46 protein-coding genes (2 of these 46 running past the window's edge) are annotated in these 57,671 nt (G+C 65.6%); 26 read left to right on the forward strand and 20 right to left on the reverse strand.

Going from position 1 to position 57,671, the window contains the following annotated elements; genetic code table 11:
- The 7 genes from JQ507_25415 to JQ507_25445 form a co-directional block, all read left to right on the forward strand.
- Positions 1-75, forward strand: the 3' portion of a protein-coding gene (locus JQ507_25415) for a DsrE family protein (GenBank protein QRI68245.1). 372 nt of this gene lie to the left of the window's left edge; 75 of the gene's 447 nt are visible here — the last part of the coding sequence; its start codon lies beyond the left edge, outside the window; it ends in the stop codon at positions 73-75.
- 216 nt (positions 76-291) lie between these two features.
- Positions 292-3,138 carry a bifunctional transaldolase/phosoglucose isomerase gene (locus tag JQ507_25420; GenBank protein ID QRI68246.1) on the forward strand — a complete coding sequence of 949 codons (2,847 nt, stop codon included), beginning with the start codon at positions 292-294 and terminating at the stop codon, positions 3,136-3,138.
- 12 nt (positions 3,139-3,150) lie between these two features.
- Positions 3,151-4,134: a decarboxylating 6-phosphogluconate dehydrogenase gene (gnd, locus tag JQ507_25425; protein QRI68247.1), complete on the forward strand. Its 984-nt coding sequence runs from the start codon at positions 3,151-3,153 to the stop codon at positions 4,132-4,134.
- A gap of 99 nt (positions 4,135-4,233) precedes the next feature.
- The gene (locus JQ507_25430; GenBank protein QRI68248.1) at positions 4,234-5,772 is read left to right on the forward strand and encodes a glucose-6-phosphate dehydrogenase; all 1,539 of its coding nucleotides are present in this window, start codon (positions 4,234-4,236) and stop codon (positions 5,770-5,772) included.
- A gap of 2 nt (positions 5,773-5,774) precedes the next feature.
- Entirely contained in the window at positions 5,775-6,527 is a 753-nt protein-coding gene (gene pgl / locus JQ507_25435; GenBank protein QRI68249.1) for a 6-phosphogluconolactonase, read from the forward strand.
- A 54-nt stretch (positions 6,528-6,581) separates the two neighbouring features.
- Complete coding sequence (locus tag JQ507_25440) at positions 6,582-7,070, forward strand: gluconokinase (GenBank protein ID QRI73511.1); 489 nt, start codon at positions 6,582-6,584, stop codon at positions 7,068-7,070.
- Positions 7,067-7,873 carry a Cof-type HAD-IIB family hydrolase gene (locus JQ507_25445; protein QRI68250.1) on the forward strand — a complete coding sequence of 269 codons (807 nt, stop codon included), beginning with the start codon at positions 7,067-7,069 and terminating at the stop codon, positions 7,871-7,873. The genes JQ507_25440 and JQ507_25445 overlap by 4 nt, the downstream gene beginning before the upstream one ends.
- Positions 7,874-7,889: 16 nt before the next feature.
- Here the strand turns inward: JQ507_25445 and JQ507_25450 are convergent, their stop codons facing one another.
- Both JQ507_25450 and malQ read right to left on the reverse strand, forming a co-directional pair.
- Complete coding sequence (locus JQ507_25450; protein ID QRI68251.1) at positions 7,890-9,698, reverse strand: glycoside hydrolase family 15 protein; 1,809 nt, start codon at positions 9,696-9,698, stop codon at positions 7,890-7,892.
- Between the two features lie 18 nt (positions 9,699-9,716).
- Positions 9,717-11,663: a 4-alpha-glucanotransferase gene (gene malQ / locus JQ507_25455; GenBank protein ID QRI68252.1), complete on the reverse strand. Its 1,947-nt coding sequence runs from the start codon at positions 11,661-11,663 to the stop codon at positions 9,717-9,719.
- Positions 11,664-11,866: 203 nt separating this feature from the next.
- On the opposite strand from malQ, the gene JQ507_25460 reads away from it, so the two are divergent.
- Genes JQ507_25460 through treY form a run of 6 tightly spaced genes read left to right on the forward strand, consistent with a single transcriptional unit; the run spans position 11,867 to position 25,891 of the window.
- The gene (locus tag JQ507_25460; GenBank protein ID QRI68253.1) at positions 11,867-13,816 is read left to right on the forward strand and encodes an alpha-1,4-glucan--maltose-1-phosphate maltosyltransferase; all 1,950 of its coding nucleotides are present in this window, start codon (positions 11,867-11,869) and stop codon (positions 13,814-13,816) included.
- 10 nt (positions 13,817-13,826) lie between these two features.
- Positions 13,827-17,135: a maltose alpha-D-glucosyltransferase gene (gene treS, locus JQ507_25465; protein QRI68254.1), complete on the forward strand. Its 3,309-nt coding sequence runs from the start codon at positions 13,827-13,829 to the stop codon at positions 17,133-17,135.
- Complete coding sequence (glgB, locus tag JQ507_25470) at positions 17,132-19,279, forward strand: 1,4-alpha-glucan branching protein GlgB (protein QRI68255.1); 2,148 nt, start codon at positions 17,132-17,134, stop codon at positions 19,277-19,279. Before treS ends, glgB begins: the two co-directional genes overlap by 4 nt.
- Positions 19,280-19,282: 3 nt before the next feature.
- Positions 19,283-21,355: a glycogen debranching protein GlgX gene (glgX, locus tag JQ507_25475; protein QRI68256.1), complete on the forward strand. Its 2,073-nt coding sequence runs from the start codon at positions 19,283-19,285 to the stop codon at positions 21,353-21,355.
- Positions 21,352-23,103 carry a malto-oligosyltrehalose trehalohydrolase gene (gene treZ, locus JQ507_25480; protein QRI68257.1) on the forward strand — a complete coding sequence of 584 codons (1,752 nt, stop codon included), beginning with the start codon at positions 21,352-21,354 and terminating at the stop codon, positions 23,101-23,103. Before glgX ends, treZ begins: the two co-directional genes overlap by 4 nt.
- 4 nt (positions 23,104-23,107) lie before the next feature.
- A complete protein-coding gene (treY, locus tag JQ507_25485) occupies positions 23,108-25,891 on the forward strand; it encodes a malto-oligosyltrehalose synthase (protein ID QRI68258.1) in 2,784 nt (927 codons plus the stop codon).
- A gap of 9 nt (positions 25,892-25,900) precedes the next feature.
- Here treY and JQ507_25490 read toward each other — a convergent pair whose 3' ends face one another.
- On the reverse strand, positions 25,901-26,209 hold the full coding sequence (locus JQ507_25490) for a polyhydroxyalkanoic acid system family protein (protein QRI68259.1): 309 nt from the start codon (positions 26,207-26,209) through the stop codon (positions 25,901-25,903).
- A 166-nt stretch (positions 26,210-26,375) separates the two neighbouring features.
- On the opposite strand from JQ507_25490, the gene JQ507_25495 reads away from it, so the two are divergent.
- Entirely contained in the window at positions 26,376-26,540 is a 165-nt protein-coding gene (locus JQ507_25495; GenBank protein QRI68260.1) for a DUF3309 family protein, read from the forward strand.
- 243 nt (positions 26,541-26,783) lie between these two features.
- On the opposite strand, the gene ligD is transcribed toward JQ507_25495, so the two are convergent.
- Complete coding sequence (ligD, locus tag JQ507_25500; GenBank protein QRI68261.1) at positions 26,784-29,441, reverse strand: DNA ligase D; 2,658 nt, start codon at positions 29,439-29,441, stop codon at positions 26,784-26,786.
- Between the two features lie 106 nt (positions 29,442-29,547).
- Here ligD and JQ507_25505 point away from each other — a divergent pair, with 106 nt between their 5' ends.
- Positions 29,548-30,435: a Ku protein gene (locus JQ507_25505; protein QRI68262.1), complete on the forward strand. Its 888-nt coding sequence runs from the start codon at positions 29,548-29,550 to the stop codon at positions 30,433-30,435.
- Positions 30,436-30,551: 116 nt separating this feature from the next.
- On the opposite strand, the gene JQ507_25510 is transcribed toward JQ507_25505, so the two are convergent.
- The 7 genes from JQ507_25510 to JQ507_25540 all read right to left on the reverse strand — a co-directional run bounded on the left by JQ507_25510 (position 30,552) and on the right by JQ507_25540 (position 39,050).
- The gene (locus tag JQ507_25510; protein ID QRI68263.1) at positions 30,552-30,791 is read right to left on the reverse strand and encodes a hypothetical protein; all 240 of its coding nucleotides are present in this window, start codon (positions 30,789-30,791) and stop codon (positions 30,552-30,554) included.
- A gap of 54 nt (positions 30,792-30,845) precedes the next feature.
- Positions 30,846-31,535 carry a response regulator transcription factor gene (locus JQ507_25515; protein QRI68264.1) on the reverse strand — a complete coding sequence of 230 codons (690 nt, stop codon included), beginning with the start codon at positions 31,533-31,535 and terminating at the stop codon, positions 30,846-30,848.
- Positions 31,532-34,246 carry a sensor histidine kinase KdpD gene (locus JQ507_25520; protein ID QRI68265.1) on the reverse strand — a complete coding sequence of 905 codons (2,715 nt, stop codon included), beginning with the start codon at positions 34,244-34,246 and terminating at the stop codon, positions 31,532-31,534. The genes JQ507_25515 and JQ507_25520 overlap by 4 nt, the downstream gene beginning before the upstream one ends.
- Positions 34,247-34,285: 39 nt before the next feature.
- Entirely contained in the window at positions 34,286-34,891 is a 606-nt protein-coding gene (locus JQ507_25525) for a K(+)-transporting ATPase subunit C (protein QRI68266.1), read from the reverse strand.
- Between the two features lie 116 nt (positions 34,892-35,007).
- Entirely contained in the window at positions 35,008-37,113 is a 2,106-nt protein-coding gene (kdpB, locus tag JQ507_25530; protein QRI68267.1) for a potassium-transporting ATPase subunit KdpB, read from the reverse strand.
- Positions 37,114-37,137: 24 nt separating this feature from the next.
- The gene (gene kdpA, locus JQ507_25535; protein ID QRI68268.1) at positions 37,138-38,841 is read right to left on the reverse strand and encodes a potassium-transporting ATPase subunit KdpA; all 1,704 of its coding nucleotides are present in this window, start codon (positions 38,839-38,841) and stop codon (positions 37,138-37,140) included.
- 119 nt (positions 38,842-38,960) lie between these two features.
- Positions 38,961-39,050 carry a K(+)-transporting ATPase subunit F gene (locus JQ507_25540; GenBank protein QRI68269.1) on the reverse strand — a complete coding sequence of 30 codons (90 nt, stop codon included), beginning with the start codon at positions 39,048-39,050 and terminating at the stop codon, positions 38,961-38,963.
- 668 nt (positions 39,051-39,718) lie between these two features.
- Between JQ507_25540 and JQ507_25545 the strand changes: the two genes are divergently transcribed.
- The 7 genes from JQ507_25545 to JQ507_25575 all read left to right on the forward strand — a co-directional run bounded on the left by JQ507_25545 (position 39,719) and on the right by JQ507_25575 (position 44,661).
- Positions 39,719-40,168 carry a hypothetical protein gene (locus JQ507_25545; GenBank protein QRI68270.1) on the forward strand — a complete coding sequence of 150 codons (450 nt, stop codon included), beginning with the start codon at positions 39,719-39,721 and terminating at the stop codon, positions 40,166-40,168.
- A 161-nt stretch (positions 40,169-40,329) separates the two neighbouring features.
- Positions 40,330-40,794 (forward strand): hypothetical protein, encoded by a 465-nt coding sequence (locus JQ507_25550; protein ID QRI68271.1) that lies wholly within the window; start codon positions 40,330-40,332, stop codon positions 40,792-40,794.
- Positions 40,795-40,807: 13 nt separating this feature from the next.
- Entirely contained in the window at positions 40,808-41,083 is a 276-nt protein-coding gene (locus JQ507_25555) for a hypothetical protein (GenBank protein QRI68272.1), read from the forward strand.
- Positions 41,084-41,198: 115 nt separating this feature from the next.
- The gene (locus JQ507_25560) at positions 41,199-41,453 is read left to right on the forward strand and encodes a hypothetical protein (GenBank protein QRI68273.1); all 255 of its coding nucleotides are present in this window, start codon (positions 41,199-41,201) and stop codon (positions 41,451-41,453) included.
- Positions 41,454-41,461: 8 nt separating this feature from the next.
- Positions 41,462-42,403: a 4-hydroxy-tetrahydrodipicolinate synthase gene (dapA, locus tag JQ507_25565; GenBank protein QRI68274.1), complete on the forward strand. Its 942-nt coding sequence runs from the start codon at positions 41,462-41,464 to the stop codon at positions 42,401-42,403.
- A gap of 120 nt (positions 42,404-42,523) precedes the next feature.
- Entirely contained in the window at positions 42,524-43,903 is a 1,380-nt protein-coding gene (locus JQ507_25570; protein ID QRI68275.1) for a nodulation protein NfeD, read from the forward strand.
- Positions 43,900-44,661, forward strand: a complete 762-nt coding sequence (locus tag JQ507_25575; GenBank protein ID QRI68276.1) for a slipin family protein — start codon at positions 43,900-43,902, stop codon at positions 44,659-44,661. The genes JQ507_25570 and JQ507_25575 overlap by 4 nt, the downstream gene beginning before the upstream one ends.
- Here JQ507_25575 and JQ507_25580 read toward each other — a convergent pair.
- Complete coding sequence (locus JQ507_25580) at positions 44,631-44,822, reverse strand: hypothetical protein (GenBank protein ID QRI68277.1); 192 nt, start codon at positions 44,820-44,822, stop codon at positions 44,631-44,633. The two genes, JQ507_25575 and JQ507_25580, sit on opposite strands and share 31 nt — an antisense overlap.
- 1 nt (position 44,823) lies before the next feature.
- The gene (locus tag JQ507_25585; GenBank protein QRI68278.1) at positions 44,824-45,099 is read right to left on the reverse strand and encodes a hypothetical protein; all 276 of its coding nucleotides are present in this window, start codon (positions 45,097-45,099) and stop codon (positions 44,824-44,826) included.
- A gap of 262 nt (positions 45,100-45,361) precedes the next feature.
- Between JQ507_25585 and JQ507_25590 the strand changes: the two genes are divergently transcribed.
- Positions 45,362-45,769 (forward strand): Hsp20/alpha crystallin family protein, encoded by a 408-nt coding sequence (locus JQ507_25590; GenBank protein ID QRI68279.1) that lies wholly within the window; start codon positions 45,362-45,364, stop codon positions 45,767-45,769.
- Positions 45,770-45,780: 11 nt separating this feature from the next.
- The gene (gene lon / locus JQ507_25595; GenBank protein QRI68280.1) at positions 45,781-48,156 is read left to right on the forward strand and encodes an endopeptidase La; all 2,376 of its coding nucleotides are present in this window, start codon (positions 45,781-45,783) and stop codon (positions 48,154-48,156) included.
- Between the two features lie 258 nt (positions 48,157-48,414).
- Here lon and JQ507_25600 read toward each other — a convergent pair whose 3' ends face one another.
- The 5 genes from JQ507_25600 to mobB all read right to left on the reverse strand — a co-directional run bounded on the left by JQ507_25600 (position 48,415) and on the right by mobB (position 52,880).
- Positions 48,415-49,497, reverse strand: a complete 1,083-nt coding sequence (locus JQ507_25600) for an ISAs1 family transposase (protein ID QRI68281.1) — start codon at positions 49,495-49,497, stop codon at positions 48,415-48,417.
- 174 nt (positions 49,498-49,671) lie between these two features.
- Positions 49,672-49,947 (reverse strand): hypothetical protein, encoded by a 276-nt coding sequence (locus tag JQ507_25605; GenBank protein QRI68282.1) that lies wholly within the window; start codon positions 49,945-49,947, stop codon positions 49,672-49,674.
- A 104-nt stretch (positions 49,948-50,051) separates the two neighbouring features.
- Positions 50,052-51,704 carry an OFA family MFS transporter gene (locus JQ507_25610; protein ID QRI68283.1) on the reverse strand — a complete coding sequence of 551 codons (1,653 nt, stop codon included), beginning with the start codon at positions 51,702-51,704 and terminating at the stop codon, positions 50,052-50,054.
- Positions 51,705-52,024: 320 nt separating this feature from the next.
- Entirely contained in the window at positions 52,025-52,294 is a 270-nt protein-coding gene (locus tag JQ507_25615) for a sulfurtransferase TusA family protein (GenBank protein ID QRI68284.1), read from the reverse strand.
- Positions 52,295-52,352: 58 nt separating this feature from the next.
- A complete protein-coding gene (gene mobB, locus JQ507_25620) occupies positions 52,353-52,880 on the reverse strand; it encodes a molybdopterin-guanine dinucleotide biosynthesis protein B (GenBank protein ID QRI68285.1) in 528 nt (175 codons plus the stop codon).
- Between the two features lie 200 nt (positions 52,881-53,080).
- Here mobB and JQ507_25625 point away from each other — a divergent pair, with 200 nt between their 5' ends.
- Positions 53,081-53,392, forward strand: a complete 312-nt coding sequence (locus JQ507_25625) for a hypothetical protein (protein ID QRI68286.1) — start codon at positions 53,081-53,083, stop codon at positions 53,390-53,392.
- A 199-nt stretch (positions 53,393-53,591) separates the two neighbouring features.
- On the opposite strand, the gene JQ507_25630 is transcribed toward JQ507_25625, so the two are convergent.
- Together JQ507_25630 and JQ507_25635 are read right to left on the reverse strand one after the other, a co-directional pair.
- Complete coding sequence (locus JQ507_25630) at positions 53,592-55,553, reverse strand: molybdopterin biosynthesis protein (protein ID QRI68287.1); 1,962 nt, start codon at positions 55,551-55,553, stop codon at positions 53,592-53,594.
- Positions 55,554-55,562: 9 nt separating this feature from the next.
- The gene (locus tag JQ507_25635) at positions 55,563-56,672 is read right to left on the reverse strand and encodes a molybdopterin-binding protein (protein ID QRI68288.1); all 1,110 of its coding nucleotides are present in this window, start codon (positions 56,670-56,672) and stop codon (positions 55,563-55,565) included.
- Positions 56,673-56,855: 183 nt separating this feature from the next.
- Between JQ507_25635 and JQ507_25640 the strand changes: the two genes are divergently transcribed.
- Positions 56,856-57,671, forward strand: the 5' portion of a protein-coding gene (locus tag JQ507_25640) for an ABC transporter substrate-binding protein (protein ID QRI68289.1). 396 nt of this gene lie beyond the right edge of the window; only the first 816 of its 1,212 coding nucleotides appear in the window; its start codon is at positions 56,856-56,858; its stop codon lies beyond the right edge, outside the window.

The following is a 57,671-nucleotide window of genomic DNA, read 5'->3' on the forward strand; positions in this document are numbered from 1 at the left end:
GTCGCCGCCGAGCGCGGCGGCGTCGTTCGGCTCGCCGAGCTGCAATCCCAGGGTTACCTCTACCTGCGGCCCTGACCTGAGGCGTGCGCCGCAACGCGTCATAAAAATGTGCCGAGATCAGGGTCTGCTCGGGACCGCGTCCGAGGGGATCGAACTGTTGTGAATGGCGTTATCCCTTGGGAATGCTGATATTCCGCCCGGGCCCCACCTGATGTTGACAATCCTCCGCTGTCCCCGAAAGCTGCCCGGGAACCCAAAAACCGACCCTCGATCGAACGAGAACAGGCACCCATGAACCCCGTCAAAGAACTCGAAAATCACCGCCAGGCCGTCTGGCTGGACTTCCTCGCCCGCGGCTTCGTCGCCAAGGGGGATCTGAAGCGGCTGATCGAGACCGACGGCGTCAAGGGGGTGACCTCCAACCCCTCGATCTTCGAGAAGGCGATCGGCTCTTCGGACGAGTATGACGGGGCGATCGGCCAGGCGCTCAAGAAGGGCGACCGCTCGGTCGCCGACCTGTTCGAGCACCTTGCTGTCGTGGATATCCAGCATGCCGCCGATGTGCTGCGCCCGGTCTACGACCACAGCCACGGCGGCGACGGCTTCGTCAGCCTCGAAGTGTCGCCCTATCTGGCGATGGACACCAAGGGCACGATCGTGGAGGCCGAGCGGCTCTGGAAGGACGTCCATCGCAAGAACCTGATGGTCAAGGTGCCGGCGACGCCGGAAGGCCTGCCGGCGATCGAGTATCTGATCGGCGAAGGCATCAGCATCAACATCACGCTGCTGTTCTCCCAGGAGGTCTACCGCCAGGTTGCCGAGGCCTATCTCAAGGGCCTGGAGAAGTACGTCGCCAAGGGCGGCGACCCCTCCCATGTCGCGAGCGTCGCCAGCTTCTTCGTCAGCCGCATCGACTCTGCCGTCGACAAGCAGCTCGACGAGAAGATCGCGCGCGCCAACGATCCCTTAGAAAAGGAGCGGCTTGCCGCGCTGAAGGGCAAGGTCGCGATCGCGAACGCAAAGCTCGCCTACCAGGACTACAAGCGCCTGTTCTCGGGCGCGCGCTGGGATAAGCTCGCGAAGAAGGGCGCCAAGCCGCAGCGGCTGCTGTGGGCGTCCACCGGCACCAAGAACAAGGACTACAGCGACGTGCTCTATGTCGAGGAGCTGATCGGCCCCGACACCGTCAACACCGTGCCGCCGGCCACGCTCGACGCCTTCCGCGATCACGGCAAGGTCCGCGACAGCCTGGAGGAGAATGTCGAGGCGGCCCGCCGCGTGCTGGAGGAGCTGGAGCGGTCCGGCATCTCGCTCGATGCGATCACCGAGGAGCTGGTCAAGGACGGCGTCAAGCTGTTCGCCGACGCGGCTGACAAGCTGTACGGCGCGGTTGCCCACAAGCGCGCCACCTCGCTCGGCGGCGGCATCGACCACCAGAAGCTGGCGCTCGGCGCCGGCATCGCGAAGGCGGTCGAGAAGAGCGCCGAGGAATGGCGCGCCTCGGCCAAGATTCGCAGGCTCTGGCACAAGGACAAGTCGGTCTGGACCGGCGATGACGAGGACAAATGGCTGGGCTGGCTGACCAGCGCCGCAACCGCCGATGTCACCGACTACGAGGATTTCGCCAAGCGCGTGAAAGGCCAGAGCTTCACCGACGCCGTCGTGCTCGGCATGGGCGGATCGAGCCTCGGGCCGGAGGTGCTGGCGCAGACCTTCCCGCACAAATCCGGCTTCCCGCGGCTGCACGTGCTCGATTCGACTGATCCGGCGCAGGTGCGCGCGATGGAGGAGTATGTCGACATCGCCAAGACGCTGTTCATCGTGTCCTCCAAATCCGGCGGCACCACCGAGCCGAACGTGATGAAGGACTATTTCTTCGACCGGGTCGCCAAGGCGATCGGCAAGGACAAGGCCGGCCACCGCTTCATCGCGGTGACCGATCCGGGCTCCTCGCTGCAGAAGGTCGCGATCAAGCAGGGCTTTGCCCGGATCTTCTACGGGGACCCGGCGATCGGCGGCCGCTATTCCGTGCTGTCGCCGTTCGGCCTGGTGCCGGCGGCCGCAGCGGGCATCGACGTCCGCAGCCTGCTCGGCCACACCCTCGCCATGGTGCGCTCCTGCGGCGCCGACGTGCCGCCGCAGGAAAATCCGGGCGTCCAGCTTGGATTGGCGATGGGCATCGCCGGCCTCGAAGGCCGCGACAAGGTGACGCTGTTCGCCTCACCCGACGTCGCCGATTTCGGCGCCTGGGCCGAGCAGCTGATCGCGGAATCCACCGGCAAGGACGGCAAGGGCCTGGTCCCGATCGAGGGCGAAACCATCGGCGACGCCGCGGTCTACGGCAACGACCGCTTCTTCATCGACCTCCGCACCGAACGCGAGCACGATGCCGCGCATGAGGCAAAACTAGCGGCGCTCGAGGCCGCCGGCCATCCGGTGGTCCGGATCGTGATGAAATCGATCGACCATATCGGCCAGGAGTTCTTCCGCTTCGAGATCGCAACTGCGGTGGCCGGCTCGATCCTCGGCATCAACCCGTTCAACCAGCCCGACGTCGAGGCCGCCAAGATCAAGACGCGCGAGCTGACCGCGGCGTTCGAGAAGACCGGCGCGCTGCCGGCCGAGCAGCCGGTGGTGTCGGCCGATGGGGTCGAGCTCTACACCGACGCGCAGAACGCCGAGGAGCTGCGCAAGGCGGGCGCCAACGGCGATCTCAATTCGTGGATCAAGGCCCACCTGTCGCGCTCCGGCCGCGGCGACTATGTCGCCCTGCTCGCCTATATCGAGCGCGACGGCGACACCATCGACGCGATGCAGGCGATGCGGCTGAAGCTGCGTGATGCAAAGCACCTTGCGACCTGCGCCGAGTTCGGCCCGCGCTTCCTGCATTCGACCGGGCAGGCCTACAAGGGCGGCCCCGACAGCGGCGTGTTCCTGCAGGTCACGACCGACGATAGCCAGGACCTGGCGGTGCCCGGCCAGAAGGCGAGCTTCGGCGTCATCAAGGCGGCGCAGGCGCGCGGCGATTTCGACGTGCTCACCGAGCGCGGCCGGCGGGCGCTGCGCGTGCATCTCAAGGGCGACCTCAACTCCGGGCTTGCGGCACTCGACGCCGCGATCTCGGCCGCACTGAACTGACGGAGGCGCGCGATGCAACTCGGCATGATCGGCCTCGGGCGGATGGGCGGCAACATCGTCCGCCGCCTGATGAGCAACGGCCACACCACCGTGGTCTACGACAAGGACCCCAAGGCAGTCGCCGCGCTGGTCGCGGACAATGCCACCGGCGCCTCTTCGCTTGAGGATTTCGTCCTCAAGCTGGAAGCGCCGCGCACCGCCTGGGTGATGCTGCCGGCCGGCAAGATTACCGAAGCCACCATCGAGGCGCTGTCGAAGCTGATGCAGCCCGGCGACGTCATCATCGACGGCGGCAACACCTTCTGGCAGGACGACGTCCGCCGCGGCAAGGCGCTCAGGGAGCGCGGACTGCATTACGTCGATGTCGGCACCAGCGGCGGCATCTGGGGCATCGAGCGCGGCTACTGCATGATGATCGGCGGCGACAAGCCCGTGGTCGACCGGCTCGACCCGATCTTCAAGACGCTGGCGCCCGGCATCGGCGACATCCCGCGCACCCAGGGACGCGAGGGCCGCGACCCGCGCATCGAGCAGGGCTATATCCACGCCGGTCCCGTCGGCGCCGGGCATTTCGTCAAGATGATCCACAACGGCATCGAATACGGCCTGATGCAGGCCTATGCCGAAGGCTTCGACATCCTGAAGAACGCCAACATCGAGGCATTGCCGGCGGAGCATCGCTTCGATCTCGACATCGCCGACATCGCCGAAGTCTGGCGGCGCGGCAGCGTGATCCCGTCCTGGCTGCTCGACCTCACCGCCTCGGCGCTGGCGCAGAACCACACGCTCGACAACTACTCCGGCTTTGTCGAGGATTCCGGCGAAGGCCGCTGGACCGTCAATGCCGCGGTCGACGAGGCGGTGCCGGCCGAGGTGCTGACGGCCGCGCTCTACACCCGCTTCCGCTCGCGCAAGGATCATACCTTCGCGGAGAAGATCCTCTCGGCGATGCGCGCAGGTTTTGGCGGCCACAAGGAGCCGCCGAAGAAGGCTTAAAGGCGTTTTCGAGCGGGGCCTGTCCCGCACTTGATGCGGGATGGACACCGGTTCGCGTGAAGAAAGCGCGTCAAAACGAAATCTGGAGTCCACGTTTCGATGCAATCGGAACGGGGGCTCGAGACGATTACCACGGAAGGTCACGTGCAGAAGAAACCCGATCCTTGCTCCTTCATCATCTTCGGCGCCACCGGTGATCTGACCCATCGCCTGGTCGTCCCGGCGCTCTACAATCTCGCCGCCGGCAACCTGCTGCCGGACAAATTCTGCGTCGTCGGCATCGTCCGCAAGGGCATGTCGAGCGAGCAGCTCAGCGACAGCCTGATGCAGGGGCTGCGCAAGTTCGCCACCCGCCCGGTAGACGAGGCGATCGCGAAGCGGCTGTTTGAATGCGTCACCTCGGTCGAGGCCGATCCACGCGATCCCGCGTCGTTCGACGCGATGAACGAACGGCTCGACAAGCTGGAAAAGGCGCGCGGCACCGGCGGCAACCGGCTGTTCTATCTTGCGACCCCGCCGAGCGCCTTCCTGCCGATCAGCGAGCAACTCGGTCGCACCGGCATGCTGGAGGAAAACGGCGCCTGGCGGCGGTTGATCATCGAAAAGCCGTTCGGGACCGACCTGGCATCGGCCCGGGCGTTGAATGCCGCGCTGCTGAAGCTGATGGACGAGCACCAGATCTACCGGATCGACCATTACCTCGGCAAGGAAACCGTCCAGAACATCCTGGTGCTGCGTTTCGCCAACGGCATGTTCGAGCCGATCTGGAATCGCAACCACATCGACCACATCCAGATCACGGTGGACGAGAAGCTCGGCGTCGGCCATCGCGGCAGCTTCTATGACGCAACCGGCGCGTTGCGCGACATGGTGCCGAACCATCTGTTCCAGCTGCTGTCGCTGGTGGCGATGGAGCCGCCGGCGCGCTTCGACGCCCACGCGGTGCGCTCGGAAAAGGCTGAGGTGCTGAGCGCGATCCAGATCCAGAGCGAGCAGGAAGCGCTGTCCAACTCGGTGCGCGGCCAGTATCGCACCGGCCGGGTCGGCGACACCGAGATCGAGGACTATCTCAAGACACCGGATGTCAAGCCGAACAGCTCGACCGAAACCTATGCCGCGCTGAAGCTGACCATCGACAATTGGCGCTGGGCCGGCGTGCCGTTCTATCTGCGTACCGGCAAGGCGCTGACCGCCAAGCGCACCGAGATCGCGATCAAGTTCAAGCAGGCGCCGTTCGCGATGTTCCGCGACACCGCGGTCGACCGCCTGTCGCAGAATTACCTGGTCATCTCGACCGAGCCGACCGAAGGCATCGAGCTGCAGTTCAACACCAAGGTGCCTGGCCCGGCCATCAACATCGACGGCGTCGAGATGAAGTTCCGCTACAAGGACTACTTCAAGGCCGAGCCGTCGACCGGTTACGAGACGCTGATCTATGACTGCATGATCGGCGACAATTTGCTGTTCCAGCGCGCCGACAGTGTCGAGGCCGGATGGCAGGCGGTGCAGCCCTTCATCGACGCCTGGAGAACGGCCGGCGGGCGCGGCCTGCAACCCTACAAGGCCGGCAGCGAGGGCCCGGAGGCCGCCAACGCGCTGCTGACGCGCGACGGCCGCAGCTGGCGGAAGCTGGGCTGAGCATGACCACGAGCGGCGAGCGCAAGATCATCACGGTCGCCGATCCGGCGGCGCTGGCGAAGACGGCCGCCGAACGGGTGATCGCGCGGATCGCCGGGAATCCCGGCTGGATCGCGGTCTGCCTCACCGGCGGCTCCAGTCCGAAGGCGCTCTACCAGCTGCTGGCGACGCCGGACTATCGCGAGCTGATCCCGTGGGACCGTATCCACTGGTTCATCGGCGACGAGCGCCTGGTGCCGCGCAAGGACAAGCTGCACAACATGAGCATGGCGCGCCAGGCCTTCCTCGACCGCTGCGCCCCGGCTGCGAATGTCCACCCGATCGCAACCGACACCGCCGACCTCAGGGATCCCGACGTCAGCGCGGCGCTGTACGAGAACGAGCTGATGGCGTTCTACGGCGCCGAGCAGCTCGACCCGCAGCGGCCGCTGTTCGACCTGGTGCTGATGGGCATCGGGCCTGACGGTCACACCGCCTCGCTGTTTCCCGGCTATCCCGCGGTCGAAGAAACCCGACGCTGGGTGGTCGGAGTGCCCAAGGCCAATGTCGAGCCGTTCGTGCCGCGCGTCTCCTTGACGCTGCCTGCCCTCGCCTCCTGCCGCGAGATGCTGTTCGAGGTGGCCGGTGAAAACAAGCGTGCGATCTTGACGCGCCTGTTCGCAGGCGAGAACCTGCCGGCAAACCGCGCACGATCGCTGGGCGAAACCGTCTGGCTGATCGATCAGGCGGCGCTGCCGGAGAATTTTCCTGGATGACTTTGCTGGGTGACCACCTTGGGTGACAGGCAAAATCCCTGCGCGCTGGTCGTCATGGGTGTCTCCGGCTCAGGCAAGAGCACCATCGCCGACCGCCTCGCGATCCGGATCGGCTGGCGCTATGAGGACGGCGACGGCTTCCATCCGCCGAGCAATGTCGCAAAGATGCATTCCGGCCAGCCGCTCACCGACGAGGATCGCTGGCCCTGGCTGCGCGCGATCGCCGCCGAGATCGATCGCACCTGTAGCGTCCGCGAACGCGCCGTGATCGCCTGCTCGGCGCTGAAGCGCAGCTATCGCGACATCCTGGTGCATGGCCGCGACGACGTCCGCATCATCTTCCTCGACGGCACCCAGGAGCTGATCGCGACGCGGCTGGCCGCGCGCAAGGATCATTTCATGCCGCCCGGACTTCTTGCGAGCCAGTTCAAGACACTGGAGCCGCCGACGCCGGACGAACGCCCGATCATTGTTGCGATCGACCGTTCGGTCGACACCATCATCGAAGACATCGTCAATCAATTGAAGCTGGACCGCCCATGAATCGTATCGCCCTTGTCGTATCCGATGTCGACGGCACATTGCTCACCAAGGACAAGACCCTGACCGACGGCGCCCTGACGGCGGTGCGCAAGCTCCACGAGGCCGGCATCGGCTTCACCATCGTCTCCAGCCGGCCGACGATCGGGATGGGCTTCCTGGTCGCGCCGCTCGCGATCACGCTGCCGATCGGCGCCTTCAACGGTTCATCGATCGTCGATCCGCAATTGAAGCCACTCGAACAGCATCTGATCCCCGCCGCGACAGCCAAGCGCTGCATCGACCTGCTCCGCGAGCGTGGCATCGACATCTGGCTGTTCACCAACGACCGCTGGCTGACCCGCAATCCCAACGGCGAATACAACGCGCATGAAAAGCGCGCGATCAAGCACGATCCGACCATCGTCGATGACTTCGCGCCTTATCTCGACCAGGCCTGCAAGATCGTCGGTGCCAGCTCGGATGCGCCGCTGCTGCAACGCTGCGAAGCCGACATGCAGCAGATGGTCGGCCATGATGCGACCGCGGTGCGCTCGCAGACCTACTATCTCGACGTCACCCCGCCCGGCCATGACAAGGGCACCTTCGTCGAAGGCATCGCCAAGCGCCTCGGCGTGCCGCTGGAGAATGTCGCCACGATCGGCGACATGCAGAACGACCTGCCGATGTTCGCAAGAAGCGGCGTCTCCTTTGCGATGGGCAATGCCAGCGACGACGTCAAGGCACACGCCACGCATGTCACCGAGACCAACGAGCACGACGGCTTCGCGCGCGCGATGGATGTCGTGCTGACGACCGGCCGTTAAGGCGCGAGAGGGAGAATCAGGTCGACCGCTGCACCGCGGGCTTCCCGGCACCGGCGCTGGCGGCGCTGAGATTGTGCGCGGTGTTGATCAGCGCGATATGGGTCAGCGCCTGCGGGAAGTTGCCGGTCTGCCGGCCGGCTCGAGAGTCGAACTCCTCCGCCAGGAGGCCGAGATCGTTGGCAACCGCCACCACGCGATCGAACATGGCCTGCGCCTTGTCGACATCTCCGGCGAGCACATGGGAGTCGGCGAGCCACAGGCTGCAGGCCAGGAACGCACCCTCGATCGGCTGGATCTCATCGGACACCTCGCGCGGATCGTGCCGCAGCACAAAGCCGTCGCGCATCATGTGCCGCTCGACCGCCGCGATGGTGCCGCGGATGCGCGGATCGTCCGGCGGCAGGAAGCCGACCGACGGCAGCAGCAGCAGGCTGGCGTCGAGCAGCTTTGAGCCATAGCTTTCGACGAAGCTGTTGAGATCGGGATCGAAGCCGCGTCGGCAAACGTCGCGATGGATCGCCTCGCGCAGCACCCGCCATTTCACCAGCGGCGCCTTGAAGCCGAACCGCTCGGCACTCTTGATGGCGCGGTCGAAGGCAACCCAGCACATCACCTTGGAGAACACGTAGTGCCGGGGCGCGCCGCGACGCTCCCAGATGCCGTGGTCGGGCTGGTCCCAGACCTCGGCGAGGTGAGCGACGACGGTGCATTCCAGCGACCAGCTCTCCTCGTCGAGCTTGAGCTTGGCCATGCGGGATTGATGGAAGGCGTCGATCAGTTCGCCGTAGACGTCGAGCTGAAGCTGCGCATGCGCGGCGTTACCGACACGGACCGGCTGCGCCCCTTCATAGCCGGGCAGCCATCCGGCCTCCCATTCCAGCAGGCGGCGCTGACCGAGGATGCCGTACATGATCTGCATGTTGGCCGGCGCGCCGGCGGCGGCCCGCAGCAGCCAATTGTGCCAGGCCGCCGCTTCCTCGGTGTAGCCCGAATTCATCAGCGCCAGCAGCGTGAAGGTGGCGTCGCGCAGCCAGCAGAACCGGTAGTCCCAGTTGCGCGCGCCGCCGAGCTTCTCCGGTAATGACGTGGTCGGCGCGGCGACGATGCCGCCGGTCGGCCTGAAGGTCAGCGCCTTCAGCGTGATCAGCGAGCGCATCACGAGGCCGCGCAGATCTCCGCCGTCATAGGTCGAGCGGCTGCACCATTCTCGCCAATAGTCTTCGGTGTCCTTCAGCGCAGCCTCGGGATCGATCGGTTCCGGCACCGGCTGAAAGGACGCTCCGTAGGTCAGGACGAACGGCACGGTGTCGCCCTCGCCGACTTCGAAATCGGCGATCGTGGTCAGGTCCTTGCCGCGGGTCTCGACCGGCGTGCGCAGCACGGTCATGTCCTGCCCGCTGATCGCCAGCAGCCCGCCGCCGTCCGGGTTCTTCTTCACCCAGGGAACATCGACCCCGAAGCCGAAGCGGATCACGAGCTCCATGTGCATCTTGACGCGGCCGCTGATGCCGCGAACTAGGCGGACCACGTCGGAGGCATGGCCGCGCGGCGGCATGAAGTCGATCAGTTCAACCACGCCGCCGTTGGTCTCGAACCGCGTCTCCAGGATCAGCGTATCGTCTCGATAGCGGCGCGAGGTCCGCTTGATCGTCTCGGCTGGCGCCAGCAGCCAGCGGCCATTGCGCGAGGTGCCGAGCAGCGCCGCGAAGCAGGCATCGGAATCGAACGCCGGCCAGCACAGCCAGTCAATCGAGCCGTCGCGGCCGACCAGCGCCGCGGTCTCGCAATCACCGATCAGTCCGTAGTCTTCGATCCGGGAAGCCACGCGCCGTGCTCCGCGTTGTCAGGCATGCGACCGCTCGCGGGTTGCGCGCTTGAGCGCGTCGATATCGATCGCCGACGCGAGATGCTCGATCGAGACCGGCAGCCGCTGCTTCCAGTTCGGATGCTCGTAGACGGTGCCGGGGATGTTCGGTTGCTCGACGATGCCGAGCAGGTCCTCCATCGAGACCGCCAATATCCGCGATCGCGTCCGCGCCATGAAGCCCACCACCGAGTAGAAATCGTTGTGGTGGATGTCGAGCCGGCGCAGCACGTCGTCGAGACGGCCGAGCGCGTCCCAGCGCCCCTGGTCGGTCTCGCCGGGATCGATCCCGAGCGCGCGCTTGGTTTTGAGATCGCTGAACGAGCGCCAGCCGGCATAGGTCGAGAGGTCGTGGGTGTTGAAGGTGACCAGCGCGTCCGGCAGATAATAGTCGGCGTTGCGGAACACGCCCTGGTCGTCGGTCTCGAACATCATCACCAAATAGGACCAGATGCCCCAGCCGTTCATCTGTTCGCGGAATCCCGGCGGCACGGTGCCGAGATCCTCACCGATCACGACACAACGGCTGGCTGCGCTCTCCTGCGCGGTCGCCGCCAAGAGCGCCTCGAACGGCATCAGCACATAGGCGCCGTTGGCCGGGCCGAAGCCGCGCGGCACGAGATAAAGCCGCTTCAGCCCGAAGGCGTGGTCGAGCCGGATTGCGCCGGCGTGGTGCATGGAGGCGCGCAGCATCTGCCGGAACGGTTCGAACGACCGCTGTTCGAGACCCGCGGCATTGAAGCCGGCGAGTCCCCAGTCCTGGCCGGCGGTGTTGAGCGGGTCCGGCGGCGCGCCGACGCCAAGATGGCGCGAGATCGCGGTCTGCTCATTCCAGGCATCGAACCCATCCGACTGCACGCCGACCGCGACGTCGAGATAGAGCCCGACCCGCATCCCGAGCTTGTGCGCGAGTCCCTGGCAGGCGCCGAGCTGGCGGTCGGCGGTCCATTGCACGAATTCGACGAACTCGACCTCGGCGGCGGTGTCGCGCGCCCAGCGCAATTTCGTGCACGCCGCATCGTCGGGCTGCCGCCAGTCGTCCGGCCACTCCCACCACGGCGTGTTGAACTTGTGCCGCACCACCTCGAAACAAGCGAAGCGCGACAGCAGCGTGCCCTGCTCCTTGCGGTAGGCCTCGAAATCCTGCCAGCGCCCGAGGCCGGGATTGGCCTTGAAGGCCGCGAAGGCCGCGCGCAGCGCCGGCCATTTCAGCGCCGCGACGCCGACATAGTCGACCATGTCGCGGCTGCGCAGCTGCGCCAGCGCGGCCTGCGTCGCCGCATCGACGCGATATTCGGGAATCTTCTCGACGTCGATATAGAGCGCGTTGAGGAACAGCCGGCTGTTCGGCGAATACGGGCTGCAATCGCCCGGCCGGTCGTCGAACAACGCATGCAACGGATTGAGCCCGATGCCATCGGCACCGAGCCGATGCGCGAATGCGAGCAGGCCCTCCAGATCTGTGAAGTCGCCGATGCCCCAGTTGCGCGCGGACCGCACGCCGTAGAGCTGGACCGCGATCACCCAGCAGCGATCGAACGCGCCGCCGAACGCACGGTCCGGCGCCACCAGCAACGGCAGCTCCTCACTGCCGGATGCATCCTTGAGCTGCAAGCGATGCACGCCCTCGGGCAGGCCGGCCGGCCACGTCACGCTCCGCTCACGTGCCTCGCCTTGCGCGAGCACCGCGCTGCCGCTGGAGAGCTTCCATTGCACCGGCAGCCGGGCCGCCTCGGAGAGCTGCGTCTGACCGCCATGGCCGCCTCGGACGACCACGGGGTCGATGACGATCCGCCGCGGCGTGTGGGGCGGCAGCGCGGCAAGGATCGCTGTCAGCGCCTCCGGGGTTGTCACACGGCGGTGACCGCTCCCATCGATATACTCGGTCTGGATTCCCAGGCTCTGGGCTTTGGCGTAAAGGTCCATTCGGCACGCTGCTTGCTCGCAACGGTATCGGGATCGTTGCTAAATTGTACTGATACGGGAAAGGAATAGTTGATGTTCAACGCTCTACCCTATCAAGCGTTCCCGCCGGGAACCATTGTCCGGCGAGCGGCTTTCTATCTGGGTCTGGCGCGCCTCCTTCCCGGCGTCGAGACGTCATTTGCATTCTCAATGGCGGCATCACCGTGAACAAAACCCTCCGGCCTGTCGAGAGTGCCCATGGCACTTTTCATGTCACCGATGTCTATCCGTCGGTCGATGGCGGCCGCTTCCCGGTCAAGCGTATCGCCGGCGAGCCGGTCGAGGTGTGGGCCGACATCTACCGGGACGGACATGATGTAATATCGGCGGCATTGGTGTGGCGACGCGAAGGCGACGACGCATGGCAGTCCGCTCCGATGACGCCGCACAGCGACGACCGCTGGGGCGGCGCCTTCGTGCCCGAGCGGCCGGGACGCTACACATTCGCGATCGAGGCTTGGACCGACCAATTCGCCAGCTGGCGGCACCGCTTTGTGCAGAAGCAGCGCGACGGCAGCGACCACACGCTGGACGCGCTCGAGGGCGCCGGCATGCTGACCCAGGCGCAGGCAGGCGGACCTGCCGCGGCTGCCGTGATCATCAAACAATGTGAAATCTTTCTGCAGACCGGCGAGCCGGGCGCCCTGCTTGCGCCCGAATTGCAGGCGGCGATGGCCGGCAGCCAGTTTCGCCGCGACCTGATGCGATCGCAGCCCTATCCCCTCACCGCCGACCGTCCGCGGGCACGCAGCGGCGCGTGGTACCAGATGTTTCCGCGTAGCCAAGGCCGGACGTCAGGCGTGCACGCGACTTTCAACGATTGCATCGCGCGGCTGCCCGATATCGCCGCGATGGGCTTTGACGTCGTGCTGCTGGCACCGATCCACCCGATCGGACAGACGCATCGCAGGGGCCGCAACAACGCTGCAATCGCGCAGGCTGGCGATCCCGGCAGTCCTTATGCCATCGGTTCGACCGAAGGCGGCCACGACGCGGTGCACCCCGAGCTCGGCACGCTCGACGACTTCCGCGCGTTCGTTGTGGCATGCAAGGCGCACGGCCTCGAGGTCGCGCTCGATTTCGCCGTGCAATGCTCGCCCGATCATCCCTGGCTGACCGAGCATCCGGAATGGTTCAAGCGGCGTCCGGACGGATCGATGCGCGCGGCCGAACACCCCCCGCAGCGCTGGGACGACGTGGTCACTCCGGATTTCGGGTCCGAGGATGCCGGCGCGTTGTGGCATGCGCTGCGCGATGTCGTGCTGTTCTGGGTCGAGCAGGGCGTGAAAATCTTCCGGGTCGACAATCCGCACACCAAGCCGCTGGCATTCTGGGAATGGCTGATCCGCGAGGTGCAGGATCGCGATGCCGACGTGCTGTTCCTGTCGGAAGCCTTCGCACGGCCGAAACTGATGAAAGGCCTCGCCAAGCTCGGCTTCTCGCAGTCCTATACTTACTTCACCTGGCGCACGCAGCGCGCCGAGCTCGAGCAGTATCTCGGCGAGTTGACCTCGTATCCCGAGCGTGACTTCTTTCGGCCGAATTTCTTCGCCAACACACCGGACATCCTGCCCTTCCACCTGCAAAGCGGCGAATCCTGGATGTTCAAGTCGCGTCTCGCGCTGGCCGCGACGCTCTCAAGCAGCTACGGCATGTACAGCGGCTTCGAGTTGCTCGAGCACGCGCCGGTGCCCGGCCGCGAGGAGTATCTCAACTCCGAGAAGTACGAGATCAAGGTGCGCGACTGGGACAAGCCGGGGAACATCAAGCTCTACATTGCAACCCTCAACCAGATCAGGCGCAACAATCCGGCCCTGCAACAATTCGCCAATCTGCGCTTTATCAATGTCGGTGACGGCGGCGTGATCGGCTTCGTCAAGGAGGCGGCCGATCAGGGCAATGTGATCGCGGCCGCGATTGCACTGTCGTCAGAACCGCGCGAGGTCTGGCTTCCGCTCGGCGACGTCATGCTCGGCCGCGGCGATGACCGCCGCCCCGCCACGGACGTGGAAGACCTTGTCACCGGCGAGCGTCATGCGCTCGAATGGGGAGGCATCCGCCTGCGTCTCGATCCTGCGCGCGATCCCGCGTTGCTGTTGCGCTGTGTCGCCTGAAGGAGCCGTCATGAACGTATTCTCCTCCGTCAACGCCGAGGCGAAGGTCGCGACCGAGACCGCGGACCAGCTGTGGTACAAGGACGCGATCATCTACCAGCTGCACGTCAAGGCGTTCGCCGACAGCAACAATGACGGCATCGGCGACTTCACCGGGCTGACGGAGAAGCTCGGCTATTTGCAGGAGCTCGGTGTCACCGCGCTGTGGCTGCTGCCGTTCTATCCCTCGCCCGGCCGCGACGACGGCTACGACATCGGCGATTACGGCGACATCAATCCCGATTTCGGGACCATGAAGGACTTCAAGCGCTTCATCCAGGAAGCCAAGAAGCGCGGCCTGCGCGTCATCACCGAGCTCGTCATCAACCACACCTCGGACCAGCATGCCTGGTTCAAGCGCGCGCGCCGCAGCCCGCCGAATTCGAGCGCGCGCAGCTGGTACGTCTGGAGCGATACCGACCAGAAGTACCTCGATACACGTATCATCTTCACCGATACCGAGAAGTCGAATTGGACCTGGGATCCGGAGGCCGGCCAGTTCTACTGGCACCGCTTCTTCTCGCACCAGCCGGACCTCAATTTCGACAATCCGCGCGTGGTGCGGGCCATCGTGCAGGTGATGAAGCGCTGGCTCGACACCGGCGTCGACGGCTTCCGGCTCGACGCCATTCCCTATCTGTGCGAGCGCGACGGCACCAACAACGAGAACCTGCCGGAGACGCATGCCATCATCAAGCGGCTGCGCCAGGAACTCGATGCCTATGCCAAGGGCAAGATCCTGCTGGCCGAGGCCAATCAATGGCCGGAGGACGTGCAGGAATATTTCGGCCATGGCGACGAATGCCACATGGCCTATCACTTTCCGCTGATGCCGCGCATCTACATGGCGATCGCGCAGGAAGACCGCTTTCCGATCACCGACATCTTGAGGCAGACGCCCGACATCCCGGCGGCGTGCCAATGGGCGCTGTTCCTGCGCAATCACGACGAGCTGACCCTGGAAATGGTCACCGACGTCGAGCGCGACTATCTATGGTCGACCTACGCCAACGATCCACGCGCCCGCATCAATGTCGGCATCCGCCGCCGTCTTGCGCCGCTGATGGACAATGACCGGCGCAAGATCGAGCTGATGAATTCGCTCTTGCTGTCGTTCCCCGGCACGCCGATCATCTATTACGGCGACGAGATCGGCATGGGCGACAACATCTATCTCGGCGACCGCAACGGCGTGCGGACGCCGATGCAATGGTCGCCGGACCGCAATGGCGGCTTCTCGCGCGCCGATCCGGCGCGGCTCTACGCGCCGATGATCATGGACCCGGTCTACGGCTACGAATCCGTCAATGTCGAGGCGCAGTCGCGCAGCCTGTCGTCGCTGCTGTCGGCGACCAAGAGGCTGATCGCGGTGCGCAAGTCGACGCTGGCCTTCGGGCGCGGCACCATGACCTTCATCCGCCCGGAAAACCGCTCGGTGCTCGCCTATGTCAGGCAGTATCAGGGCGAGGTCATCCTCTGCGTCGCCAATTTGTCGCGCTCGGCGCAGGCGACCGAGCTCGACCTCTCCGCCTTCAAGGACCGCATCCCGCTCGAAATGCTCGGGCGCACGCGCTTCCCCGCGATCGGCGAGCTGCCCTATATGATCACGCTGGCGCCCTACGGCTTCTACTGGTTCCAGTTGCAGGAGCGCGACAAGTCCGAGCCGGTGACGCCGCGCGCGGTGCCGGAATTCGAGACCCTGGTGGTGCCGCTGAATTCGACCTGGACGTCGCTGGCGCGGGAGCGCGGCGTGTTCGAGCACGACGTGCTGCCCGGCCATCTGGCCCGGATGCGCTGGTACCCGGAGCATTCCGCCAAGGCGATCCAGCCGACGCTGGTGGCGGCGATCCCGTTCTGCGACGTCGGCGACAACCGGCCCTGGCTGATCTTCTTCGAAACCACCGAACGCGGCACCACCAGCCGCTACGTGCTGCCGATGCAGATTGAATGGGTGCGGTTCGACCGCGAACGCTACAACCCGCGCGCTTTCGCCGCCGTGCGCCAGGGCGCGCGCGAGGGCACGCTGCTCGACGTCGCCACCGACCAGATCTTCACCGGCCTGTTCCTGCGCAATTTGCGCGAAAACCTCACGGTCGATGAAGGCGAGCAGGGCCTGAAGCTCGAATTCCGGCCGACCAGCCGCTTCTCCGACCGGCCGGTACGGCAGCCCGAGCGCATCCGCGTGTTCGAGAACGATCAGCCGCATTCGACCGCGCTGGTCGACAATGAATATGTCACCAAGATCTACCGCAAGCTCGAAGTCGGCATCAATCCGGAGATCGAGATGGGCCGCTTCCTCACCGAAGTGGTCAACTTTCCGAACACCCCGGCCCTGCTCGGCACCTCTGAACTGGTCGAGGGCGACAAGCGCAGCGCGATCGCGGTGCTGCATGCGATGGTGGTCAACCAGGGCGACCTATGGACCGTGGCCGCCTCGCACCTCGACCGCCTCGTCGAACGGCAGCGCCTGCTCGCCGCGAGCGAAGGCCCCGCCGAGAACGGCGGCGATCAGGCAACCTATCTGCGCCACATGGCGCATGCCGGAAAGCGTCTCGCCGAGCTGCACATCGCGCTCGCCAGCAACCGGGATCTGCCCGAGTTCGCCCCCGAGCCGACCAGGTCCGAGGACCTGCAGCGCTGGATCGACGAGATCGTGGCGCGCGCCGAGCGCGTGTTCGACACGCTGAAGCAGCGCCGCAGTTCCCTGAAGGAGGCCGAGCGGCTGCTGGCCGATCAATTGCAGGCCCAGCACGATATGCTGCCGGAGCGGCTCAAGGCGCTGCTGCCGCGCGACACTGACGGGTTCAACATCCGCCACCATGGCGACCTGCATCTCGGCCAGCTGCTGGTGGTCAAGGACGACGTCTTCATCATCGATTTCGACGGCGGACCGGGCCGCACCATCGCCGAGCGGCGCCGCAAGGCCCCGCCTGCGCGAGACGTCGCCGGCCTGATCCGCTCGATCGACTATGCCGCGACCGCGGCGCTGGAACGGGCGCTCAAAGTTTTCCCCGACGAGAGCGGCAGGTTAAGCCTCGCTCTGGCCGAATGGCGCGACCAGGCAGCGGATACCCTGCTGGCGGCCTACCGCGTGACCATGGCCGGGCAGCGGCTTTGGCCCAATGAGGCCAAGGCGGCCGACCGCCTGCTCAACTTTTTCCTGCTTGAGAAAGCCTTCTACGAGATCGAGTATGAGTTGGCCAACCGCCCGGATTGGCTCCGCGTCCCGCTGACTGGCCTGTTGAGACTTCTGGCGCAACAGCCGCATGAGGTTGCATGAACAAACTGCCCGCCGAGGCCTATGCCATCATCGAGGGTCGCCACTCCGATCCGTTCCACTATCTCGGCCTGCACGCCGAGGGGGATCGCAACGTCGTGCGCGCCTTCCTGCCTGATGCCACCAATGTCGAGGCGATCGGCGAGCATGGCGAAACCGCACCGCTGGCGCGGATCCATGATGCCGGCCTGTTCGCGGGCCCCCTGCCGAACGGCTCGACGCGCTACCAGCTCCGCGCCCGATTCGGCGACAACGTCGTCGAGCTGGAGGACGCCTACCGCTTTCCGCCGATCCTGAGCGATTTCGATCTCTATCTGCTCGGCGAAGGCACGCATCAGCGGGTTTACGACACGCTCGGTGCGCATCCGATGACGCTCGACGGTGTCGACGGCATCGGCTTCGTGGTGCTAGCGCCGAATGCGCGGCGAGTCAGCGTGGTCGGCGACTTCAATTTCTGGGATGGACGGCGGCATCCGATGCGGGTGCGCGGCCCCGGCTATTGGGAGCTGTTCATCCCGCGGGCACGGGTCGGCGACCACTACAAGTTCGAGATCATCGGGCGCAACGGCCAGCATCTGCCGCTGAAGTCTGATCCGCTGGCGTTTGCCGCCGAGGTACGGCCGAAGACCGCCTCGATCGTGATCGACGAGCGCAAGATCCCGCATCCGCGTCCGGCGCCCGATCGCGTCAACGCACTGAGCTCGCCGATGTCGATCTACGAGGTGCATCTCGGCTCGTGGCGCCGCAAGGGCCGCAATGAGTGGCTGACCTATCGCGAGATGGCCGAGCAGTTGCCGGCCTATGCCAGCGACATGGGTTTCACCCATCTCGAGTTCCTGCCTATATCAGAGCATCCGTTCGACGGCTCCTGGGGCTACCAGCCGACCGGGATGTTCGCGCCGACCAGCCGCTTCGGCTCGCCGGACGATTTCGCCGCGCTGATCGACGCCTGTCACGGCGCCGGCCTCGCCGTGCTGCTCGATTGGGTCCCCGGGCATTTCCCCGACGATCCGCATGGCCTCGGCAATTTCGACGGCACCGCGCTCTACGAGCACGCCAATCCGCTGCAGGGCCGCCACCTCGACTGGGGCACCTTGATTTACAATTACGGGCGCACCGAGGTCACCAATTTCCTGGTGTCGAACGCGCTGTTCTGGCTCGACCGCTACGGCGTCGACGGGCTGCGGGTCGATGCCGTCGCTTCGATGCTCTACCTCGACTACAGCCGTCCGGCCGGCGGCTGGATCCCGAACAAATATGGCGGCCGCGAGAACATCGAGGCGATCGATTTCCTGCGCCGCTTCAACACCGAGCTGTTCGCACACTTCCCGCAGGCGACGACCGCGGCGGAGGAGTCCACTGCCTGGCCGCAGGTGTCGCGTCCGGTCGAATATGGCGGGCTCGGCTTCGGCTACAAGTGGAACATGGGCTGGATGCACGACACGCTGAAATACATCGGCAAGGACCCGATTCACCGCAAGCACCATCACGGCGACATCCTGTTCGGCCTGCACTACGCCTTTTCGGAGAACTTCATCCTGCCGCTGTCCCACGACGAGGTCGTGCACGGCAAGCGCTCGATCCTCGGCCGCATGCCCGGCGACGACTGGCAGCGCTTCGCCAATCTGCGCGCCTATTACAGCTTCATGTTCGGCCATCCCGGCAAGAAGCTGATGTTCATGGGCTGCGAGTTCGGCCAGGAGCGCGAGTGGAATCACGACTACTCGATCGATTGGCATCTGCTGCAACAGCCGAAGCACAGCGGCATCCAGAACCTGGTCCGCGACCTCAACCGGCTCTACCGCGCGCTGCCGGCGCTGCATGAGCTCGACTGCGACCAGGCCGGGTTCGAATGGGTCATAACCGACGATGCCAACAACAATGTGTTCGCCTGGATCCGCAAGGGCAATGATGCGCGCGCACGCTGCCTCGTGGTCGTGAATTTCTCGCCCAACGTCTATCGCAATTATCGCGTCCGCGTGCCGTTCGCCGGCAAATGGCACGAGGTGTTCAACTCGGATTCCTCGCATTACGGCGGCACCAATGTCGGCAATATCGGCGAGGTCCGTGCTTCCGAGGGCGCCACGCCCGAGCTGAGCCTGACCATCCCGCCGCTGGCAGCGATCTTCCTCGTACCGGAAAGCTAGCTCATGCGTCTGACCGGGGGAACGTCCGCACGGCTCGGTGCAAGCTGGGACGGCAGAGGCACCAATTTTGCGCTGTTCTCGGCGAATGCGGAGAAGGTCGAGCTGTGCCTGTTCGACGGCCAGGGACGCCGCGAGCTCGAGCGGATCGAGATGCCGGAGCGTACCGAGGACGTCTGGCACTGCTATCTCAATGACGTCTCGCCGGGCCAGCTCTACGGCTACCGCGTCTACGGGCCCTACGCGCCGGAACGGGGTCACCGCTTCAACGCCAACAAGCTGCTGCTCGATCCCTACGCCAAGCGGCTCGCCGGACGGCTGGTGTGGAGCGACGCGCATTTCGCCTATCGCACCGGCAGTGCGCGCGAGGATCTTTCCTTCGACCGGCGCGACAACGCCCGCGGCATGCCGAAGGCGGTCGTGGTCGACGAGAGCTTCAACTGGGGCCGCCGCGAGATCCGGCCGCACGTTCCCTGGCAAGACACCATCATTTACGAGGCCCACGTCAAGGGCCTGACCCAGAAGCGCGAGGACGTGCCGCCGAATTTGCGCGGCACTTATGGCGGCCTGTCCTCGCCTGCGATGATCGACCATCTCAAGCGGCTCGGCGTCACCACCATCGAGCTGTTGCCGATCCACGGCCTGATCGACGACCGCGTCCTGGTCGAGAAGAAGCTTTCGAATTACTGGGGCTACAACACCATCGCCTTCTTCGCGCCCGAGGCGCGTTACGCCCAGGAAAATGCGCTGGACTCGTTCCGTACGACAGTCGCACGACTGCACGATGCCGGCATCGAGGTGCTGCTCGACGTCGTCTACAACCACACCGCCGAGGGCAACCACATGGGCCCGACGCTGTGCTTCCGCGGCATCGACAATGCCTCCTACTACTGGCTGAACCGCGAGAACCCGCGCTTCTACGACGACTTCACCGGCTGCGGCAGCTCGGTCAACCTCACCCATCCGCGCGTGCTGCAGATGGTGATGGACTCACTGCGCTACTGGGTCGAGGTCTGCCATGTCGACGGCTTCCGCTTCGATCTCGCCACGACCCTCGCACGTGGGCCGAACGGATTCGATCGCAACCATCCCCTGCTCGCGGCGATCCGCCAGGACCCGGTGCTGGCGACCGCAAAAATGGTCGCCGAGCCTTGGGACCTCGGTCTCGGCGGCTACCAGGTCGGCGCCTTCCCGTCGCAATGGTCGGAGTGGAACGACCGCTATCGCAGCGCGATGCGGCGCTACTGGAGCGGCGAGGGCAGCCTGATCGGCGATATCTCCGGCCGCATGACCGCCTCCTCGGATCTGTTTCACCACGACAACCGCGCGACCCGCGCCAGCATCAATCACATCACGGTGCATGACGGCTTCACGCTCGCCGACCTGTTCAGCTACAACGAGAAGCACAACGAGGCCAATGGCGAGGACAATCGCGACGGCTCCAACGACAACCACAGCAACAATTGCGGTCATGAAGGCCCGACCGATGACCCAGCGATCATCGCGATGCGCCGCCAATTGCGGAAGAACGCGCTGGCTTGCCTGCTGCTCGCACAAGGCACGCCGCTGATACTTGCCGGCGACGAGGTCGCCAACACGCAAGGGGGCAACAACAACGCCTATTGCCAGGACAATGAGACCGGCTGGATCGGCTGGGAGAACCTCGGCACGGACGACGACGTCATCGATTTCATCGGTCATCTCACCGCACTGCGGCAGCGGTTCGGGCAGATCCGCTGCCAGAGCTGGCTCGACGGCCGCCGCGCCGACGGCAGCTACGGGGTACTCTGGCTGACGCCGGCGGCGGAGGAGATGAAGGAATCCGACTGGCAATTCCCGGAAAGCCGGTTCCTCGCCTACGTGCTGGGGCCGATGGAACAAGGACAGGCGCCGATCTTTATCGTGCTCAATGCCGCGCCGCAGGAGATCGTGTTCAGGATGCCGAGGATGGCCGAATACAAGAGCTGGCAGCAGGTTCTGAACACGACGAAGTCGGAGCAGACCGGTGACCAGATTGCGGCCGGCGCCGATACCACCGCACCGCCGCGTTCGGTGCTGGCATTTGCAGGCTCCGCATGAGCGCGCAGCATTTCGGACCCGAACTGACCGCTGATGGCGCGCGCTTTCGGCTCTGGGCGCCGGCGGCGAAGCGCGTCGACCTGCTGCTGGACAAGCCGCACGCGCTCACGCGCGATGCGGCCGGCTGGTACGTCGCCGAGATTCCGGGCACGCGCGACGGAACCCGCTACAAATTCCGCATCGATGACGAGGTCGACGTGCCCGACCCCGCCTCCGCGTTCCAGCCGGACGATGTGTTCGGCCCGAGCGAGGTGATCGATCACGCAGCCTTCAAATGGCGCGCGACGGGGTGGCGTGGACGTCCGTGGCACGAGGCCGTCATCCTCGAGGCCCATGTCGGCACCTTCACGCCGGACGGCACCTATCGCGCCATGATCGACAGGCTCGATCATCTGGTGGCAACCGGCATCACCGCGCTCGAACTGATGCCGCTGGCGGATTTCGCCGGCAAGCGCAACTGGGGCTATGACGGCGTGCTGTGGTATGCGCCCGACAGCGCCTACGGCAGGCCGGAGGACCTCAAGACCCTGATCGACGAGGCGCATCTGCGCGGGCTGATGGTGATGCTCGACGTGGTCTACAACCATTTCGGCCCCGAGGGGAATTACCTCGGCCGCTATGCGCCGAGCTTCTTCAGCGACGCGCATACGCCATGGGGCAGCGCGATCGATTATCGCGTGCCCGAAGTGCGCGCCTTTGCGATCGGCAGCGTCGTGAGCTGGCTGCGCGACTATCGCTTCGACGGCCTGCGGTTCGACGCCGTAAACACCATCGTCGAAGCCGGCGAAATCTCCATCCTGCACGACTTCAGCAAAGCCGCCGGCCAACTCGCGGCTGAGACCGGCCGCCAGATCAACCTCGTGCTCGAAAACGGCGACAACATCGCGAGCCTGCTCGATGATGCGGAGGACCCGCCGGATGGCAAGTTCCGTGGACAGTGGAATGACGACTACCACCACGCCTGGCATGTGCTGCTGACCGGCGAAAAGCAGGGCTATTATGGCGACTACCGGGCGCCGAAGCTGGACCTCGCGCGCGCGCTGTCATCGGGCTACATCTACCAGGGCGAAGTATCGGAGTTCTGGGGCGGCAAGGCCCGCGGCGAGCCGAGCGGCGCGCTGTCACCGACCTGCTTCATTAACTTCCTGCAGAATCACGACCAGATCGGCAACCGCCCGCTGGGCGACCGGCTCGAGAGCATTGCAAAACCCGAGGCGATCGAAGCCGCGCTCGCGGTCACGCTGATCGCACCCAACACGCCGATGCTGTTCATGGGCGAGGAATGGGGCGCGACGACCCCCTTCCCGTTCTTCTGCGATTTCAACGGCGACCTCGCCAATGCGGTCCGCGCCGGGCGGCGCCGCGAGTTCGCCTGGGCCTATGCCAAATATGGCGACGAGATTCCCGATCCGCTTATTGATGAGACAATGCAGTCGGCCGTGCTCGATTGGGCGGCGCTCGACCATGATCCGGCGCGTGCGCGGCTTGCGCTGGTGCGCGACCTGCTCGCCGTACGCCGGCGCGAGATCACGCCGCGGCTCCCAGGGGCAAGCTTCGGCGGCGACCGCGTCACGAGTGATCTCCTGACCGCGCATTGGCGGCTGGGCGATGGCCGCACGCTGTGGCTGACCGCCAATCTGTCCGATCGGGACATACCCGGCGCGCCGGAGCCGAAGGGAACTGCGATCTGGGGCCGCGCGTTGTCCGGCAACCTCCCCGGCTGGGCGGCGCGCTGGCACATCGGATAGCACAATGCCTCCGGCGATCCCGATCGCGACTTACCGTCTGCAACTCACCGGTGATTTCGACTTCGATGCCGCAGCCCAGGTGGCGCCGTATCTGAAGGCGCTCGGCATCAGCCATGTCTACGCCTCGCCGTTCATGAAGGCGCGCAAGGGCTCGAGCCATGGCTATGACGTCGTCGACCACACCAAGTTCAATCCGGAACTCGGCGGCGAGGAAGGTTTTGCGCGGTTCAGCGATGCGCTGAAGCGGAACGACCTCGGCCTGATCCTGGATTTCGTGCCGAACCATGTCGGCGTGCATTTTGCCGACAATCCGTGGTGGCTCGACGTGCTGGAATGGGGACCGCAGTCGCCGCACGCGGTCTCCTTCGACATCGACTGGGACCAGCTGCCTTATCGCGCGCGCGGCGGCGTGCTGCTGCCGATCCTCGGCTCGTCCTATGGCCTGGCGCTGGAGCGCGGCGAGATCGCGCTGCGCTACGACGCAAGCGAAGGCGGTTTCTCCGCCTGGTATTTCGAGCACCGCCTGCCGATTGCACCTGAACGCTATGGCGAGGTGCTGCGGACCATCGTTCGCGAGGCCGCTGCCGAAGACAGCCAGGCCGGGCGCGCGCTGGTCGAACTGGCGGCGCGCTACCGCGGCCTGCGCCATCCGAACCGCAAGGAGGCGCCGACGCTGAAGGCGGCGATCAAGGCGATCGAGGGCGGCGCCGAGATCATCGCGCGCGGGCTCGACGCCTATCGTGCCGGCGAAGACCGCTCCACCCAGACGCTGGCGCTGCATCATCTCTTGGAACGCCAGCACTACAAGCTCGGCCACTGGCGGCTCGCCTCCAGCGACATCAACTATCGCCGCTTCTTCGACGTCAATACGCTGGCCGGCCTCAGGGTCGAGGACGCCGCGACCTTCGAGGCAAGTCATAGCCTGGTGAAGCGGCTGATTGCGGAAGACCGGCTGCAGGGGCTGCGGCTCGACCATATCGACGGCCTGCGCGATCCCGCGCAGTACTTCCAGCGGCTGCGGCGCCTGATCCGCTCGGCGCAAGGTGACAAGGCCAGGCCGTTCTACATGGTGATCGAGAAGATCCTCGGCGAGGACGAGAAGCTGACCAGGTTTGCCGGCGTGCACGGCACCACCGGCTATGAATGGATGAACACGATCAGCCAGGTGCTGGTCGATGGCAGCGGCCTCGATCCGCTCAACGAGATCTGGCGCCAGATCAGCAACCAGTCGCCGAACCTGACACCGGTGCTGCGCGAGGCCAAGCGCCGCGTGCTGGAGACCTTGCTGACCAGCGAGTTCACCGTGCTGGCGCGGCTCGTCGCGCGCATCGCCAGCGGGCACTATTCGACCCGCGACTTCTCCGCCGACAGCCTGCGGCAGGCGCTCGAGCTCTACGTGCTGCATTTTCCGGTCTATCGCACCTATCTCACCGCGTCCGGCCCGACCGCGCACGACCGCGCGCTGATCAGCGAGACCATCGCCCGCGCCCGCGCCGACTGGTTCGCCGCCGACGAAGGCATCTTCGACTTCCTGCGCGACGCCCTGACCATGGACCTGCTGAAGCCCGGCCGGCCACCGCACAGCGCGCCGCGGGTGCGGCGCTTCGCGCTGAAGGTGCAGCAATTCACCGGGCCGATGATGGCGAAATCGCTCGAGGACACCACCTTCTACCGCTACCACCGCCTGCTCGCGCTCAACGAGGTCGGTGGCGATCCGGCCGCAAATGCGATCGCGCCCGAGCGCTTCCACGCCATGATGGCGGCCCGCGCCCGCGAATGGCCGCACGGCATGACGGCGACCGCGACCCACGACACCAAACGCGGCGAGGACGCGCGCGCCCGCATCATGGCACTTGCGGAAATCCCCGGCGAATGGACCAGCGCGGTGGCCCGCTGGAAGGTGCTAAACGCACCGCACCTGGTGCTGGAGGGCGAGATGCGCGCGCCATCGGCGACGTTCGAATACATGCTCTATCAGGCCCTGCTCGGCGCCTGGGACCCGGACGATCCTTCGCTGCTCGCGCGTATCCAGGCCTATGCGCTGAAGGCGGCCCGCGAAGGCAAGCAGGAGACCAGCTGGCTCAATCCGCACGAGCCTTATGAGACCGGCGTGAAGACCTTCATCGACCGGATCCTCGATCGCAATATCTCGCCCGAATTCCTCGACGCACTCGACGCGCTGGCGCGGCGCACCACGCTGATCGGCGCGCTGAACTCGCTCAGCCAGGTCACGCTGAAGGCGACCATGCCGGGCGTGCCGGATTTCTACCAGGGCACCGAAGGATGGGATCTATCGCTCGTTGACCCCGACAACCGCCGTCCGGTCGACTTTGCCGAACGTGCGGACACGCTCGCCGCACTGGAAACTCCGGACTGGGACGCGCTGACCGAGGGCTGGCGCGATGGCCGCCTGAAATTCGCGTGGACGCGGCACCTGCTGCGATTGCGCAACGAACTGCCCGAAGTCTTCACCGGCGGCGACTATCAGCCGCTCACGGTCGGCGGTCCGCACCGCGATCATGTCATCGCCTTCGCACGGCGCCATGGCCGCGCGGCGGTCATCGTCGCGGTGGGCAGATCATTTGCGCCGTTCACGCAGGGCGGACGCAGCTGGCCGCGCCCCGAAGCCTTTGAAGGCGAGATCGACGTGACCGGATACGCACTCCCGGGCGGCGACAGCAAAGTTCAGCTCGCGACATTGTTCGCCAAGCTGCCGGTCGCGGTGCTGAAGGTCAAAGCCGCGGCCGGCACGAAGCAGGTCCGAAAACGCGCCCGCGCGCACAGCTAGCGCCGCCTCTCAGCGCTTGGTCAGCAGCAACTGTCCGCTCTTCTGGATGGCGGCCTGCGCGACCTCGGCGAACCGCTGCAGCAGCCACGGCAGCGTCACCTCCAGCCGCACATGGCTATCCTCGACATCGACATGCCCGGCGGCGACCTGCCCCAGCGCGCGGACGCGAAAGCTCATGCGGTTGCCGTCCCAGCGCTCCTCCTCGACGCTCATGACCGGCACGTTCGCCGCCGCGCGCGACAAACCGGTCTTCAGACGGCGCACGGCCTCGTCGCGACCAAGGCTGTGGGGAATCGAGACGATAAGCGGAGCCGACATCGCAGTGCACTCCTCCACGGATTCCGTTCATGTAGTTCTGTTCCAACCCAAACGGAAGATCGCACAGCTTTATCGTACCGCCGAAACCGGAACCTTCGTAGTTGCGGATTGTTTCCCTACCCGAAGGGCAGAGATCGGTGAGCCCACGGGGCTGAGGAGAGACTCAATGTCAATTGGAACAATCATTCTTATCATTCTGGTCATCGCGCTGCTTGGCGGCTTCAGCGGCATCGGCGGCGGACCGTTCTACGGCACCGGCTATTACGGCGGTGGCGGTCTCGGCCTGGTGATCGTGATCCTGCTGATCCTGCTGCTGCTCGGACGGCTGTAGCCTGCGCGCATGTTGCGTACTATCCGCATCGACACCTGTCATCACCCGCTTTCGCGAAAGCGGGTGATCCAGTATTCCAGAGACGCCAGCGCTTGAATCGATAGGCCGCGGCGTACTGGATACCCCGCTTGCCGCCTTCGCCAAAGCTTCGGCGGGCCCAGCCCTTCTGCCCCGGCGAAGCCTTGGCGAAGACGGGTCGCGGGGTATGACGAGGAGAGGCGAAGTCGCTTGTCGTGACGATTCTCAGCGCGTCGCGAGTTTCTTCATCGCCGCCTTGATCGACGATGCTGCATCCTCATAGCCGTCCCACGCCTTGGTCTTGGCGAGCAGCGCGGGCACCGACCGCACCGTGTACTTCTTCGGATCGAGATCGCCGCGCACCTGGGCCCAGGTCAGCGGCATCGATACCGTTGCACCCGCCCGAGCCCGCGGCGACAGCACCGCGACCGCAGTCGAAAGCCGGTCGTTGCGCAGATAATCGAGGAAGATCTTTCCGGTGCGCTTGGCCTTCGACATGTTGATCAGATAGCGCTCGGGAGCATCCTGCGCCATCCACTGGCAGATCCCTTGCGCGAAGCCCTTGGCCTCCTTCCACGTCACCCTGTCGCGCGCCCCTGACAGCAGCGGCGCCACGACGTGAAGGCCCTTGCCGCCGGTGGTCTTGCAGAAACTCTCGAGGCCGACCGCGGTCAGCCGCTGGCGCATGTCCTTGGCCGCGTCGATCACGTCGGAGAATGCGACGTCGGGCGCGGGATCGAGATCGAACACCAGCCGGCCCGGTGTGTCGTAAGCATCGGGCGCGCAGTTCCAGGGATGCAGTTCGAGGCCGCCGAGCTGCGCGACCGCAGCCAGCCCCTCGATCTGGTCGATCTGCAGATAGGGCTTGCGATCGCCGGAGACCTTGGCGAGCTTCAAGAGCTTCGACGTGCCGGCCATCGCGTGGCGCTGGAAGAAGGTCTCGCCCTTGATGCCGTCGGGCGCGCGCACGATCGAGCACGGCCGGCCCTTGAGATAGCCGATCATCCATTCGCCGACCGCCTCGAAATAATTGGCGAGGTCGAGCTTCGTCACCGGCGCGCCGTCGCCGGCGTCGGGCCAGAGCGCCTTGTCCGGGTGGGAGATCGCGACGCCCATCACCGTACCGGATGATTTCCCTTTCGCCATCGGCTTCACCGCTCTGGTTACGACCGGCCGTTCGGCCTCGACCTCATGCGCCGGCTTGTCCTGGCGCAGGCCCTTGAACGCGGCCTGGCGGATATTGCCGGCGTCGGTCCAGCCGGCGAACTCGATCTCGGCGACCAGCTCCGGCTTCAGCCAGTGCACGTCGCGGGTCTTCTTCGGCGCGTCCTTACCGCCGAACGGGCTGGTGTCCGATGCTGCGGCGTTCAGCGCCGGCATGATGCGGCGAACCGTGTCCTGCCCGAAGCCGGTGCCGACGATGCCGACGAAGGCGAGATGATCGTCGCGATAAACGCCCGCCATCAGCGAGCGGAATTTGCCGTTGGTGGTCTTCCAGCCGCCGATCACCACCTCGTGGCCGGCGCGGATCTTTGCCTTGGTCCAGTCGTCGGAGCGGCCGGAGCGATAGGCGCCGTCGAGCCGCTTGGAGACGATGCCTTCCAGCCCGAGCTTGCGCGCTGACTCCAGCACGGCGTCGCCGCGCTCCTCGAAATGCTCGACATAGCGGACCAGAGGGTATTTGCCCTTGCGCGCCGCGAGCATCGCCTTGAGCCGCGCCTTACGCTCCGTGAGCGGCAGCGGGCGCAGATCCTCGTGGCCGGCAAACAGCAGGTCGAACGCGTAGAAGATCAGTTGATCGGTCTTGCCGTCGGAGAGCGCCGCCTGCAACGCCGAAAAATGCGGTATGCCCTTCGCATCGAGCGCGACGATCTCGCCGTCGATCAGGGCATCCGGCAGTTTGCCGGCCTCCTTCACGATCGCGCCGAACTTGTCGGACCAGTCGAGTCCCTTGCGGGTCTTCAGGACGGCCTCGCCATCCGCGATCCGCAGCTGCACGCGGTAGCCGTCGAACTTGATCTCGTGGCACCAGCCCGCAGCATTCGGCGGACTCTCGACTGCGGCGCAGAGTTGCGGCGCGACGAAGTCCGGCATATCTGCCACCTGCTTCGATTTCGCCTGCGGCGGCTGCTTCAACGGCGCCTTCAATTTTCCCTTGGGCGCCGGCGCCTTGGTCTTGGCGCGCGAATCCGCGGTCATGCCGTGATTGGAATGCCAGACCGCGTCCGCCTTGATGGTCGGCTTGGCCTTGCCGTTTCCCTTCCCATTTCCCTTGGCCAGCATGAACGGCTTCGGCGCGCGGCCCTTGCCGGCTGCGATCTCGGCCATCGAGCGGCCGGAGGCGACCGAGCGGTCCTCATCGAGGATCGCTTCGCCATTGCCGTCCACGGCATACTCGTCGCGGTGCTTGATCAAGAGCCAGTTGGTGCGCTTGCCGCCGAAACGGTCGTTCTTCATCCGCACCAGCACCCAGCTGCCATGCAACTTGTCGCCATGCAGCGTGAACTTCAGATCACCCTTCTTGAAGCCGCGCTCGGGATCGTCGGATTCCCAGGTGCCGCGATCCCACAGCTGCACGGTGCCGCCACCATACTGGCCTTCGGGAATCGTGCCTTCGAAATCGCCATAGTCGAGCGGATGATCCTCGACCTCGACCGCGAGCCGCTTGTCATGCGGATCGAGCGAGGGCCCGCGCGTCACCGCCCAGGACTTGAAGACGCCGTCGAACTCCAGCCTGAAATCATAATGCAGCCGCGTCGCATCGTGCTTCTGGATCACGAAGCGCCGTTGCCTGCTGGGCGCGACCTTGACGTCGCCCGACGGCTCGCTGGTCTTCTCGAAGTCGCGCTTCTTGCGATAGGTGGTGAGGTTTCTCAGCGACACGTGCAGGCCTCGGCGCAAACGGCGGCCGCCGCCCCAGTGCGGCCGTCAGGAACCAAAACCTACGGTATCCGTTCAAGTTCCAAACTCAAGCTGTTTGGAGACGATCATGGCCGCTCCCCGCGCCTACTGGAAAGGCACGCTCAAGCTCTCGCTGGTGTCATGCCCTGTGGCGCTCTATCCGGCCTCGACCACGGTCGAGAAAACCCGCTTCCACATGATCAACCGGGAGACCGGCAACCGGCTGAAGCAACAGATGGTCGATACCGAAACCGGCGACATCGTCGAGGGCGACCAGAAGGGCCGCGGCTACGAGGTGAGCAAGGGCAAATATGTCGAGATCGAGAAGGACGAGCTCGAGGCGGTCCAGATCGAGAGCAATCACACCATCGATATCGACGCTTTCGTGCCCGAGAGCGAGATCGACAAGCGCTATCTCGACCACCCCTATTACATCAGGCCCGACGGCAAGGCCGGCATCGACGCATTCGCGGTGATCCGCGACGCCATGAAGGACCAGGACCGCGTCGCGCTGGCGCGGATCGTGCTGACCAACCGCGAGCACGTGATCGCGATCGAGCCGCTCGACAAGGGCATGCTCGGCACCACCCTGCGTTACCCCTATGAGGTGCGCGACGCCGACGACTATTTCGACGATATCAAGAGCCCGAAGGTGACCAAGGACATGATCGAGCTCGCCGGCCACATCCTCGACAGCAAGGCCGCACATTTCGACCCGTCGAAATTCAAGGACGAATACGAGGCCGCGCTCAAAGCCCTGGTCCGCCGCAAGGCAGCCGGCAAGCCGATCAAGGCCGCCGAGCGCGAGGAAAAGCAGAGCAATGTGGTGAGCCTGATGGACGCCTTGAAGCAGAGCCTGAAGGACCGCAAGGGTGGCACGCTGCGACAGGCCTCGAGCCCAAGACGTCCGACGTCGCACCGCCGTGCGGCGAAGAAGGCGCATCGCTCGAGCGCGCGGCGGCGGAAGGCGGGCTGAACTCCCTCCCCGTCACTGCGAACGAAGCGAAGCAATCTATTTCTCCGCGCGTGCGGAAAGATGGATTGCTTCGTCGCTTTGCTCCTCGCAATGACGGCTGGACGGGTCGGCTATCTCTACCGTTTCTTCGCGACCTTGCGCTTCTTGGCCGTCTTCCGCGTCTTGGCGGTCTTCTTGGACGCCTTCTTCGGCACCCTCTTGCCCTCGGCACGCGCTTCCGAGAGGCCGATCGCGATCGCCTGCTTGCGGCTCGTCACCTTCTTCTTGGAGCGGCCGCTGCGCAGCGTCCCGGCCTTGCGCTTCTTCATCACACGCTCGACATCATCAGACGCCTTCCGCGAGTATTTTCTTGCCATGGCTTCTCTCCCGATAAGGGAGAACAAGCCTCGATCGGAGCGAAGGTTCCGAAGCTAGTCGCCCGCGCGCAGCCGATAGCCGATGCCGGTCTCGGTCAGCACGAATTGCGGACGCTCGGGATCGGCCTCGATCTTCTGGCGCAGCTGCCGGACATAGACCCGCAGATATTGCGCGTCGGTCAATTCGTCCCACAATTCCTTCAAGAGGAAGCGGTGGGTCAGCACCTTGCCGGCGTGCTGCACCAGCACGCGCAGCAGGTCATATTCCTTCGGCGACAGCTTGATCTCGCGGTCGCCGACCTTGACGATCCGCCGCACCAGGTCGACTGAGAGATCGCCGGAGCGGAACACCGGCCGCTCGCCCTGCACCTGCAGCTGGTGGCGCAGCGCCGCGCGCAGCCGCGCCAGCAATTCATCCATGCCGAACGGCTTGGTCAGATAATCGTCGGCGCCGAGATCGAGCGCCTGCACTTTTCCGGCCTCGTCGCCGCGGCTCGACAGCACCACGATCGGCACGTTCTCGTTGCGGCCGCGGATCATGCGCAGCAGGTCGTGACCCTGGATGTCGGGCAAGCCGAGATCGAGGATGATCAGCGCCGGTCCTTCAGCCAGCATCTCCAGTGCATTCTTGCCGTTGGACGCTTCGAGGATGTCATAGCCCTGCGTGCTCAGCCCCATTCGCAGCAGCTTGCGGATCGGCGGCTCGTCGTCGATGACCAGGACCTTGATCGGCGTTGCGTTCATGCAGCAGTGTCCAGCGCGTTGGTGTCGGCGGGGATCGGCAGGCGGATGGTGATGACGGCGCCGGTCCGGTCGGAGCGGTTGGCTGCCGAGATCGTGCCGCGCATCGCCTCGACGAAGCCGCGCGAGATCGCCAGCCCAAGGCCGGTGCCGGGGCGGACATGGTCGCCCTTCTCGGCGCGATAGAACTTGTCGAACACGCTGTCGAGCTCGTCAGCGGGAATGCCGTTGCCTTCGTCCATGATCTGCAGCGCGATCGTCTCGCGGTCGCGCGCGCCGCGGACCGAGATCGTGGTGCCGACGGGGGCGTACTTGGCTGCGTTGTCGAACAGGTTGAACAGCACCTGCTCGAACAGCACCGCGTCGAGCTCCACCATCGGCAGATCGGCCGCGAGCTCCAGCGACACCTTGTGATGCACCAGGATCTTGGCCGCCCTGCGCAGCGCGCTGCCGACGATCTCGTCGACATTGTGCCGCGCGGTGTTCGGCACGACCGCGCCGGATTCGAGCTTGGTCATGTCGAGCAGATTGGCGATGAAGCGGTTGAGCCGTTCGGACTCGTCGATCACGGTCGCCAGCAGGTCATGCTTTTGCGCCTCCGTCAGGTTCGATCCGAGGTCGCGCAACGTCGAGGCTGAGCCGAGCACCGAGGCAAGCGGTGTCTTGAGGTCGTGCGAGATCGAGGTCAGCAGCGCCCCGCGCAGGCGATCGGACTCGATCGTGCGCTTGACCCGGTCCATGTCCTCGACCAGCAGCACACGCTCGATCGCGAGCGCGCCCTGGTCGACAAGTGCGTCGAGCAGGCGGCGCTGGTCGGGCGTCAGCAGCGGCCCGCTGCGGTCGTCGTCGATGCCGATCACGCCGATCGGGCCGCGTCCGGTGCGCATCGGCAGGAACAGCCGCTTGGCGCCGGGCAATGTATCCGAGCCGCGGCCGGCCGGGCGATCATTGGCCCAGGCCCAGTTCGCCGCAGCCAGGTCGGCCTGGTCGAGCTGGTCCTCCGGCGGATAGCCCGCTTTCACCGTCAGCACGCCGTCATCGGGCAACAGCAGCACCACGCGCACCCGCAGCATCAGTGCGATCTGGTAGGCAGTCGCCCACAGCACGTCGTCCAGCGTCGCGGTGCCCGCCAGCTTGCGGCTGAACGCATAGAGCGATTCGGTGGTCCGAACCCGCCCGATTGCGGTGTCGGCCTGGGTACGTACGCGCGCGGCGACATTGGAGACGAGCAATGCCACCAGCATGAAGAAGAAGAACGCCGCGATATTGGTCGGGTCGGTGATGGTGAAAGTGTAGATCGGCGGCAGGAAGAAGAAATTGTAGCTCAGCGAGGCCGCCACGCTCGCAAGCAGCGACGGCCACAGACCGTAGCGGACCGCGACCGCCACCACCGCGGTGATGAACACCAGATCGACGTTCTCGATGCCCAGCCAGCGCTGGATCAGCTCAGCAACCGCAAGGCCGGCGGCGACGACGCCGAGCGACCACAGATAGGGGCGCGGATTGAGCGGCTCGGCGCGCGCCGCAGTATGCACCTCTGCCTTGGCAACGGGCAGCTCGTCGCCGGCGATGACGTTGACGCTGATATTTCCGGCGCGCCGCACCAGATCGTGCACGACGGAACCGCGCGTCATCTCGAACCAGAGCGAGCGGGTCGACTTGCCGATGATGATCTGGGTGACGTTGTTGGCCTGGGCGAAACTGATGACGTCGTCGGCGATGCGGCGGCCGACGCCGGGAAGCGTCAATGCCTCGCCGCCGAGCGATTCCGCAAGCCGCATCGTATCGGCCAGCCGGTCGCGCTGCTCGTCGCTCAGTTGCAGGCTGCGCCGCGTCTCGATGCTGACGGCGGTCCATTGCGCATGCAGCCGGTCGGCCAGGCGCTTGGTATAGCGCACGAGGCCGGCGGCGCGCGGGTCCTCGCTCACGCAAACCAGGATGCGCTCGCCGGCGGCCCAGGGACCGGCGATGGCGTTGGCCTGCATGTGGGTCAGCAGCTGCTCGTCGACCCGCTCGGCGGTGCGGCGCAACGCCAGCTCGCGCAGCGCGGTCAGGTTGCCGGGCGAGAAATAGTGCTCCAGCGCGCGCTCGGCCTGCTTGGGCACATAGACCTTGCCCTCCTTCAGCCGCTGGATCAGGTCATCAGGCGTGAGGTCGATCAGCTCGATGGCATCGGCGCGATCAAACACCGAATCCGGCACGGTCTCGCGCACCCGGACGTGGGTGATCTGCGCGACCACGTCGTTGAGGCTTTCGATATGCTGGATGTTGACGGCGGTGAAGACGTCGATACCGTGCGACAGCAACTCCTCGACGTCGAGATAGCGCTTCGGATGTCGGCTGCCGGGCGCATTGGTGTGGGCGAGCTCGTCGACCAGCGCGAGCTTCGGCCGCCGCGCGATCAGGGCGTCGAGGTCCATCTCCTCGAGGGTCTGGTCGCGGTAGCTTAGCCGCTTCCGCGGGATCACCTCGAGGCCCTTCAGCAGCGCCTCGGTTTCCGCCCGCCCGTGGGTTTCGACGACGCCGACCACGACGTCGACGCCCGCCTTGAGGCGGGCGTGGGCGTTTTGCAGCATCTCGTAGGTCTTGCCCACGCCGGGAGCGGCCCCGACAAAGATCTTCAACCGTCCCGAACGATCGGTCTCCCGGCGCGCCGCTTCCAGCAGCGCATCCGGCGAGGGTCGTTTTTCAGGGTCGCGGCGCTGATTGGCCATACCGCAATATAGTCATCCCGAGAGAGTCAGCCTACTCCCCTATTTCGCCTTTACCGCGTCGAGCGCCAGGTTGAGCGCGAGAACGTTAACGCGGGGCTCTCCGATCACGCCGGCGAGGCGGCCCTGCGTATACTGCGTCACCAGCTGGCGCACCGCGTCCTCGGAAATGCTGCGCGCCTTGGCGACCCGCGGCACCTGGAACAGTGCGGCGTCGGGCGAGATGTCGGGATCGAGCCCGCTGCCCGACGTGGTCACGAGATCGACCGGCACGGAGGCCGGCGGGTTCTCCGCCTTCAGCTTCTCGACGTCCTCCTTCACCCGGTCGTTCAGCGCCTTGCTGGTCGGGCCAAGATTGGAGCCGCCGGAATTGGCCGCATTGTAGGGCGCCGGCACCGTTTTGGAGGAATCGTTCGGATCGGGCGCGACCGTCGCCGACGGCCGGCCATGGAAGTATTTGTCCTCCTTGAACTCCTGTCCGATCAGGGCGGAGCCGATCACCTTGCCGTCCTTCTCGATCAGGCTGCCTTGCGCCTGCTTCGGAAAGATGACGCCGGCGATCGCCGTCATGGCGAGCGGATAGGCAAGGCCCGTGATCGCGGTCAGAAGGACCAGCACCAGGATGGCGGGGCGAATTTCTCTGAGCATGATAAGTCTCCTAAATCTCTCTCGTCATTGCGAGCGAAGCGAAGCAATCCATTGTTCGGCATAACGGATAGATGGATTGCTTCGTCGCCTCGCTCCTCGCCATGACGGCTACACTGTTAAGCCAGGCCCAGGGCGGCGACGACGAGGTCGATCGCCTTGATGCCGATGAACGGAATGATGATGCCACCCAGGCCATAGATCATCAGGTTGCGGCGGAGCAACGCGCCGGCGCCGACCGCGCGATACTTGACGCCCTTCAGCGCCAGCGGGATCAGCGCGATGATGATCAGCGCGTTGAAGATGATCGCCGACAGGATCGCGCTCTGCGGGCTGGCCAGGTGCATGACGTTGAGCACCTGGAGCTGCGGGTAGAACGCGAGGAACATCGCCGGAATGATGGCAAAATACTTCGCGACGTCGTTGGCGATCGAGAACGTGGTCAGCGCACCGCGGGTCATCAGGAGCTGCTTGCCGATCTCGACCACCTCGATCAGCTTGGTCGGGTTGGAGTCGAGATCGACCATGTTGCCGGCCTCGCGGGCCGCCTGGGTGCCGGTGTTCATGGCGACGCCGACGTCGGCCTGCGCCAGTGCCGGCGCATCGTTGGTGCCGTCGCCGCACATCGCGACCAGCTTGCCCTTGGACTGCTCGTCGCGGATCAGCTTGAGCTTGTCCTCAGGGGTTGCCTGCGCCAGGAAATCGTCGACGCCCGCCTCGGCCGCGATCGCGGCCGCGGTCATCGGGTTGTCGCCGGTGATCATCACGGTGCGGATACCCATGCGGCGCAGTTCGGCGAAGCGCTCGCGGATACCGCCCTTCACGATGTCCTTCAGGTGCACGACGCCGAGCAGCTTGCCGTCCTTGGCCACCGCCAGCGGCGTCCCGCCGGCCTTGGCGATCTCGTCGGCGATCGCCTGGATCTCGCGGGCTTCGGCACTTGTCGTTGCCGCCACCGAGCGGATGGTATTGCCCGAGGCGACGGTGCGGGGCTCGCCGCCGTCGACATAGGCGAGGATGGCGTCCACCGCGCCCTTGCGGACCGACGACGTACCGGCGTCGATACCGCTCATGCGGGTCTGCGCGGTGAACGGCACGAAGGTCGCGGCCAGCTCATGCATGTCGCGGCCGCGGATGCCGTACTTCTCCTTGGCCAGCACCACGATCGAACGACCTTCCGGTGTCTCGTCGGCGAGCGAGGCGAGCTGCGCCGCGTCGGCAAGATCCTGCTCGGAGACGCCGCGGATCGGACGGAATGCGGTGGCCTGGCGATTGCCGAGCGTGATGGTGCCGGTCTTGTCCAGCAGCAGCGTATCGACGTCACCGGCGGCTTCCACCGCGCGACCGGACATCGCCAGCACGTTGAAGCGCACCAGGCGGTCCATGCCGGCGATGCCGATCGCCGACAGCAGCGCGCCGATCGTGGTCGGGATCAGGGTGACGAACAGCGCCACCAGCACCACGACCGAGATCGAGCCGCCGGCATAGGCCGCATAGCTCGGAATCGTCACCGTCGCGAACACGAAGATGATGGTGAGGCCGGCCAGAAGGATGTTGAGCGCGATCTCGTTCGGCGTCTTCTGCCGCTCGGCGCCTTCCACCAGCTTGATCATGCGATCGATGAAGGTCGAGCCCTGCGCCGCGGTGATGCGGACGCGGATCCAGTCCGACAGCACCTGGGTGCCGCCCGTGACCGCCGAACGGTCGCCGCCGGATTCCCGGATCACGGGCGCGGATTCGCCTGTGATCGCAGCCTCGTTGACCGAGGCGACGCCTTCGATCACCTCGCCGTCGGACGGGATGTTGTCGCCGGCCTCGACCAGCACGATGTCGCCGACCTTCAGCGAGGTGCCCGGCACCAGCCGGAAGGTCCGGTCCGTTCCGGTCAGCAGCTTGGCCTGGCTCTCGGTGCGGGTCTTGCGCAGCGATTCCGCCTGCGCCTTGCCGCGGCCCTCGGCGACGGCCTCGGCGAAGTTGGCGAACAGCACCGTGAACCAGAGCCAGAGGATGATCTGGAAGGTGAAGCCAAGGCTGGCCCCACCGGTGAGCAGATCGCGGACGAAGATCACAGTGGTCAGCGCGGCGACGATCTCGACCACGAACATGACCGGGTTCTTGGCCATCAGCCGGGGATCGAGCTTGACGAAGGCCGAGGTGATCGCAGGCATCAGGATCTTAGGGTCGAGCATGGTCGACGCCTGCTTCTGCAATTTTGCGGTTTCCATGGATGTGACTCCGGTCAAATTCGATCAGAACAAGGTGTTGGCGTTCATGGCGAGGTGCTCGACGATCGGTCCGAGTGCCAGCGCCGGGAAGAAGGTCAGGCCGCCGATGATCAGGATGACGCCGACGACGAGCCCGACGAACAGCCCGCCCGTGGTCGGGAACGTCCCGGCAGACGGCGGATGCGACTTCTTTTCAGCGAGCGATCCTGCGATCGCCATCGCCGGCACGATCATGAAGAAACGGCCGACGAACATCGCGCAGGCGAGCGTCAGGTTGTAGAAGAAGGTGTTGCCGGTGAGGCCCGCGAAGGCCGAGCCATTGTTGCCAGTCGCCGAAGTATAGGCATAGAGCACCTCAGTGAAGCCGTGCGGACCGGCATTCGCCATCGAGGCCACCGCCGACGGCAGCACCACACCGACCGCGGTCCAGCCGAGATACATCAGCGGCAACACCAGGATCGCGAGCATCGCCATCTTGACTTCGCGCGCCTCGATCTTCTTGCCGACATACTCCGGCGTGCGACCGACCATCAGGCCGGCGACGAAGATCGAGATGATCACGAAGATGAGCATGCCATAGAGCCCGGCACCGACACCGCCGATGATGATCTCGCCGAGCTGCATATTGATCAGCGGGATCATGCCGCCGAGCGCGGTGAAGCTGTCATGCATGGCGTTGACCGCGCCGCAGGACGCGGCGGTGGTGACGACCGCGAACAGCGACGACGCGACGATGCCGAAGCGGACCTCCTTGCCCTCCATGTTGCCGCCGGTCAGGCCGTATGCCTGCAGGAGCGAGGTGCCGTTGGCTTCCGCCCAATAGGTGACGGCGACGCCGGCGACGAACAGCACGCCCATCACGGCGAAGATCGCCCAGCCCTGGCGTTCGTTGCCGACCATGCGGCCGAACACGTTGGTCAGCGCCGCGCCGAGCGCGAAGATCGAAATCATCTGCACGAGGTTCGACAGCGCGGTCGGATTCTCGAACGGATGCGCGGCGTTGGCATTGAAGAAGCCGCCGCCATTGGTGCCGAGCATCTTGATCGCGACCTGCGAGGCGACCGGTCCGAGCGCGATGGTCTGCTTGCCGCCCTCAAGCGTGGTGGCATCGACATAGGCCCCGAGCGTCTGCGGCATGCCCTGCCAGACCAGGAACAGCGTGTAAACGATGCAGATCGGCAGCAGCACGTAAAGCGTACAGCGCGTGACGTCGACCCAGAAATTGCCGACCGTGCGCATCGACGAACGGGTGAAGCCGCGGATCAGCGCCATCGCGAGCGCGATGCCGGTCGCCGCCGACAGGAAGTTCTGGTGAGTGAGGCCCAGCATCTGGACCAGATAGGACAGCGTGCTCTCGCCGCCGTAGTTCTGCCAGTTGGTGTTGGTGATGAAGGAGATCGCCGTGTTGAAGGAGAGATCCTCGGCAACCGCGGTCTGTCCGGCCGGGTTGAACGGCAGAAATGCCTGCAACCGCATCAGCCCGTAGATGAGCGCGAAGCCGCCGACATGGAACAGCAGCATGGCGACCGTGTAGGTCAGCCAATGCTGCTCGCGCCGCTCGTCGACGCCGCCGACCCAGTAGATTCCCCGCTCGACCGGGCGCAGCACGGGCGAGAGGAAGGTGGCCTCGCCATTGAACACGCGGGTCATGTACCAGCCGAGCGGCTTGACCAGCGCGGCAACGATCGCGCAGAACAGAATAATTTGAATCCAGCCGATGACGGTCATTGCGTCAAACCTTTCGAATGGGTGCGAAGCTCAGCAGCGACGCGAACACGCCGAGCAACAGCCCGGTCAGCGCCGCGTCGGCTAACAGAATCTTGCAAAGTGCGAACATTGCCGGCCGTCTAGAAGCGTTCGGGCCGCAGCAATGCGTAGGTGAGGTAGAACAACAGGCCGAGCGAGACGAGGCCGGCGAGCGAGTAATCGAAGATCATCGCAGCCTCCCCTTACAGCCGTTCGCAGGCGTAGGCGTAGCCGATGCCGGCCGCGAAGAAGCCGATCGCGAGCGCCGCCATGAGGATGTCCATCATCGAATGCTCCTATTGCGCCGGATTATCCACGGATAATCGTCGCCGAATTCCGAAAAGCGAGGTTGAGACAGATCAACCGCAGATCTTGCTTCTGCGCTTACCTGCTACGCGAATGTCACGTGCCATCCAGCGCATAGGTTTTCGAGATGAGGCGAATAGGGACGTTATATGAATCTTATAAAGGGCGAGGATTTGGACCCAACGCGCAGCGCAGGTTAGGGAGTGCAAGGCACACTCCAACCGTGCATGATCCGCTTGAGCCGCTGTGGCGCCCTGAGTCGAGGCCCGGCGCGGGGATGCCTCGCATTCTTATGGAGTTCTTATATCGTCGTTGGCCGACCTGTCTCGCGGGCGGCTGACCAGCGAGCCAATTCGACATAAGGGGCCCGCGCACCGGCTCGGCGCCTCAGGTTCAGCCGCACGCGGGGTTCAAGGTCGACGGCCCGGTCGATGGACATTATCTTGACCTTGCGGCTCGTTGTCTCGTCTCCGTTCAATGCAATTGGGCAGCTCTGTTGCCATTGTCAGCCCGACCACCGACACGACCAACCGTTTCAGAGTGGGTGACGCAAGTGGACCGACAAGCCTCCGCCGAGTGGCGCGCGCAGTTGCTGCATACCTGGCAGCTGGCGGTACTGCGCTTTGCGATCACGCTGGACGATGCAGATCGATTGCACCTCCTGGCTATCGCCGATGAGATCGATCGCGGCGGCCAATTCGATCGACAGAGCAGCTTTAGCTTCTTTCGCAGTTGCAGCACCGAACTCTGCGCAGCCATTCTGCGGCAGAACGATTCTGCAGACGCCATCTTGCGGCATTTTGCTGCACGAATTGAGGACGCTCGGCTGCGGCGCGCGTTCGCGGCCGCAGTAGGAATTCGGTCCGATCCGGGCGGCAGCAAGTCCAGGCAGCCGGACTGGCTGTGGCGAGGGCTCACGTCGCGCGACGTTTGCGCGGTCCAGCCCGGAACGGTCAGAGAATCAGCAATCCGGACGCGGCCTCCGCGCCGCGAGCGAGGATGAGTGCTGACTGTCCAACTGCCCCTTATGGAATCCCTATATCTCCGCCCCTCGCCTCATCTCGTTTTCAAACAGCCATCCGGCCATTTTGGGCGTGCGGCCAATGCCTTGAACCAGTGCTTTGAACCCAATGCCTTGGACCGCGCGCAAGACGAGATGACGCCATGTCCGTGCTACCCCAAAACGCCCCCACCGACCTCGGCGACCGGCTGCGCGACGCCTATGCGGTGTCCGCCGAATTCATGGCCGACATCATCGGCCAGACCTGCCGGCGCTTTCCCTCGGTTGGACAGAGCGGCAAGACCTCGCGCGTCGAGCGCCTGATCCAGTCCGGCGCCTGGACCGACGCCGCGATCGCGCTGCTCGACCTCGAACTGCCGCAATGGCAGATTCGCCGCCTGGTCTATGACGAGGGCGAGTGGCACTGCGCCTTGTCGCGCGAACGCGAGCTGCCCGACTGGCTCGACCAGTCAATCGAGACCCATCATGCCGATCTCGCGCTCGCAATCCTCAGCGCCTTCGTCGAGGCGCAGCGGATTTCCTGGCCCGATAGCCGGCCCAGCGTGCCCACAGCCCGCGGCGGCACGCGTTCCTGCTACGCGCCGCTGCTCGTCGACAATTTCTGCTGATGACGGCGCAACCGTGAACACCAAACAACTGCCTCAACAGCTGCAGTCGGTCCAGGTCATGGTCCGGTTCGGCTTCCGGCTTGCCATCATGATCGGCTTTGCCGTGTTCGCCGGCGCGGGCATCGGCCGGGGCCTCGTCGCGCTGCTGTGGATGTCGGCGCTGATCTGCGCGCTCGCCGGGCTGTTCAAGCGCGAGATGCCGTTCGCCGCGAACCTCAACCACTGGGACGAGATGACCGCCTATGTCGCGCTATGCGCACTCGGCACCGGTATCGTCCAGCACCTCTGAACCCATCCTTCAAATCCTATGCCGCTCCTATGAAGTCGGCCATCCGCCGCGCTCGATTTCATATCCGACACAACAGACATTGATCGCGTGACTTCGAACTGAAGGACTGACCAACGTGAAAGTCGTCGAACCTCCCTCGTGTAGTGCAGCGTCCACCATCGTCTTCATCGGCCGCAACCACCGCGGCCAGTGGGTCGCCCAGCAACAGAACGGCCTCTATGGCGGCCTGTTCATCAACCGCGCCCAGGCCGTCAAATATGCGCTGTTCGAGAACGGCCAGCATCCCGAAATGATCATCGAGCTGTCGCGTGAGTTCGAGCTCGATATGCGCGGCAAGACCGCTGATATCCCCGCGAGCCGCGTGGCGTGAGCCGCCCCATGATCTTCACACCAGCATCGAGATGGGCACCGAACGCCGATTCGGCCGAATGGCTGTCGGGCTTCATCCCCGATCTTCCGACCCCCTTCGACCTCCACGACGAGATCGACGCCGATACATTCGGTCGGCTGTGCGAGCGCCAGATCGCGGCCGGCGCGACCGCGCTTGTGGTCGGCGAGACCGCGGGCGAAAGCTCGACGCTGGAGCCCGCGGAGCGCGCGCAGCTGGTTAGCATCGCCGCCCGTGTCGCGCGCAAGCGGGTCCGGATCATCGCCGGCGCCGGGTCGAACGCGACGGACCGCGCCGTCACGTTCACGCGAGCCGCGCAGGCGGCTGGCGCCGACGCCATCATGTCGGTCGTGCCCTATTACAACAAGCCGATGCCGCACGGCATGGCGGCGCACTTCCGCGCCGTGGCCGCGGCCACGACACTGCCCATCATCCTGCACGACGTTCCGTCACGGACGGTCAAAGGTCTCACCGACGAGACGCTGCTCGAACTCGCCGCATCGCCGCGGTTTGCGGGATTGCGCGACGGCAGCGCCGACATTGCCCGCCTGGCACGGCTGCGCTCACGCCTGCCCGCGCGATTCCGGATGCTGACCGGCGACGACATTTCATCGCTCGCCTGGCTCGCGGCCGGTGGCGACGGCTGCATCTCGACCGTGGCCAACGTCGCGCCCGATCTGTATGGCGCCGCCTACCGGCATTTCCGCGCCGGCCGGCTGTATCAGGCGCGCGAGCTGCATCAGCGGCTGGTGCCGCTCGCAACCCTGCTGGAGCGCGAGCATCCTGCCGCCCTGAAATTCGCGCTGGCGCTGCTCGGGTTCATGCAACCGGCGACGCGGCTGCCGATCGTGCAACTGGGGGCAGCCGACAAGGCCGAGGTCGCCCAGGCGATGGCTGCGCTTGCCGACGAGTATCTTGCAGCTGCGCAGTGACCCGCTGACGCAACGCAAGTCATCGCAATGCACAATGGCACGTGCAACGTCGCCCGTGACACCGCGACATATTGAGGTTCCGGAACCGCGCCCCATATCCACGGCAAGGGAGTGCTTGCCGTGCAGACCTTCAAGGCGGCTCTCGTTATGGCGATCGCACTGGTTGTCTGGATCGGTCCCGGCGCGGCCGCGGACGGCAACCGTGTTGCCCTGACCATTTCCATCGATGGCGCGATCGGGCCGGCATCGGCCAACTACGTCAAGGACGGCTTGGCGAAGGCAGCGGAGCGTCACGCCGAGGTCGTGATCCTGCGCCTGAACACGCCGGGCGGTCTCAGCACCAGCATGCGCGAGATCATCACCGACGTACTGGCCTCGCCTATTCCCGTCATCGGCTATGTTGCGCCCTCCGGCGCCCATGCCGCGAGCGCCGGGACCTATATCCTCTATGCAACCCATCTCGCGGCCATGGCGCCCGGCACCAATATCGGCGCCGCGACGCCGGTGCAGATCGGCGGCCCGTTGCCGGGTCTGCCGGGCAGCAACCCGGATAAGGGTGGCAAGGACAAGGACAATTCGGCCGAGCCGAAAGATGCCATGACGGCGAAGGTGACGAATGACGCCGTCGCGTTCATCCGCAGCCTCGCCGAACTGCGCGGCCGCAACGCCGACTGGGCCGAGAAGGCGGTCCGCGATGCCGCCACCCTCTCCACCAACGCTGCGTTGCAGGCCCATGTCACCGAATTCACCGCGCATGATCCGGCCGACCTGCTCAGGCAGGTCGATGGCCGGACGGTGGAGCTCGCCGACGGCAAGACGCATACCCTGGCGACCAAGGAAGCCGTGATCGAGGCCATCGATCCCGGCTGGATTTCGCGCGCGCTCGCGGTCATCACCGACCCCAACATCGCCTTCGTCCTGCTGATGGTCGGCATCTACGGGCTGATCTTCGAGTTCATGTCGCCCGGTGCCGTGGCGCCCGGGGTGGTCGGGACGATCTGCCTGCTGGTCGGCCTCTACGCGCTCAACATGCTGCCGATCAACTACGCCGGCTTCGGCCTGATGTTGGTCGGGATCGCGCTGCTCGCGATCGAGGCCTTCAACCCGACCGTCGTGATCGGCCTCGGCGGCATCGTCGCCTTCGTGCTGGGAGCCGCCATGCTGTTCAGGATCGAGGCGCCCGGATATGCCCTGTCATGGCCGCTGATCGGTATCGTCGCCGCGATGTTCACCGGGCTCATCCTCGTCGTGCTCGGGGCGCTGCGCCGCGCGCGCCACGGCCCGGTCCGGACCGGCGCGCAGGCCATGCGCGGGCTATCGGCCGAGGTTCTCGACTGGTCCGAGACATCAGGTCACGTCTTCACCAATGGTGAGCGCTGGCAAGCGCGCGGCACCGAGACATTCAAGGCGGGAGAGACGGTCGAGGTCGCCAGCATCATCGATTTGACGCTGGTGGTACGGCGTGCGCCGGCCGCCGCCGGCGAAGGAGGTTCAGCATGATGCTTGATTATTTCACCTATGGGGCGGTCGCGCTGCTTGTGATCATCTTCCTGACCCAGGCGGTGCGCGTGCTGCGCGAATACGAACGCGGCGTCATCGTCACGCTCGGCCGCTTCACCGGGGTGAAGGGCCCGGGGCTGATCATCCTGATTCCGGTGGTGCAGCAGCTCGTGAAGGTCGATCTCAGGGTGATGGTGCAGGTGGTGCCGCCGCAGGACGTGATTTCCCGCGACAACGTCTCGGTCAAGGTCAATGCCGTGCTCTACTTCCGCATCGTCGATCCCGAGCGTGCCATCATCAAGGTCAGCGATTACATGTCCGCAACCAGCCAGCTGGCGCAGACCACGCTGCGCTCAGTGCTCGGCAAGCACGAGCTCGACGAGATGCTCGCCGAACGCGACAAGTTGAACGCCGACATCCAGGAGACCCTCGACAAGCAGACCGACGTCTGGGGCATCAAGGTCACCGCAGTCGAGATCAAGGACATCGACATCAACGAGACCATGGTGCGGGCGATCGCCAAGCAGGCCGAGGCGGAACGGCTGCGGCGCGCCAAGGTGATCAATGCGATGGGCGAGCAGCAGGCGGCCGAGAAGCTGGTCGAGGCCGGCCGGATCCTTGCCCAGGAGCCGCAGGCGATGCAGCTCCGCTATTTCGCCGCGCTCCACGACATTGCCGGCGAGCGCTCCTCAACCGTGGTGTTCCCGCTGCCGATGAACCTGCTCGATCACCTGACGCGGCGCAGCGAGGCCACCTGACCCGGCAGATGCTTGGCCCGCCAGGCCGGCCCCGGGCCACGCATGTAATGCGCCTCGGGCCGATAGATGCTGATCGGCTCCTCGCCGATCCAGGCCAGAAACTTGAACAGCGCTTGCGCGGCGCTGCGCAGCGGGGCAGCGATGAATGATGCGGTGCGCATTTCAGTAGTCCCACTTCTCGCCGAGCACGGCCGGCGTCCGCGGATAGCGCTCGGCATCGCCGCCGGGCATACCGACATCGAGATGGGCTCGCGCCCACCCCTCGTGGCCACGATGCAGCAACAGCTCGTTGCGCAACCGATGGATCTTGGCGGCGGCGATCGCGCGATGAACCGTCCTGAAGGCCGCGCCGATCCGGCGCATGACCCGTCGCAGGGTCACCGGCATGGCGCCGGCCGAATTCTGCGGCCGGACGTCGTGTAAATGGAGCAAGGTCATGTCCCACCTTCCTGTTGGCGGCGCGTGCGAGCGCACCGCGTCAAGCTCAAAGATGCTGGGAAGGCCGTAGGAATTCGAGAGGACCCGTCGTTGCGCCGCATAGGCACGGCATAAACGGCCAGATGTCGCCGACGCAGTGCAGCCGTGCCGCAAATCACGAGATTTCGGACAATTTTACCCTCGAACGGCCGTGCGCAGGGCCGGTTTACGGTCGGCGGCAAGACCGGTAACGTTGCCCGCCAATGCGACGTGGAGAGTGCCGATGCGGCCCAAGGACCAGACCAACTGGATGCTGTCGGATGCGATCGAGGCGCTCGCCCGCGCCGAACGGTTGCACCAGAGCTTCCTCAATTTGCACCCCCGCGCGGGCGGCAGCGAGCCGAGCTGGGAACCGCCGATGGACGTGATCGAGACCGAGCAGGAGATCCTGATCCTGGTCGCGCTGCCGGGGGTCGATCCCGACCAGGTCGAGGCCGCGCTCGACGGCGGCACGCTGGTGATCTCCGGCCGCCGCACCTTGCCCCCTGAACTCCGTAACGCCCGCATCCTGCGCCTCGAGCTGCCGCAAGGCCGCTTCGAGCGCCGCATCACGCTGCCGACCGGCCGCTACACCATCAGCCGCTTTGCCGCGCATGGCTGCGTCGGCCTGCGGCTCGGAAAATCGAGCTAGAGGATTTCGCCATGGCTGCATCCGACGTTTCAAGCCCGGCGAGCTCCGCGCCGATCCCGAGCGACGCGCTGATCATCGTGCCCGTCCGCAACACCGTGCTGTTTCCCGACGTCATCTTCCCGATCACGATCGCGCGTGCGACCTCGATTGCCGCCGCCCAGCAGGCGGTGCGCGAGCAGCGGCCGATCGGCATCCTGCTGCAGCGCGATCCCGAGACCAACGATCCCGGCCCGGACGGGCTCTACCGCGTCGGCACCGTCGCCAACATCGTGCGCTACATCACCGGCGCCGACGACAGCCATCATCTGGTCTGCCAGGGCGTGCAGCGCATGCGCGTGCTCGACTATCTGCCCGGCACGCCGTTCCTCGCGGCGCGCGTGCTGCAGATCCCCGAGCCCACCACGACCTCGCCCGAGATCGAGGCGCGCTTCCTCAATCTGCAGCGCCAGGCGCTGGAGGCCGCGCAATTGCTGCCGCAAACGCCGCCCGAATTGATCGCCGCGCTGCAGGGCACGACCTCGCCGGCAACCCTCGCCGACCTTGCGACCTCCTACATGGACATCAAGCCGGCGGAGAAGCAGGACATCCTCGAGACCATCGACCTCGTGGCGCGGATGGACAAGGTCTCGCGCCACCTCGCCGAGCGGATCGAGGTGCTGAGGCTGAGTCAGGAGATCGGGCAGAAGACCAAGGCGGTGTTCGACGAGCGGCAGCGCGAGGCGATCCTGCGCGAGCAGATGGCGACGATCCAGCGCCAGCTCGGCGAGGGCGACGGCAAGGCCGCCGAGGTCGCCGAGCTGACCAAGGCGATCGCGGACGCCAAGATGCCGCCGGAAGCCGAGAGCCAGGCGCAGAAGGAATTGCGCCGCTACGAGCGGATGCCGGAGGCGGCAGCCGAATCCGGCATGGTGCGCAGCTATCTCGACTGGCTGATCGACCTGCCCTGGAGCATTCCGGAGGAGAAGCCGATCGACATCGCCGAGGCGCGCAAGATCCTCGACCAGGACCATTATGGCCTCGAGAAGATCAAGAGCCGCATCATCGAATATCTCGCGGTGCGCAAGCTCGCCCCCGGCGGCAAGGCGCCGATCCTCTGCTTTCTCGGACCGCCCGGCGTCGGCAAGACCTCACTCGGCCAATCGATCGCGCGAGCGATGTCGCGGCCGTTCGTTCGTGTCAGCCTTGGTGGCGTGCATGACGAGGCCGAGATCCGCGGCCATCGCCGCACCTATATCGGCGCGCTGCCCGGCAACATCATCCAGGCGATCAAGAAGGCCGGCGCGCGCAATTGCGTGATGATGCTGGACGAGATCGACAAGATGGGCCGCGGCATCCAGGGCGATCCGTCGGCCGCGATGCTGGAGGTGCTCGACCCCGAGCAGAACGGCACCTTCCGCGACAACTATCTCGGCGTGCCGTTCGACCTGTCGCGCGTCGTCTTCATCGCCACCGCCAACATGCTCGACGGCGTCCCCGGGCCGCTGCTCGACCGCATGGAGCTGATCAGCCTCGCCGGCTACACCGAGGACGAGAAGCTCGAAATCGCCAAGCGCTATCTGGTGCGCCGTCAGCTCGAGGCCAACGGCATCAAGGCCGAACAGGTCGAGATCGATCCGGACGCGCTGCGGCTGATCATCAAGAGCTACACCCGCGAGGCCGGCGTCCGTAATCTCGAGCGCGAGATCGGCAAGGTGCTGCGCAACGTCGCGGTGCAGATCGCCGAAGGCAGCACCAGCCACGTCACGATCGCGCCGAAGGACATCGTGTCGCTGCTCGGACAGCCCAGGTTCGAGAACGAGATCGCGCAGCGCACCAGCATCCCGGGCGTCGCCACCGGTCTCGCCTGGACCCCGGTCGGCGGCGACATCCTGTTCATCGAGGCCTCGCGCATGCCGGGCCGCGGCGCGCTGATGATCACCGGCCAGCTCGGCGACGTGATGCGCGAGAGCGTGCAGGCCGCGATGACGCTGGTGAAAAGTCGCGCCGCCCAACTCGGTATCGACCCTGCGGTGTTCGAGAAGAACGACATCCACGTCCACGTTCCCGCCGGCGCGACGCCGAAGGACGGCCCGAGCGCAGGTGTCGCGATGTTCACCGCCCTCACCTCGCTGCTGACCGACCGCACCGTGCGCGGCGACACCGCGATGACCGGCGAGATTTCGCTCCGAGGCCTGGTGCTGCCGGTCGGCGGCATCAAGGAGAAGGTGGTTGCCGCGGCGGCCGCGGGCCTCACCCGCGTCATGCTCCCTGCCCGCAACAAGCGCGATTACGACGATATCCCCGCCGGCGCCCGGGCCAAGCTGGAATTCATCTGGCTCGAACGCGTCGACGACGCGATCGCCGCAGCGCTCGAGCCGGCCAAGGCGACGCCTGCCGCTGCGGAGTGATGGTTGCTGCACGAGGCTCCAACCGACATCTCGCCCGGGGCCACCCCTCTCCCCAACCCTCCCCCGCAAGGGGGGAGGGAGCCTGGCAAGCGTGCTCACCTCACGTTATGGCGCAAGCAGCGCAGACCATGTCTCGACCGCCGCATGATCCGTCACGCACACGTGGCGCTATGAGTACCGACTTCGTTTTGGAAGTTGCCGTGGCGCGCTTGTAAGGGAGCCAGAGGCGGAAGGGTTCCCTCCCCCTTGCGGGTAGGGCTATCGCATATGGGCCAGGACGGTGAGAAGGAAGTCGTTGCTCCATCTTGCCTGGAGCATTTTGTGGCTGGTCCGCGCTGGACCTGGCGTGGCTTGCAGGGCGTTGATGGCGAGCTTGCGGATGACGGCAAGGTTCTCCGGGGCGTGGTCCTTGCGGCTGCGGCAAGCGTCCTCGTCGAACAGAACGTCGAGAACCCAGTGCAGGTTGTTCTCGATGCTCCAGTGGGCGCGGACGACGTCGAGCAGCTTCTTGGCCGACAGCCGCCGCGAAGCCAGAAAGTATCGGGCCGTCCGCTTGGCAGGCTTGCCGGCCGTTGCGCGCCAGCTGTCGATGCGGCCGACCGCGACGATAGCGGGGAAGCCATGTTGCTTCGCCAATTGCGGTGCCGGCACGATGATGGCTTGCCGGCGCTCGATGCGATCGTGGGCGGCGGTTCTTCGCTGGCTTGCTCGCGCAGGCCGTCGGGCGGTGTCGAGCAACGCCTTGGCGGCCTTGAAGAGCCGGCCGCGATTGCTCTTGATGGCTAGAACGTAGTGGCCCTTCCGGTCGCGGATGGCCTGCGCGACATCGGGCCGGCAATGCAAGGCGTCGGCAGTGACAAGAGCGCCGTCCAGATCGAGCGAGGCGAGGACTTCGAGAACGCCGGCAACCTCGTTGCGATTGGGGGCCTTCCTTTGAGCCAGCGCCATGCGTGTGCCTGCCGCCCAGACATTGACCATATGCAGCGGTGTGGATTGCCGCCCACGCATGAAGGCGCCGCGCAACGCCTTGCCGTCGATGCTGACCACGCCCTTGATGCCGAAGCCCTTGCTGAGCTTGCGCAAAATCGCTTCCAACCCCTTCGGGTCCAGAGCACGGAAGACGTTGCTGAACGTATCGTGGCTGGGGATGCCGGATCTGAGCTCCAGGAACCGCTGCAACAGCTCCTCTCGGCCTTTGCCGAAGAACTCGAACTCGGTGCAGGTCTTGGCGCCGGCCAGTGTCGCCGCCAAGGCGATGACGATGATCTCCACCAGATCGTGCCGCACGTTGCTGGCGCGGGGGTCCTTGAGTGGTCGAAGCAGGCGCTTGAGTTGGCGCATTCTGGTCTCCCTCGGGAAGCGAGAGACACCCAAAGAATCCAGTTCCAACCGCTTGGCAACACCCCTCCATCGCCATATGCGATTCCCCTACCCTTGCGGGGGAGGGTTAGGGAGAGGGGTGCCGCACGGCGTGCTCTCTCAGCTCGATCCTCGACGCATTCAGAGCGGTGGGGGTCAGCTCTTGCCCATGCAGTCTTCGATGTAAAACCAGCGATCGTCGCCGGTCAGGCCCTTCGCCTTCACCTCGGCGCGGCAGGCCTTCAGCTTGGGCTTGTTGGCGCGCCACTGCGCCTTCATCGCCTTCAGTTTGTCCATCGTCAGCTTCATCTTCGACGGCTTGGCCGTCGTGGCGGCCGGTGCCGGCGCGGCGGGCGCCGTGGTCTGGGCCGACGCGACATGGAGTCCCACGGCGAGCAGCGCGGCGGCAAGGCAAATCCTGGTGCAAAACATCGAAATCCCCCATCCCAAGTCTGTTCGTTGAATGTTTGTTCGTTGAATAGAGCGAACGCCGCGGGTGCCGGAGAACCGGCAACCCGCGGCGCTGATGGTCGCAGTCAGAGGATTTTGACCGCGCTGAGCAACGTCATGTAGATGCCCCAGGCCAAGGGAATGCCGACGAACAGCCAGAACAGCGCCGCCCGGCCGTCGAGACCGCCCTTGCCGATGCCGAACGAGCCGGTCGCACCATTGCCGCCGGTCGCAGTCGCCGCCTGCAGCTTGGCCACCTCGGCGTCGCTCATGTGCCACTTCGGATCGACCGGCTTGATCATGTAGTTGCAGATGAAGCCGGCGATCAGCATGGCGCACAGGATGTACATCGTGGTGTTGTAGAGCTGGTCGCGCGGCACGCCCGCGGCCAGCTGGAACTCACGCAGATAGTTCACCACCACCGGACCGATGATGCCCGCGGTCGACCATGCCGTCAGCAGGCGGCCATGAATCGCGCCGACGAACTGGGTGCCGAACATGTCGGCAAGATAGGCCGGCACGGTGGCAAAGCCGCCGCCATACATCGACAGGATGATGCCGAAGCCGAGCACGAACAGAAGCTTCGAGCCCATCGCGGCAAAGGTCGGCGCCAGCGCGTAGAGCACGATGCCGAGCACGAAGAACGTGTAGTAAGTGTTCTTGCGGCCGATCTTGTCCGACAGCGAAGCCCAGAAGAAACGGCCACCGATGTTGAACAGCGACAGCAGGCCGGCGAAACCCGCGGCAATCGCCGCGATCTGCGCCTTCTGCGACGCATCGAGCGCATTGAAGCCGACGTCGGGCAGCCCGATCAGCTTGCCGGCGAAGATCTCCTGCAGCATCGGTGAGGCCATCCCGATCACGCCGATGCCCGCCGACACGTTCAGGCACAGCACCCCCCAGATCAGCCAGAACTGCGGCGTCTTGTGCGCGTTGTCGAGATGCACGTTCTTGGTCGAGATCATCGCGTTGGCCTTGGTCGGCGGCGTCCAGCCCTCGGGCTGCCATCCGCTCGGCGGCAGGCGATAGCGGAATGCGCCGATCATCATGAACACGAAATAGATCGCGCCCATGCTGAGGAAGGTTTCCCAGACACCGACCGAGGTCGGGGTCTTGAAATAATTCATCAACTTGTCCGCGAGCGGCGCGCCGATCATCGCGCCACCGCCAAAGCCCATGATAGCCATGCCGGTCGCCATGCCGCGGCGGTCGGGGAACCATTTCACCAGCGTCGACACCGGCGAGATGTAGCCGAGGCCGAGACCGACCCCGCCGATCACGCCGGAGCCGAGCCACATCAGCCAAAGCTGGTGCGTGTAGACGCCGAGCGCGCCGATCACGAGACCGCCAGCCCAGCACAACGCCGCGACGAAGCCCGCCTTGCGCGGACCGGCCTTCTCGAGCCAGCCGCCCCAGATCGCGGCGGAGACGCCGAGCAGCACGAAGAACAGGGTGTACATCCAGCCGAGGCTCGCGACCTTCCAGTCGCAGGTCGTCGTGAACAATTCCTGCATCAGCGACATGTCAGGGCACGCTTTCGGCGCGGTCAGGCCGATCGCGCGCGACAGCGGCAGCCAGAACACCGAGAAGCCGTACGCCATACCGATGCAGAGATGGATGCACAGCGCGGCCGGCGGCACCAGCCAGCGATTGAAGCCTGCGGTCGCGATCGTGTGTTCCTTGTCGAGGAAACCTGCGCCTGCCGCGGACACGCGTCCGGCGCTGCTCACTGCGGTCATTGATACCTCCCCTGCAGCCGCCGTTACGTCAGGCGCATCTGCGTCTTCGATCCCGTCTCAGCACTTGCGGCCACCGTCAGGCAGCCGCGCCGCACATTTCCTCGATGCGCCGGGACCAACCACGCGCATTCCGAAAATGCTAACCCCCAACCCGATCGGATATGCCAAGCCGTGCAGCCTGATCTGGACGCAGGCCGGCCGTTGTCCGCCGGCGTCCCGCATCCGGGCACACCGCCATCTCCGCAACCATCCGGAGATTATCAATTCGCGCAGAATGGAAAATAGGAGTCGATAGGCAAATGGTAGATATCAAGCTGCATCTAGCGCGTACGCGGCGCTGCAGCATTTGAAATATCTATCGTACCATTCAGCTTCTCGATCAGGAAAACGATCCGGACTTCGCTGCGTTCGGTGATCTCGACCTTGTCGCCGGTCGCCTGGATCAGCGCCGGGATGTCGATCACCGAAAGCGGATCGGTGCAGTGCACTTCAAGGAAATTTCCTGCCGCCACGCCCCTGAGGGCCTTGCGCGTCTTCAGCGCGGGCAGCGGGCATTTCAGGCCGGTGAGATCGAGTTTCGTCGTTGTCATGGCCCGACCATGGCGAAGCCGCCACGCATCGTCAACGGCGGCACCTTTCCCACCCTGCTCAGCTTTCCGCCGAGGCCGAAGCGAGCACATCGTCGACCGGAATCGCGGAGCGCAGCATCAATTCGGCGACGTCCTCGATGTCGTCGAGATGCACGACCGGCAGCCTGGTCTCGATCGCGACATCGCTGGCGATCCCGACCACGTGCGGGTCGTCCGGAAACAGCAACGGCTTGCCGTTGGCGGCCCGATACACCTCGATCTTGCTGACCGGCTCGCGCTTGAAGCCTTCGACCACGACCAGGTCGACCTGCGCCATCTTGGCGAGCAGTTCCGGCAGCCGCGGCTCGCTCGCGCCGCGCAGCTCATGCATCAGCGCCCAGCGCCGCGTCGAGGACACCAGCACCTCGGTCGCGCCGGCCTGCCGGTGCACCCAGGAGTCCTTGCCGGGCACGTCGACATCGAATTCGTGATGGGCGTGCTTGATCACGGAGACGCGCAAGGTCCGGCCCAGCAAATAGGGGACCACCCGCGACAGCAGGGTGGTCTTGCCGGCGCCGCTCCATCCCGCGAGGCCAATCACTTTCATCCGCGCCTCCGAAGCCAACTAGCGTCCAACGCTGCTTATATCAGCCTTGGCGCAATGTCATGCCAGCCGACCGGCGCGATTTGCCGTCGCCGGATTGATCCGCCTCGCAGGGCCGTGGCGGTCCAACGGATATACCTCGAAGTTTCCAATGTGCGGGGTGGCCGGAACGCGATAAATTGCATCATCGGAGGACCAAAAATATGCCTCGCTCGCCTTCGATCGTGCCGCATCAAGTCGACCACGACACCTATCTGGTGCTGAACGATTTCGGCCGGCTCGGCCGTGCCTGGTGCGAGACCGACGAGGAAGGCGCCGACCGGAAAACGCTGATCCGGCGTCTGCTCGATGACCAGTACAGCCATCCGGTCCGCATCGTGGCGTTCAATACCAGCGAAGGATGGTCCCGCGACGTCACGACCGACATTGCCGACGAGCTTCGCCGTCGTTTCGTCGAATACGAAGAGGTCCCGCGCTCCGTGCTGGAGTTCGTGGAGGCCGCCATGCGGCACTGAGCCGGACCCCAAGCGGCCAGGTTGATCTACGTTAAGTCCCTTGAATCAAGAACCATCCTCATCGTCGTCCTGGCGAAAGCCAGGACCCATTACCCCAAATGAGAATTGCTGCGCGGTGCTGGGGCCGCGATCCCCTTCACAATCCAATGCGGTGGTTATGGGTCCTGGCTTTCGCCAGGACGACAGCGGTGTAGGGGAGCTACGCCGGCCTGAACCCTGCCCTCACCAACGCCGCGCGGCCCTCCTCCGACGCCAGCGCGTCGAGAAAGGCCTGCACCGCGGGGCGTTGCTTGCGCGCCGTCACCAGTGCGAAGTCATAATGCTCCTCGGCCAGCGGAATGAAACCGAGGCCGGACGCGTGGGCGACAGGCGCGATCGTCATGCCCCAGTCGGCGCGATGCTGCGCCACCGCGGCGGTGACCGCATTGTGCGAGCGCGGCTGATTCCAGTACCCGTCGGGCCGGCTGCCCGCCAGCAGGCGATCGATCAGGATGCGGGTGCCGGCGCCCTGGTTGCGGTTGACCATGATGCAGGCGGGATCGGCGAGCGCGGCGCGCACCGCCTGCTCTGCGCTCAGGCCGGCAAAGCGGGTGTCGTCCTTGCGGAACACGATGCCCTGCATGCGCCGCCAACCCGGCACCAGCTCGAGGCCGTCGGCCAGATACGGCGTGTTGTAGGTCTCGGTCTTGTCGTCGAACAGATGGATCGGGGCGAGATCGCATTCGCCGCGCTTGGCCGCCGCGAGACCGCCCAGACTGCCGACCGCGATCGATCGCACCACAAGCCCGGCATGCGCCAGCGGCGCGGTGACGAGATCGAGCCCGGTGCAATGGCTGCCGACGATGACGAGATCCGGCACCCGCACATGCGGCGTGAACAGCGTCACCTCGGCCTCGCTGCCGCCCGGCAACTGGTCGGCCAGCGCCTCGATCTTCAGGAAACCATCGGCCTGCGCGAACGAGGTGATCGCGCCAGAGCCCTTGCCGCTCGGATAGGCGATCAGGCCATCGGCACCTTCAACCAGCGACACCATCACAAACTCGGTGCGCCCGAGCTCGGAAGCGATACGCACCGGCACCTTCACCGCCACCTTGGCGTCGGAACGCGGCGGCAGGCCGGCCATCCGCCGCAGCACCGGCACGATCATGTCGTGAAAGGTGAACATGGCCGAGGTCGGAAAGCCCGGCAGGATGACCACCGGCTTGCCGTCGCAGACCGCAAGGCACAGCGGTTTGCCGGGCTTCAGCGCCACGCCATGCGCGATGATCCCGGGCTTGCCGAGCCCTCCGATGATCCGGTGCGAGACGTCGCCTGCGCCCTTGGAGGTGCCGCCCGACAGCACCAGCATGTCGCTGTCCGCCAGCGCCTTGCGCATCGCGGCTTCCAGCATCGCCGCATTGTCCGCGATCGCGCCGAGGAACGACGCATCACCGCCGTTCTCGGCAATCGCCGCCGTGACGATCGCGCCATTGGTGTCGTAGATCGCGGCCGGCCGCAGTCCGTCGCCCGGCTGGACCAGCTCGTCGCCGGTGGAGAGGATCGCGACCCGCGGACGGCGCGTCACCAGAACCTCGGCGATGCCGCAGGCCGCGAGCATGCCGATCTCGCGCGAGCCGACGATCGTCCCGGAGCGCAGCAGCGCCTCGCCGCGCGCGATGTCGGAACCTGCATAGGACACGAACTGCCCGGGCGACGCCGCGCGCCGCACCTCGATGGCGCCGTCGCCGCCGGCCTCGCCGACGGGTTGGGTGTGCTCGATCATCACGATGGCGTCGGCGCCGCGCGGCACCGGACCGCCGGTCGCGATCGCGGTCGCAGTGCCGGGGAGCACCGGCCGGGTCGGGGCGATGCCGCACGAAATGGTCTCGTCGGTCAGCGCCAGTCGCACCGGCGTGCCCTCGCTGGCGCGCGCAAGATCGGCCGAGCGCACGGCGAAGCCATCGACATTGGAGCGATCGAACGGCGGCACGTCGATTGGCGCCACCACGTCCTCCGCCAGCGCACGGCCGAGCGCGTCGGCGAGCCGTCGCGTCTCGGACGGCAATTGGCGCGGGAACAGCGCCGCCTCGAACCGCGCAAGGGCCTCCTCGCGCGACCGGATGGTCAGGAACTGGTCCTGTTCGATGGACGGCTTGGGGCTCGGCGTGAAAATACTGGTCATCCCGGGAACTCACTCCCGCAAGATATAGGCATCGACGGCCGTGCCTGCAGCGAAGCCCTCCGCCGCGCCGGGCACGATCAGCAGAGCTTCGGCGCGCGCGATGGGATCGAGCGACAGGTCACCGGTCGCCAGCACGTCCCAGCAGCCTTGACCACGCGCCAGCAGCACGACCTCTGCAACACCGACGCCGGAAGCGATCTTGCGTTCCAGCGGCAGTGTCAGCGATTTGCGCGGGCGCCGGCCCGACAGGCGATCAAGCACCGGAAGCGCAATCGCCCACCAGGCCGCGAAAGCCTGATCCGGCGCGCCGGGCAAGGCGACGATCGGAATCGTGTCGATCCGGCCAACCGCAGCAGTGCGCCCGGGTTGCAGTGCAATGCCGTGCGCAATCAGGGCGCCATTTTTCACCAGCGCATTGACGACCGCGTCCGTGTGACCAACACCGGTGCCCCCGATCGTGACGATGAGATCGCAGCCATCGGGATCGAGCCGGCTCGCAACCGCCGCCACATCCGGCGTCACCGTCGTGCAGATGACCTCAGCGCCTGCAAGGCGCGCGGTATCGGCGATCAGTTGCGCGGTCAGCTCGCCGTTGCCGATATTGACGACGCGCAGCCGAGGACGTCTTACGCGCAACAGCTCAAGTCCGGCCGCCCGCGCGAGCAGCAAAGCACGCGGCAGCAGCGGCTCTCCCGCCGGCATCACCGCGCGCCCCGCAGCGATGTCGCTGCCGGCACGCCGGACACCCTGCCCCGGGATGGCCTCGGTGAGCACCTGCGGCAGTGGACCGGAGCTGTCCACCGCATCGTCGTCGACGACGCAATCGGTGCCATCGGGCATCGCAGCGCCGGCTGCGACCCAGACCGGGAGTTCGGCCTGTGCCAACGGCGCATAGGAGGACGCGCCGACCAGATCATTGGCGCGCATCGCCCAACCGTCGTTGATCGCGACATCGTGCGGCGGGTATTGGCGCGCGGCCGGCATCTCGGCCGCGATGCAGTGCAAAGCGTCCGCAGGCGACAACTCGATCGGCGCAACCAGCGCGACGTCGCGCAGCACGGCGGCCAGCGCCGTATCGAGCGGGGTGAGCGAGGTCGGGAGGCGCTGGGTGGTGACCATGGCCCGCTATGGACTGAATCGGCGGTGAAAGAAACCGGTTTGGGCCGGTCCGGGTCCCCGTCATTAGACCGATGGCGCGTTGACGCGGACCCCAAACTAGTTGCAAAAGAAACCAATATGACCGGGTTCCAGAGGCCCGGCACAACCATAATGGCCAATGTGCCAAATCGGGAGGGAGACAGAATGATCGCGACCAGACTAGCCATGTTCGGGACGCTCGCAGCCGCGCTGCTGGCTTCCTCGGCCGTATCGGCGCAGGTATCCGACGACATCGTCAAGATCGGCGTACTGACCGACATGAACGGCCCGGCTTCGACGCCGACCGGACAGGGCTCGGTCACCGCCGCACAGATGGCGGTGGACGATTTCGGCGGCACCGTGCTCGGCAAGCCTGTTACGGTGATCGTCGGCGATCACCAGCTCAAGCCCGATATCGGCGCGACCATCGCGCGGCGCTGGTACGACGTCGATCAGGTCGACCTCATCGTCGACGTGCCGGTGTCGGCGGTCGGGCTTGCGGTGCAGAACATCGCCAACGAGAAGAAGAAGCTGTTCATCACGCACTCGACCGGCGCGACCGACTTCCACGGCAAGTTCTGCTCGCCCTATGCGATGCAGTGGGTGTTCGACACCCGTGCGCTCGCGGTCGGCACCGCGCAGGAAGTCGTGAAGCGGGGCGGCGACAGCTGGTTCTTCATCACCGACGACTACGCGTTCGGCCATTCGCTGGAGAAGGATGCCTCCGCCGTCGTGACCAGGAACGGCGGCAAGGTGCTCGGCGCAGTGCGGCCGCCGTTCGCGACGCCTGACCTGTCGTCCTTCATCCTGCAGGCGCAGGCCTCCAAGGCCAAGATCATCGGCATCGCCGGCGGGCCGCCGAACAACACCAACGAGATCAAGACCGCCGCCGAGTTCGGTGTCTTCGCCGGCGGCCAGCAGATGGCCGCGCTGCTGGCGCTGATCACCGACATCCATTCGATCGGCCTGTCGGCCGCGCAG

Origin of the sequence: Bradyrhizobium sp. PSBB068, assembly GCA_016839165.1 — a bacterium.
GTDB lineage: Bacteria > Pseudomonadota > Alphaproteobacteria > Rhizobiales > Xanthobacteraceae > Bradyrhizobium.

Excerpts from the sequence above, each read along its gene's own strand:
- JQ507_25610 (QRI68283.1), bottom strand. The coding sequence starts at position 51,704 with ATGACCGCAGTGAGCAGCGCCGGACGCGTGTCCGCGGCAGGCGCAGGT.
- JQ507_25635 (QRI68288.1), bottom strand. The coding sequence starts at position 56,672 with ATGGTCACCACCCAGCGCCTCCCGACCTCGCTCACCCCGCTCGATACG.
- glgX (QRI68256.1), top strand. The coding sequence starts at position 19,283 with ATGCGTCTGACCGGGGGAACGTCCGCACGGCTCGGTGCAAGCTGGGAC.
- JQ507_25580 (QRI68277.1), bottom strand. The coding sequence starts at position 44,822 with ATGCGCACCGCATCATTCATCGCTGCCCCGCTGCGCAGCGCCGCGCAA.
- mobB (QRI68285.1), bottom strand. The coding sequence starts at position 52,880 with ATGAAAGTGATTGGCCTCGCGGGATGGAGCGGCGCCGGCAAGACCACC.
- malQ (QRI68252.1), bottom strand. The coding sequence starts at position 11,663 with ATGGACCTTTACGCCAAAGCCCAGAGCCTGGGAATCCAGACCGAGTAT.
- JQ507_25550 (QRI68271.1), top strand. The coding sequence starts at position 40,330 with ATGTCCGTGCTACCCCAAAACGCCCCCACCGACCTCGGCGACCGGCTG.
- JQ507_25625 (QRI68286.1), top strand. The coding sequence starts at position 53,081 with ATGCCTCGCTCGCCTTCGATCGTGCCGCATCAAGTCGACCACGACACC.
- JQ507_25490 (QRI68259.1), bottom strand. The coding sequence starts at position 26,209 with ATGTCGGCTCCGCTTATCGTCTCGATTCCCCACAGCCTTGGTCGCGAC.
- treZ (QRI68257.1), top strand. The coding sequence starts at position 21,352 with ATGAGCGCGCAGCATTTCGGACCCGAACTGACCGCTGATGGCGCGCGC.
- kdpB (QRI68267.1), bottom strand. The coding sequence starts at position 37,113 with ATGGAAACCGCAAAATTGCAGAAGCAGGCGTCGACCATGCTCGACCCT.
- JQ507_25520 (QRI68265.1), bottom strand. The coding sequence starts at position 34,246 with ATGGCCAATCAGCGCCGCGACCCTGAAAAACGACCCTCGCCGGATGCG.
- JQ507_25590 (QRI68279.1), top strand. The coding sequence starts at position 45,362 with ATGCGGCCCAAGGACCAGACCAACTGGATGCTGTCGGATGCGATCGAG.
- JQ507_25445 (QRI68250.1), top strand. The coding sequence starts at position 7,067 with ATGAATCGTATCGCCCTTGTCGTATCCGATGTCGACGGCACATTGCTC.
- JQ507_25430 (QRI68248.1), top strand. The coding sequence starts at position 4,234 with ATGCAATCGGAACGGGGGCTCGAGACGATTACCACGGAAGGTCACGTG.
- JQ507_25525 (QRI68266.1), bottom strand. The coding sequence starts at position 34,891 with ATGCTCAGAGAAATTCGCCCCGCCATCCTGGTGCTGGTCCTTCTGACC.
- JQ507_25540 (QRI68269.1), bottom strand. The coding sequence starts at position 39,050 with ATGATCTTCGATTACTCGCTCGCCGGCCTCGTCTCGCTCGGCCTGTTG.
- treS (QRI68254.1), top strand. The coding sequence starts at position 13,827 with ATGAACGTATTCTCCTCCGTCAACGCCGAGGCGAAGGTCGCGACCGAG.
- kdpA (QRI68268.1), bottom strand. The coding sequence starts at position 38,841 with ATGACCGTCATCGGCTGGATTCAAATTATTCTGTTCTGCGCGATCGTT.
- dapA (QRI68274.1), top strand. The coding sequence starts at position 41,462 with ATGATCTTCACACCAGCATCGAGATGGGCACCGAACGCCGATTCGGCC.
- treY (QRI68258.1), top strand. The coding sequence starts at position 23,108 with ATGCCTCCGGCGATCCCGATCGCGACTTACCGTCTGCAACTCACCGGT.
- JQ507_25510 (QRI68263.1), bottom strand. The coding sequence starts at position 30,791 with ATGGCAAGAAAATACTCGCGGAAGGCGTCTGATGATGTCGAGCGTGTG.
- JQ507_25585 (QRI68278.1), bottom strand. The coding sequence starts at position 45,099 with ATGACCTTGCTCCATTTACACGACGTCCGGCCGCAGAATTCGGCCGGC.
- JQ507_25615 (QRI68284.1), bottom strand. The coding sequence starts at position 52,294 with ATGACAACGACGAAACTCGATCTCACCGGCCTGAAATGCCCGCTGCCC.
- JQ507_25515 (QRI68264.1), bottom strand. The coding sequence starts at position 31,535 with ATGAACGCAACGCCGATCAAGGTCCTGGTCATCGACGACGAGCCGCCG.
- pgl (QRI68249.1), top strand. The coding sequence starts at position 5,775 with ATGACCACGAGCGGCGAGCGCAAGATCATCACGGTCGCCGATCCGGCG.
- lon (QRI68280.1), top strand. The coding sequence starts at position 45,781 with ATGGCTGCATCCGACGTTTCAAGCCCGGCGAGCTCCGCGCCGATCCCG.
- JQ507_25630 (QRI68287.1), bottom strand. The coding sequence starts at position 55,553 with ATGACCAGTATTTTCACGCCGAGCCCCAAGCCGTCCATCGAACAGGAC.
- JQ507_25495 (QRI68260.1), top strand. The coding sequence starts at position 26,376 with ATGTCAATTGGAACAATCATTCTTATCATTCTGGTCATCGCGCTGCTT.
- glgB (QRI68255.1), top strand. The coding sequence starts at position 17,132 with ATGAACAAACTGCCCGCCGAGGCCTATGCCATCATCGAGGGTCGCCAC.
- JQ507_25605 (QRI68282.1), bottom strand. The coding sequence starts at position 49,947 with ATGTTTTGCACCAGGATTTGCCTTGCCGCCGCGCTGCTCGCCGTGGGA.
- JQ507_25505 (QRI68262.1), top strand. The coding sequence starts at position 29,548 with ATGGCCGCTCCCCGCGCCTACTGGAAAGGCACGCTCAAGCTCTCGCTG.
- JQ507_25420 (QRI68246.1), top strand. The coding sequence starts at position 292 with ATGAACCCCGTCAAAGAACTCGAAAATCACCGCCAGGCCGTCTGGCTG.
- JQ507_25440 (QRI73511.1), top strand. The coding sequence starts at position 6,582 with ATGGGTGTCTCCGGCTCAGGCAAGAGCACCATCGCCGACCGCCTCGCG.
- JQ507_25575 (QRI68276.1), top strand. The coding sequence starts at position 43,900 with ATGATGCTTGATTATTTCACCTATGGGGCGGTCGCGCTGCTTGTGATC.
- gnd (QRI68247.1), top strand. The coding sequence starts at position 3,151 with ATGCAACTCGGCATGATCGGCCTCGGGCGGATGGGCGGCAACATCGTC.
- JQ507_25600 (QRI68281.1), bottom strand. The coding sequence starts at position 49,497 with ATGCGCCAACTCAAGCGCCTGCTTCGACCACTCAAGGACCCCCGCGCC.